Source organism: Collinsella sp. CLA-ER-H2 (assembly GCF_040092405.1).
In the GTDB taxonomy this organism is placed as follows: Bacteria; Actinomycetota; Coriobacteriia; order Coriobacteriales; family Coriobacteriaceae; genus Collinsella.
In genome coordinates this window covers 1-47,790 of sequence record NZ_JBBNLO010000020.1, presented here as the reverse complement: position 1 = coordinate 47,790, position 47,790 = coordinate 1, and the positions used below count along the sequence as shown (strand labels likewise).

General features: G+C 61.3%; 33 protein-coding genes. 28 read left to right on the top strand and 5 right to left on the bottom strand.

Annotation, left to right across the window (positions count from 1 at the left end):
• Positions 1-533: 533 nt before the first annotated feature.
• The 8 genes from bilR to AAAX59_RS06925 all read left to right on the top strand — a co-directional run bounded on the left by bilR (position 534) and on the right by AAAX59_RS06925 (position 16,171).
• Positions 534-2,564, top strand: coding sequence for a bilirubin reductase, long form (gene bilR / locus AAAX59_RS06960; protein WP_349071255.1), 2,031 nt, complete (start codon positions 534-536; stop codon positions 2,562-2,564).
• A 449-nt stretch (positions 2,565-3,013) separates the two neighbouring features.
• Positions 3,014-3,409, top strand: a complete 396-nt coding sequence (locus tag AAAX59_RS06955) for a transposase (RefSeq protein WP_349071254.1) — start codon at positions 3,014-3,016, stop codon at positions 3,407-3,409.
• A 180-nt stretch (positions 3,410-3,589) separates the two neighbouring features.
• Positions 3,590-6,472, top strand: coding sequence for a proton-conducting transporter membrane subunit (locus AAAX59_RS06950; protein ID WP_349071253.1), 2,883 nt, complete (start codon positions 3,590-3,592; stop codon positions 6,470-6,472).
• Between the two features lie 12 nt (positions 6,473-6,484).
• Positions 6,485-7,087 (top strand): NADH-quinone oxidoreductase subunit NuoB, encoded by a 603-nt coding sequence (gene nuoB / locus AAAX59_RS06945; protein ID WP_349071252.1) that lies wholly within the window; start codon positions 6,485-6,487, stop codon positions 7,085-7,087.
• The gene (locus tag AAAX59_RS06940) at positions 7,087-7,803 is read left to right on the top strand and encodes an NADH-quinone oxidoreductase subunit C (RefSeq protein ID WP_349071251.1); all 717 of its coding nucleotides are present in this window, start codon (positions 7,087-7,089) and stop codon (positions 7,801-7,803) included. The genes nuoB and AAAX59_RS06940 overlap by 1 nt, the downstream gene beginning before the upstream one ends.
• Positions 7,804-7,808: 5 nt before the next feature.
• Positions 7,809-8,897, top strand: coding sequence for a nickel-dependent hydrogenase large subunit (locus tag AAAX59_RS06935; protein ID WP_117759794.1), 1,089 nt, complete (start codon positions 7,809-7,811; stop codon positions 8,895-8,897).
• Between the two features lie 7 nt (positions 8,898-8,904).
• A complete protein-coding gene (locus AAAX59_RS06930; protein ID WP_138113720.1) occupies positions 8,905-9,246 on the top strand; it encodes a 4Fe-4S dicluster domain-containing protein in 342 nt (113 codons plus the stop codon).
• A gap of 706 nt (positions 9,247-9,952) precedes the next feature.
• Entirely contained in the window at positions 9,953-16,171 is a 6,219-nt protein-coding gene (locus AAAX59_RS06925; protein ID WP_349071250.1) for an FctA domain-containing protein, read from the top strand.
• A gap of 608 nt (positions 16,172-16,779) precedes the next feature.
• On the opposite strand, the gene AAAX59_RS06920 is transcribed toward AAAX59_RS06925, so the two are convergent.
• Positions 16,780-17,409, bottom strand: coding sequence for a response regulator transcription factor (locus AAAX59_RS06920; RefSeq protein ID WP_349071249.1), 630 nt, complete (start codon positions 17,407-17,409; stop codon positions 16,780-16,782).
• Complete coding sequence (locus AAAX59_RS06915) at positions 17,406-18,680, bottom strand: histidine kinase (RefSeq protein ID WP_349071248.1); 1,275 nt, start codon at positions 18,678-18,680, stop codon at positions 17,406-17,408. Before AAAX59_RS06915 ends, AAAX59_RS06920 begins: the two co-directional genes overlap by 4 nt.
• Before the next feature lie 68 nt (positions 18,681-18,748).
• Between AAAX59_RS06915 and AAAX59_RS06910 the strand changes: the two genes are divergently transcribed.
• The 6 genes from AAAX59_RS06910 (at position 18,749) to AAAX59_RS06885 (ending at position 27,039) form a co-directional block, all read left to right on the top strand.
• Positions 18,749-19,687, top strand: coding sequence for an ABC transporter ATP-binding protein (locus AAAX59_RS06910; protein WP_349071247.1), 939 nt, complete (start codon positions 18,749-18,751; stop codon positions 19,685-19,687).
• A 9-nt stretch (positions 19,688-19,696) separates the two neighbouring features.
• Entirely contained in the window at positions 19,697-20,884 is a 1,188-nt protein-coding gene (locus AAAX59_RS06905) for an ABC transporter permease (RefSeq protein ID WP_349071246.1), read from the top strand.
• On the top strand, positions 20,871-22,076 hold the full coding sequence (locus tag AAAX59_RS06900) for an ABC transporter permease (RefSeq protein ID WP_349071245.1): 1,206 nt from the start codon (positions 20,871-20,873) through the stop codon (positions 22,074-22,076). Before AAAX59_RS06905 ends, AAAX59_RS06900 begins: the two co-directional genes overlap by 14 nt.
• Before the next feature lie 253 nt (positions 22,077-22,329).
• The gene (locus tag AAAX59_RS06895) at positions 22,330-23,043 is read left to right on the top strand and encodes an ABC transporter ATP-binding protein (RefSeq protein ID WP_349071244.1); all 714 of its coding nucleotides are present in this window, start codon (positions 22,330-22,332) and stop codon (positions 23,041-23,043) included.
• A gap of 8 nt (positions 23,044-23,051) precedes the next feature.
• Entirely contained in the window at positions 23,052-25,724 is a 2,673-nt protein-coding gene (locus AAAX59_RS06890) for an ABC transporter permease (protein ID WP_349071243.1), read from the top strand.
• A 109-nt stretch (positions 25,725-25,833) separates the two neighbouring features.
• Positions 25,834-27,039 carry a DUF362 domain-containing protein gene (locus AAAX59_RS06885; protein WP_349071242.1) on the top strand — a complete coding sequence of 402 codons (1,206 nt, stop codon included), beginning with the start codon at positions 25,834-25,836 and terminating at the stop codon, positions 27,037-27,039.
• Between the two features lie 133 nt (positions 27,040-27,172).
• On the opposite strand, the gene AAAX59_RS06880 is transcribed toward AAAX59_RS06885, so the two are convergent.
• On the bottom strand, positions 27,173-28,138 hold the full coding sequence (locus AAAX59_RS06880) for an alpha/beta hydrolase (RefSeq protein WP_349071241.1): 966 nt from the start codon (positions 28,136-28,138) through the stop codon (positions 27,173-27,175).
• A 187-nt stretch (positions 28,139-28,325) separates the two neighbouring features.
• On the opposite strand from AAAX59_RS06880, the gene AAAX59_RS06875 reads away from it, so the two are divergent.
• The 8 genes from AAAX59_RS06875 to AAAX59_RS06840 all read left to right on the top strand — a co-directional run bounded on the left by AAAX59_RS06875 (position 28,326) and on the right by AAAX59_RS06840 (position 37,555).
• Complete coding sequence (locus tag AAAX59_RS06875) at positions 28,326-29,009, top strand: hemolysin III family protein (protein ID WP_349071240.1); 684 nt, start codon at positions 28,326-28,328, stop codon at positions 29,007-29,009.
• A 113-nt stretch (positions 29,010-29,122) separates the two neighbouring features.
• Positions 29,123-30,496 (top strand): hemolysin family protein, encoded by a 1,374-nt coding sequence (locus tag AAAX59_RS06870; RefSeq protein WP_349071239.1) that lies wholly within the window; start codon positions 29,123-29,125, stop codon positions 30,494-30,496.
• Between the two features lie 24 nt (positions 30,497-30,520).
• Positions 30,521-31,351: a hypothetical protein gene (locus AAAX59_RS06865; protein WP_349071238.1), complete on the top strand. Its 831-nt coding sequence runs from the start codon at positions 30,521-30,523 to the stop codon at positions 31,349-31,351.
• A 136-nt stretch (positions 31,352-31,487) separates the two neighbouring features.
• A complete protein-coding gene (locus AAAX59_RS06860; protein WP_117794607.1) occupies positions 31,488-31,877 on the top strand; it encodes a YtxH domain-containing protein in 390 nt (129 codons plus the stop codon).
• A complete protein-coding gene (locus AAAX59_RS06855) occupies positions 31,877-32,632 on the top strand; it encodes a PRC-barrel domain containing protein (protein ID WP_349071237.1) in 756 nt (251 codons plus the stop codon). Before AAAX59_RS06860 ends, AAAX59_RS06855 begins: the two co-directional genes overlap by 1 nt.
• A 72-nt stretch (positions 32,633-32,704) precedes the next feature.
• Complete coding sequence (locus AAAX59_RS06850; protein WP_349071236.1) at positions 32,705-34,111, top strand: polysaccharide deacetylase family protein; 1,407 nt, start codon at positions 32,705-32,707, stop codon at positions 34,109-34,111.
• A gap of 328 nt (positions 34,112-34,439) precedes the next feature.
• Positions 34,440-36,284 carry a CBS domain-containing protein gene (locus tag AAAX59_RS06845; RefSeq protein ID WP_349071235.1) on the top strand — a complete coding sequence of 615 codons (1,845 nt, stop codon included), beginning with the start codon at positions 34,440-34,442 and terminating at the stop codon, positions 36,282-36,284.
• Positions 36,285-36,358: 74 nt separating this feature from the next.
• Positions 36,359-37,555, top strand: coding sequence for an Nramp family divalent metal transporter (locus tag AAAX59_RS06840; protein ID WP_195535982.1), 1,197 nt, complete (start codon positions 36,359-36,361; stop codon positions 37,553-37,555).
• A 546-nt stretch (positions 37,556-38,101) separates the two neighbouring features.
• Here AAAX59_RS06840 and AAAX59_RS06835 read toward each other — a convergent pair.
• Complete coding sequence (locus tag AAAX59_RS06835; protein ID WP_349071234.1) at positions 38,102-40,318, bottom strand: acyltransferase family protein; 2,217 nt, start codon at positions 40,316-40,318, stop codon at positions 38,102-38,104.
• A 187-nt stretch (positions 40,319-40,505) separates the two neighbouring features.
• Here AAAX59_RS06835 and AAAX59_RS06830 point away from each other — a divergent pair, with 187 nt between their 5' ends.
• The 4 genes from AAAX59_RS06830 to AAAX59_RS06815 all read left to right on the top strand — a co-directional run bounded on the left by AAAX59_RS06830 (position 40,506) and on the right by AAAX59_RS06815 (position 43,840).
• Positions 40,506-41,501: a ribokinase gene (locus AAAX59_RS06830; RefSeq protein ID WP_349071233.1), complete on the top strand. Its 996-nt coding sequence runs from the start codon at positions 40,506-40,508 to the stop codon at positions 41,499-41,501.
• A 4-nt stretch (positions 41,502-41,505) separates the two neighbouring features.
• Positions 41,506-42,480: a nucleoside hydrolase gene (locus AAAX59_RS06825; RefSeq protein WP_349071232.1), complete on the top strand. Its 975-nt coding sequence runs from the start codon at positions 41,506-41,508 to the stop codon at positions 42,478-42,480.
• A gap of 102 nt (positions 42,481-42,582) precedes the next feature.
• Complete coding sequence (locus AAAX59_RS06820) at positions 42,583-43,071, top strand: S-ribosylhomocysteine lyase (RefSeq protein WP_117770240.1); 489 nt, start codon at positions 42,583-42,585, stop codon at positions 43,069-43,071.
• Positions 43,072-43,195: 124 nt separating this feature from the next.
• Positions 43,196-43,840, top strand: coding sequence for a DUF4867 family protein (locus AAAX59_RS06815; protein WP_195544044.1), 645 nt, complete (start codon positions 43,196-43,198; stop codon positions 43,838-43,840).
• A gap of 197 nt (positions 43,841-44,037) precedes the next feature.
• On the opposite strand, the gene AAAX59_RS06810 is transcribed toward AAAX59_RS06815, so the two are convergent.
• Positions 44,038-45,144 carry an ATP-binding protein gene (locus tag AAAX59_RS06810; RefSeq protein WP_117848350.1) on the bottom strand — a complete coding sequence of 369 codons (1,107 nt, stop codon included), beginning with the start codon at positions 45,142-45,144 and terminating at the stop codon, positions 44,038-44,040.
• Between the two features lie 461 nt (positions 45,145-45,605).
• Between AAAX59_RS06810 and AAAX59_RS06805 the strand changes: the two genes are divergently transcribed.
• Together AAAX59_RS06805 and AAAX59_RS06800 are read left to right on the top strand one after the other, a co-directional pair.
• On the top strand, positions 45,606-47,036 hold the full coding sequence (locus AAAX59_RS06805) for a 6-phospho-beta-glucosidase (RefSeq protein WP_349071231.1): 1,431 nt from the start codon (positions 45,606-45,608) through the stop codon (positions 47,034-47,036).
• 357 nt (positions 47,037-47,393) lie between these two features.
• Positions 47,394-47,790, top strand: a 397-nt coding sequence (locus tag AAAX59_RS06800; protein ID WP_349071230.1) for a transposase, incomplete at its 3' end; no start/stop codon positions are given.

The window sequence follows — 47,790 nt, the reverse complement described above, 5'->3', positions numbered from 1 at the left end:
CGGCCCGTCACGGGTCAACCTGCAGTGCGGCCCGAACCCCGTGAGGGCCGGCGCCTTTAGACGCGTGCCGGAAATCCAAGGGTTATACCCTAAGAGCAAACCACCCCTTTTAGGGGTGGTTTTGATTATTCCGGGACCGTGTTTTTCGGTCCAATTCTCAGCCTCTCAAACAAAATCTCGATCTGTAACATCTAGACCCGATTTGGACGGCTAGGTGTTACAGATTGAGATGTTTCGGCAGGACGGTCTTCGTTTGTCTAAATCTGTAACACGAGGGACGGTTTTTACTGAGTAACTGTTACAGATCTAGATCTTTCGGCAGGCTAGATTGGTTTGTCTCAATCTGTAACAGTTGCTCGGCAAAATAGGGTCTTACTGTTACAGATCGAGACAAGCCGACGGGCCGCCCTGCCCCATCCACCTGCCGCTACCTGCTGTCCGCCGATTTCCGTTGCGCTGCTGTATTCCCATGCCATATCCTCTAGATAACTACGCGGCATCATCGCCGCCGCGCCTACAAGAGAGGAATGTCCATGACCACACCTGCATCCAAGCTGCTCCAGCCCATTACGGTTGGCCCCCTTGAGCTCAAGAACCGCATTATGTTTCCGCCGCTGACCACCGGCTACGAGGAGCGTGACGGTTCCATCGGCGAGCGCAGCCTGGCTTTTTACGAGCGCTTGGCCCGTGGCGGCGTGAGCTACATCGTCATCGGCGACGTCGCTCCCGTCATGACCGCAAGCCCCACGCCCAAGCTGGCAACCGACGCCCAGATCCCCACGTTTAAGGCGCTGGCCGATGCCGTCCACAAGCACGGCGCCAAGGTCGCGCTGCAGCTGTTCCACCCCGAGTACGATGTGCCCGGTGTCGGCCGCATGGTCATGGGCTCCATGGCTGCCGCCAAGGCCGCGCAGGAGGCCAAGGCCGCCGGCGACGAGGAGACCTTTGCCGCCAAGATGGCCGAGTCCAACGAGATCCGCAACCAGGCCTACGCCAAGCTGCATCACGACATGCAGCACTTTGTGAACGAGGCGAGCGTAGAGCAACTCACCCAGATCAAGGAGGCCATCGCTGCCTCGGCCGCCCGTGCGCGGCAGGCCGGCATCGACGCCATCGAGGTTCACGGCGACCGCTTGGTGGGTTCGCTGTGCTCCGCGATCCTCAACCAGCGCACCGACGAGTACGGTGGTTCGTTCGAGAACCGCGTTCGCTACGCGCTGGAGGTCGTCGCTGCCATTAAGGAGGCCGCGCCGCAGCTGATGGTGGAGTACAAGCTCCCCGTGATCATGGAGAACCCCGACGGCACGCCGCGCGGCAAGGGCGGCCTGCAACCCGACGAGGCCTGCGAGTTCGCCAAGCTGCTCGAGGGCGCGGGCATCGACATGATCCAGGTCGCGCAGGCCAACCATACCGGCAACATGGGCGACACCATTCCGCCCATGGGCGCCATGCCCTACAACTGGACGCTGCCCGTGGCCGAGCGCGTCAAGGCCCTGGTCTCCGTGCCGGTGGCAACCGTCGGCCGCGTGGTTTCGGTCGAGGCCGGCGAGAAGATTCTGGAAGACGGCGCCGCCGACATCATCGCCTATGGCCGCTCGCTCATGTGCGACCCCGACATTGCGCTGAAGGCCGCCACGGGTGAGCCCATCCGCGAGTGCCTCAACTGCAACAAGGGCTGCGTCGACGCGATTCAAAACCGCAAGTACATCTCGTGCGTGCTCAATGCCGAGAACGGCGACGAGGCGACCATCGCCATCAAGCCGGGCGAGGGCGACAAGAAGATCGCCGTGGTGGGCGGCGGTATTGCCGGCCTGGAGGCCGCGCGCGTGGCAGCCAAGCGCGGCTACAACGTGACCGTCTACGAGGCGAGCGATCATCTGGGCGGCCAGATTGTGCTGGCGGCCGCGCCCCCGCGCAAGGACGAGACCATGCGCTCGGTCGAGTATTACGAGAAGATTCTGCCTGGCCTGGGCGTGAAGGTTGAGCTCAACCACGTCGCTAGCCCCGCGGACCTCAACGCCGCCGACGCCGCGATTGTGGCCGTGGGCGCGCACGACGTGGTCATCCCCGTTCCGGGTGCCGACTCGGACAAGGTCGTCTCGAGCTGGGACGTGCTGGCCGGCAAGGTGGAGCTCAGCGGCCGCGTCGCCGTCATTGGCGGTGGCCTGGTGGGCACCGAGACTGCCGAGTATCTGCTGCAGCACGGCTGCGAGGTGGCGATCGTGGAGATGCTCGACAAGATTGCCGCGGGCGAGTCTGAGACCATTCTGCCGCTGATTATGAGCGACTTTGCCGAGCACAACGTGGAGCAGCACGTGAAGACCCGCCTGACCGCCATTACTGACGAGGGCGTGGAGGCCGTTCGTACCGCCGAGGACGGCGCCGAGGAGCCGGTGAAGATCGCCTGCGATTACGTGGTGATGGCCGTGGGCTCCAAGGCCAACGCGTTTGACCTGGATGGCGTGACGGTGCCCGTGACCTGCGTGGGCGACTGCTCGGGCGAGCGCACCGCCGACATTGCGAGCGCCATTCGCACGGCGTATCACGCGGCCAACGAGCTGTAGTTGGACATCGCGGCCAGGCGGGGCGGTAGCACGGATCCGTCTCGCCCGGCTGTGTCCCGTCGGGTGTCAACCGGTGCGGGGCCTGCAAGCGCAGCAGGTCCCGCCCTTTTTGTTTTGCTCCAGTGGATGGCAATGCGCGGTAATCATGAGGAGTGAGGACGTCTACTGCCTTGCAGATCACTCAAAATTATTGTGGGAGGGGTTAATAACTATATCCTCTATACCAAAGGACATAAAGAGATGTCAATTTTGTTGACAAGCGAATGACGATTAGCTGCGAGTCAGCTACCAGCGTAAATAATCGATAAAGAAATGTCGTAATTTGGTGCCAAATGCCCAGATAACGCCGCGTCTATTTTAATTAACTGCTTTGGGCAAACAGTAAAATGCTACTATCTAACTTGCACGTAAGAAAGCAGATTAACGGTTAAGGCTAAGAAGTGGCAGGTATGTCGGAAGCAACTAGGACTCGCACGCATGCGCCCGAGGTTAGGCAGCGCGCCGTCGAGATCCTCCAAGAGGGGGTCGGCCATCGCGCCCTCGCCGCGGAGCTTGGCATTCCCCAGGCCACAGCTCGTCAGTGGGCCCGCGCGTATGCTGTGGGCGGTGCCGACGCCGTTCTCAACGCCGGTTCGCATCATCACACCTATTCGTACGAAGTTAAGCTCGCCGTGGTCAAGGACCGCTTGGAAAACGGCTTAACGGTTCGCGAGGCCATGATCAAGCACAAGATTCCCAGCGAGTCTTCGGTCAAGGCTTGGTGCCGTCAGTACCGCGAGAGCGGTGAGTCCGCACTGGTCGATAAGCCGGGCGGTCGCAAGCCGCGCGTTAAAAAGGCGAAATAGCAAACGGGATGGTGCGCCCACAGGGGCGCATTTTTCTTGCCGCCTCTCTGCTCCAAAGCGGACGTGCCCTTGCCCCGTACGCCTAAAACTCCCCAGTTGACCGAAAACCCGCCGCCGCTACTCATCAATTGAGCTATAACGTTAAACAATTGCAGCGTTTTTGCATGGGGGAGTGATGGTATGACGCTACTGTATTTCCTTACCCTGTTTCCGCTGGTACCGGCGCTGGGCATGCTGCTCGCGCGCGGTGACCGCGCCCGCGATGCGGTGGGACTCATAGGCTCCGGCATTATCATGGCGGTGACAGTTGTAGTCGCCGTCATGTTTTTTGGCACGGGCCCGCAGAGCTTCGAGGTTGCCCCCGGCACCTCGCATGTGCTCTCGATCATCAGCTCCGTCATCGACGTGATCCTGTGCGCCGTCATCCTGTACAACGCGCGTAAATATAAGAGCACGCTCACCACGGTGCTTGGCGTGGTGCAGCTGGTGGGTTCGGTTGCCTTCGCAGCCATGACGCTGCCCGCGGCCGTGGTCGTCACCGCCACGCCGCTTTACCTGGACTACATGAGCGTGATCATGGTGCTTGCCGTCGGCATCGTCGGCAGCCTGATCTGCGTGTACGCCCTGGGCTACATGAAGGACTTCCAAGCCCACGACGAGCACGAGGCCGCGCTGCGCGGGCGGACCGCGCCCGACCGTCGCCCGCAGTTCCTGGCGCTTATGTTCCTGTTCCTCTCGGCCATGTTCGTCATCGTGACGAGCGACAACCTGGAGTGGCTGTTCTGCGGTTGGGAAATCACCACCGTGTGCTCGTTCCTCATGATTGGCTACACGCGCACGCCCGAGGCCATCAAAAACGCCTTCACCCAGATCATCCTCAACATGCTGGGTGGCATCGCGTTTTTGGCGGGGCTCATGTACCTGCACGTTAACGGCATGCCGATGACCATCACCGGCATGATCAGACTTGCCGAGGCCGGCACCGCGCGGTCCGCGCTGCTGGTGATGCCGGTCGTCCTGCTGTCGCTCGCCGCCCTTACCAAGGCCGCGCAGATGCCGTTCCATACCTGGCTGCTCGGTGCTATGGTCGCCCCCACTCCCACGAGCGCCCTACTGCACTCGTCCACCATGGTCAAGGCCGGCGTGTTCCTGATGGTCAAGCTCAGCCCGCTCTATGCCACCTATCCCGTGACGGGCTTTATGGTCACCAGCGTGGGCGCCATCACGTTTTTGCTGGCCGCCCTCATGGCCATCTCGCAGAGCAACGCCAAACGCGTGCTCGCGTATTCCACCATCTCCAACCTGGGTCTCATCAGTGCCTGCCTGGGCGTTGGCGCGCCCGAGGCAGTATGGGCCGCCATCTTCCTAATCCTGTTCCACACGGTTGCCAAGTCGCTGCTGTTCCTGTGCGTGGGCACCGCCGAGCACCATATTGGCAGCCGCAACATCGAGGACATGGACGGCATGTTCAGCCGCATGCCGCACCTGACGCGCCTGATGATGCTGGGCATCATGGGCATGTTTGTGGCGCCGTTTGGCATGCTCGTGTCCAAGTGGGGTGCCCTGGTGGCGTTTGCGCAGACCGGCAACGTGCTCATGATCATGGTGCTGGCCTTTGGCTCGGCTGCGACGTTCTTCTTCTGGGGCAAGTGGCTCGCCAAGCTTTCGGGCGTCGACCCCACGGCTCAAAACGTTGAGGTCAATGTCCACAAGACCGAGTGGGCGGCGCTCAACACCATCGCCGCGCTGCTGGTGCTGTGCTGCGTGGCGTTCCCGATTATTTCGAGCGGCCTGGTGTCGCCTTACTTGGCCATGGTGTTTGGCCGCGTGCCGCACGTCATCGGCAAGGACGCCATGTATCTAATGGTGGTCATCGTGGCGTTTATCGCCGTGGTGCTGCTGACTTCGTTCCGCGTGAGCAACAAGCCGCACGTCAACGTGTACCTTTCGGGCGTTGGGACCGAGAACTACCGTCATTTCCGCGGCTCGATGGGCCACGAGGTAAAGGCCGAAAAGCGCAACTGGTACCTGGAGGATGCTCTCGGCGAAAAGCGCCTTGGCCCCGCGGGCAGCGTCGTGTGCTGCGCCATCATTCTGTTTGCACTGCTGTGCTGCGCGTGGATTGGACCCGAGCGGCTTGCCATGAGCGCGCCCTCGGTGCTGCGCGGTAAGTATTTCGAAGGCTCGGGCGTCGTGGGCATTTTTATTGGCACCGTGGCGTTTGCCCTGATCGCGCCGCTTGTGGGCGGCCTGATTGACGGCCTTGACCGTAAGCTCTCGGCCCGCATGCAGGGCCGCGTGGGCCCGCGCCTGATGCAGCCTTTCTACGACGTTGCCAAGCTGCTGCGCAAGGCTCCTGCCAGCGTAAATACCATGGACGACACCTACATGGCATGCGCGCTCATCTTTACCGTGGTGGGCGGCGGCATCTTTGTGTCGGGCTCCAACACGCTGCTGTGTGCCTTTATGGTTACGCTCGCCGCGATCTTTGTGGTGCTGGCGTCCGCCTCGACGCAAAGCCCGTTTGCGCAGGTCGGCGCCGACCGCGAGCTGCTGCAGGTTATGAGCTACGAGCCCGCCGTTTTGCTGATGAGCGTGGGCCTGTACCTCGCCACCGACAGCTTCGATTCCATCGCCGTGACCGGGCAGGCGGCGCCCATCATCCTGTACAGCGCGCCCATTTTCCTGGCGCTGCTTGCGGTACTCACCATCAAACTGCGCAAGTCGCCCTTCGACCTTTCGTACTCGCATCACGCGCATCAGGAGATCGTCCAGGGTGTCGCCACCGAGATGAGCGGCGGCACGCTGGCAAAGATGACCCTTATGCACTGGTGCGAGACCGTGCTGTTCATGATGTGGGTGGGCATGTTCTTTGTTTGGGACAACCCGGTGAGCTGGGTGGTAGCCCTGGTCGTGATGGTCGCGACGTATTTTGTCGAGGTGCTGATCGACAACACCTTTGCCCGCAGCACCTGGCGCAGCTGCTTTAAGCTCGGCTGGGGTGTGGCGCTGGTGTTTGGCCTGCTCAACCTCATGCCCATCCTCGTCGACGTATTTATTTAGGAGGCGGCATCCATGGATCATAAAATGTCGCGCTCGCCGTGGGTTATTCATTACGACGGCTCGAGCTGCAACGGATGCGATATCGAGGTGCTGGCCTCGCTCACGCCGCTGTTTGATGCGGAGCGCTTTGGCGTGGTCAACACTGGCAACCCCAAGCATGCGGATATCTTTTTGGTGACGGGCTCGGTCAACGCGCAGAATCTGCCCGTCGTGCGCCAGATCTACAGCCAGATGCTCGAGCCCAAGTGCGTGGTGGCGTGCGGCATTTGCGCGTGCTCGGGCGGCGTGTTTCGCGATGCCTACAACGTGATCGGCGGCGTGGACCGCGCGATTCCCGTGGACGTGTACGCGCCCGGGTGCGCCATTCGTCCCGAGACCGTGATCGATGCCATCGTGGAGGCGTGCGGCATTCTGGACCAGAAAGAGGCCGTGATGCGCGCCGGCGGCGATCCGCTCACCGTGGGCGGCGCCGCCACCTGGGACGGTGGCGTTGAGCTGGGCGAGGACGGGTTTGTGGCCGCGGGGGCCGGGACTGACGGTGCCGGTGACGGTGGAGAGGCCGATGTGTCTGCCGGGAAGTCCGCCACGCCCGCCGCTGTAAAGGAGGCCGAGTAATGCAAGAGGCAATCTATACCACCGTCGGGATCGATGAGCTCCTGTCGCATGTCCAGGCGCTCAAGGGCGCCGGTGCCCGCTTTGTGCAGATGCACGCCGAGCGCAACGTCGACGACGGTTCGTATCGCTTGGTCTATACATTTATCAACGTTCATGCTGCTCAGGAGCATATTGCGCAGGACGGCAGCTGTGCAATCGAGAACCTGGTGGTTGAGGGCATCGACCAGTACCAGGAGATTCCGTCCATCAGCTCGTATTACCCCGCGGTGTTCCCGTTTGAAAATGAAGCGCACGATCTGTTTGGGCTTGCCATCACCGACATGCAGATCGACTTTAAGGGCTTTTTCTACCAGGTCTCGACTGCCGAGCCCATGAGCGTTATCACGCCCGAGGTGAAGGCCGCGCGCGAGAAGGCCATGAAGGTCCGCGCGGCTGCCGAGGCCAAGGCGCGCAAGGCCGCGGCCGAGAAGGCCGCCGCGGCTGCGGCTGCTGCAGGGGAGGGCGTTGCGGGCGCCGGCGATGCCGCGGGCGCCGCTGCTCAGCCCGCTGCGGCTGCCGGCTCCGATACTCAGCACGATGAGGCTGCTGCGAAGGCCGCGCTCAAGGCCGCCGAGATGGAGGCAAAGCTCGCCGCCATGGATCCCGAGAAAGCGGCCAAGGTCCGCGCGGCGCTTGCCGCCAAGGCCGCTCGCGACAAGCAGAAAGAGGAGGCGTAAGGTCCATGGCACATCGTTCCGTTATTCCGTTTGGCCCGCAGCACCCGGTGCTGCCCGAACCGCTTCATCTAGACCTGGTGATCGAGGACGATCGCGTCATCGAGGCAATTCCACAGATCGGCTTTGTGCACCGCGGGCTCGAGAAGCTCACCGAAAAGCGCGACATGCATCAGTTTGGCTACATCGCCGAGCGCATCTGCGGCATTTGCGCCGTGGGTCACAGCTGCGGCTATGCCAGCGCCTGCGAGCGCATGCTCGACATCGAGGTGCCCGGCCGCGTGCAGTATATTCGCACCATTCTGCACGAGCTTTCGCGCATCCACTCGCATCTGCTGTGGCTGGGCCTGCTCGCCGACGCCTTTGGTTTTGAGGCGCTGTTCTATCGGTCGTGGACCCTGCGCGAGCAGATTCTCAAGATCTTTGAGAGCACGTGCGGCGGGCGCGTGATTCTGTCGATTAACGAGATCGGCGGCCTTAAGCACGATATCGAGGACTCCGAGCTGGCGGGCATTGTCCAGACACTCGATGCCATGCGTCCCGACTACGAGGCCCTGGTGCATACGTTTTTGGACGACGACAGCTGCGGCGAGCGTCTGCATGGCGTGGGCGTGATCAGCAAGAAGGACGCGCTGGAGCTTTCGATGGTCGGCCCGTTTGGGCGCGCCTCGGGCGTGGACTATGACGTGCGCATGTTTGGCGACGGCGCCTATGCGGATCTGGCTGCGTTTGAGCCAATTGTCGCTACCGATGGCGACTGCTATGCCCGCTGTCAGGTGCGTTGCGCCGAGGTCACGCAGGCTATGGACATCATCAAGGAGCTAGTGGGCAAGATTCCGCACGACGGGATCGGCGGGCGCACCAAGCTCACGCCGGCCGACGGCGCACGCGGAGAGGTTGTGATTGAGCAGCCGCGCGGCGAGGCGTATTACTATGTGCGCGGCAACGGCACCAAGAACTTGGACCGTTTCCGCGTACGCACGCCGACGTCGCAGAACCTGGCGGGTCTGACACATGCGCTGCAGGGCGTGCTCCTTGCCAACGTGCCCATGATTATCCTGACCATCGACCCCTGCATTAGCTGCACGGAAAGGTAGGCACGGCATGAGTTTGCTGACATTTGCCAAGACGGCCTTGGGTTCCATGGTCAAACAGCCGGTCACGGTGCGCTATCCGCAGGAGAAGCTGACGGCGCCCGAGCGCCTGCGCGGGCACATCGTCAACGACATGGATGTGTGTATCTGCTGCGGCATGTGCGCGCGTCGCTGCCCGGCGGGCGCGCTTGCGGTCGATCGCAAGGGCGGAACGTGGTCGATCGACCCGTATGCCTGCGTGGTGTGCGGCGAGTGCATCGAAAGCTGCCCCAAGCACTGCCTGACTATGGACACCGCGCGCACTCCAGTCGCGGCGGACAAGACCCCCACGGTAGAAACCAAGCCGGAATAGCGCTGGGATGGGGCCGGTGGGGCAAAAATGCCCCACCGGCCCCGCGCGTGAACGCGCGGTTGGGCCGCCGCGAACAAAACCATGCCGGATTACGGGGCTGGATAGCGAACCTCCGACCATACAGAAAATCGCAAAAACAAAACCGCAGGTAGATAGCCTGACGTTTTTCAAAAAATGAAGGTATGGATGAGGGCCTCGGCTTTAGCCCCGTAATCCGGCATAGTTTTGAAATACCACCATATCCGTAGCATCCCTTGATCTCCCGTGGACAGAGGGAAACGGATTATTTTGGCCTTGCGAGGGCTGCCGCGTGACCCGTCTACCACGAAATGGGCCCATCTACTACGTTTAGGCCGCTACCCTCAACCATGGCAAGTAATGTGAAATAAAAACCGCAGGTAAAACGCCTGCGATTTTTCATGAAACGCGGGTATGGTCGGGGGTATCGGGTCAAACGTAGTAGATGGGCCAGTTTTGTGGCGAGCGCCACCAATTGATTCCCCGGGGACGGAGGAAAACGGGTCATTTTGGCCTGATGGCTCCGAGTTGCACCCGTTTTCCTGCGAAAACGCCGTGTCTCAACTTTGGTGAGACATTTGTCTCACGCCCAAAACAGAATCTGGAACATGTGTCACCTGCCCAAATTGTGTCTCATTTCGTAACTTTAGGCTGTTGCAAGGTCTGAGACCGCGAGAAGGGAGACGCGATGAGTAAGTACACGAGGGGTCTCTTGGCGGTGATACTTGCCGTAGTGCTTGTGTTGCCGGCTGCAGCATTTGCCATGCTGCCCGAGGCCAACGCCAGGTCCAGCACAGGAATGGACGGACCGGCCATGACCGGAAAAACGGTCGTCGACCGCGATACCAGCAACTACTGGAAGTTCTGGGCCGGCGGCTATGACGGCAAGGAAGTAACAACTCAAAACGTCGGCCGAATCTGGACCGATAAGACGGTCAAGGCAGTCGAGAACGGGGATTCTGATTTCCTGACCACGCTGTCTGCTATCTCTTCGACATCCGATACGACGGTCTCCGGCAAGCCGCTCGACATCGTGCTGGTGTTGGATGCTTCTGGCTCGATGAAGGATGACATGAGCGGAAACGACGGAACCAAGCGTATTGATGCGCTGAAGAAGGCCGCCAATAGCTTTATTGACACCATCGCCACGCAAAACCAAGGTATTGCAGATGAGTCCAAGCAGCACAAGGTCGCCATCGTTAAGTTCGCGGGCACAAAGTCCACTGATGTCGGCAACGGTAAGGATAGATACGGCTACAACTATTCGCAGACCATGAAGAAGCTGACGCTCTGCAAGGGCGAGGACGCGGAGAGCCTTAAGAGTACGATCGACTCCATCAGTCCCGCTGGCGCCACGCGAGCCGATTACGGCTTACAACTGGCTGAGGGCATTTCGTCTGATCGCGCCGACGCCAAGAAGGTCGTCGTCTTCTTCACCGATGGCTCGCCCACGAGTTGGGACGAATTCGAGAACGAGGTTGCCAATGACGCTATCAACAGCGCCAAGAAGATCAAGGATAAAGGTGCCGACATTTATACGATCGGTATCTTTAGCGGCGTAAACCCCAGTGCCATCCCCACGGCTGATGGCACAAGCAAAGAGAATAAGTTCATGCATGCCGTGTCGAGCAACTATCCTGCCGCCTCATCCAGCATTTCTGTCTGGGACGAATGGACCATCAACTTTGGTGCGCGCGCAGAAAACGCCAATTACTACAAGTCGGCAACCAGCGCTTCTGAGCTCGAGAAAATCTTCGAAGAGATCTCGGGAAGCATTATCCAAGCCGGTTACCCGACCGAAGTTCACGGCGGTTATGGCGAGCATAAGTCTGGCTATATTACGTTTACTGACGAGCTGGGCGACTTTATGCAGGTCGACAACTTTACGTCTGTCGTGTACAACGGCGAGACGTTTACTGGCCCGGCAATGAAGGCCGAGGGCAATGTCGATACCTATACATTTACTGGTGCCGCCGCGAACTTGGTTATCACCGTTCAGCATGCCGGAAAGGGCGAGCCCCAGACCGGCGATATCGTAACGGTCAAGATTCCCGCGTCGCTGATTCCGCTGCGCCACTTTAAGATTACCGATGGCGTTCTTACGGTCGACGATACTGAGCCCATCCAGGTGAACTACACCTCGAGTGTTAAGAAAGACGCGCTCGATAACCTGTTTACACCCGAGCAGGTAGTGGGGCTTAAGGACTACATCAAGAGCAATACGATCACCGCGGAGAACGGCTCCAAGACTGTTAACTTCTACGCGAACAAGTGGAATGGCGGTACGCTGGGCGATACGATTGCGAACTTTGAGCCCGCCGATTCCAACCGTTATTACTATTTCCAGAAGCAGACTCCCATTTATGTGGATAAGAACTGCACAACGCCTGCGACGGGCTCGCTGGCTGCCGAGGGCATCTATTACTACAAGGATGAGTTCGAGGCGCTGGGTGCAGGCGGTAAGGCCGAATCCCGTACCGCTGTTATCAAGTTTAAAGGCGGAGACGCCGCGAGCTCTGAGGACGCCTTCGTGCGCGACGCGAACGGAAACCTGTCGTTTAGCAAGGGAACCGCGCGCCTGGCCTTTATTGACGAATTGCATATCACCAAGGAGCGTGTGGGCGGTGACAACCCCACCCGCACCGCGGCCGACGTGCTCAACCCCAAGTGGAACAACAACGCCACGGAGGTTGACGTTCACCTGGGCAATAACGGCAAGATCAGCTTTGATATGACGCCGGCAACGGTGGATACCAAGACGAGCTTTGGCCTGACCAAGGTGCTTGAGGGTCGTGATTGGACGGATACGGACGAGTTTAAGTTTGAGCTCTCCGCGACGTCCGAGAATGACGCCCCGATGCCCGCACCCGCGACCGCGATCGTGCACAAGGCTGACCTAGACAAGGGCAAGGCAGCTATCGACTTCGGCGAGATCACCTACAACAAGCCGGGCGAGTACACCTATGAGGTCCGCGAGGTCAAGGGCGGCGCCGGTGGCATCACCTACAGCGAGAACGTTGCCACGTTCAAGGTGACCGTGGCGGTTAAGGCCACGGGTGGGCTTAAGGCTGATGTTGAAAAGATCTCGGGCGAGACCGAGTTCAAGAACACCTATAGCGTGAAGCCTGTCGAGGACCAGATCACCGCGACCAAGGTCCTGACCGGGCGCGACCTCAGGGACGGCGAGTTCTCCTTCGAGCTCGTCGAGGGTAACGATGTCGTCGTCACCGGCAAGAACGATGCCGACGGCAAGATCGTCATGGACAAAATCACTTACGATAAGCCCGGCACTCACACCTACACGCTGCGCGAGAAGCTCCCCAACGAGGCGGGGCTGAGCAACGGGATCACGTACGATAAGACGAGCTACACCATCAAGACGAGCGTCATCGACAACGGCGACGGCACGCTTAAGGTGACCCATACGCTCGAGGGCACCAAGCCGGCACGCTTTGAGAACAAGTACAACACTGCCCCGAATAAGTCCAGCGTCACCGACCAGATCACCGCGACCAAGACCCTGACCGGGCGCGATCTCAAGGAAGGCGAGTTCTCCTTCGAGCTCGTCGAGGGCAACGATGTTGTCGCCACCGGCAAGAACGACGCCCGCGGCAAGATCAAGATGAGCCCCATCGAGTACACCGCTGCCGGCAATCACACCTACACGCTGCGCGAGGTCCCGGGCGACGCCAACAACGGCATCACCTACGACGGCAAGACCTACACCATTGAGACGACCATCACCGACAAGGGCGACGGCACGCTCGAGGCGAAGCATGTCCTGAAGGGCGACGACGAGGCGAAGTTCAACAACAGCTACAAGCCGAATCCTGACGAGTTCAGCGTCACCGACAAGATCGCCGCGACCAAGGTCCTGACCGGCCGCGACATGGCTGAGGGCGAGTTCTCCTTCGAGCTCGTCGAGGGCGAGGGCAGGGACGCCAAGGTCGTCGCCACCGGCACCAACGCCGCCGACGGTACGATCACGATGAGCGCCGTGAAGTACGACAAGCCCGGCACCCACATCTACACGCTGTGCGAGGTCAACGGTGGAACCACTAGCAAGGGCATTACCTACAGTGACGCCAAGTTCGCCATCGAGACGACCATCACCGATAACGGCGACGGCACGCTCAGTGCCCAGCATGTTCTGAAGAATGCCGAGGCTGCGATCTTCGAGAACACCTACAGCGTGACTCCGCTCAAGACCGAGCTCGACTTTGGTCTGAGCAAGGCTATCGATGGCCGCGACTGGACGGACGCCGATAAGTTCAGCTTTACCATCAGCGCAGCCGAGGGTACGGACGCCCCGCTGCCCGACCCCGCAACCGTGACCGTGAGCAAGAAGGACGCGAAGGACGGCATCGCCGCCATCAACTTCGGCGAGATACGCTACACGGCTGCCGGAACCTACAAGTATGAGATCCGCGAGAACGCGGGCAATGCGGCAGGCATGACGTATGACGGACATGTCGCGACCGCCGAAGTGACCGTGACCGAGAACGGCGAGGGCAAGCTGACCGCCAACGTCACCAAGAAGGAAAGCGGCCGCTTCACCAACACGTACCGCACTGAGCTCGATTACGCCGCGGCCGGCGGCCTTAAGCTTAGCAAGGCCCTCTCCGGACGTCCCATGACCGAGGGCCAGTTCACCTTTACCGTGACGCCCGCTGACGCGGCTTCTGCCAACGCGCTCGGCCTGCACGAGGGTGCCAACGTGTACAAGTCCCCTGCAGCGACAGAGGGAACCGTCGGCCTGATCGACATTCTGGCCGGCAAGGAGGTCAAGTTTACGCAGGCTGACGCCGGCAAGACCTTCAAATACACCGTGGCCGAGACGAACGACCACAAGCCCGGTTACACCTACGACGATGCTGTCCGTACCGTGACGATCGCTGTCACCGACGATGGTGCCGGTACGATTACCGCTACGACGACCGTCTCCGGCGGTCCCGAGGGCACGCACGAGACGATCCACAAGAGCGGCGAGAACAAGGTTGAGAGCGCTCTGGTCCCGTTCAAAAACAGCTATAGCGCATCGACCGATGCGCACGGTGGTGACGTTGCTCAGATCGTTGCCACCAAGACCCTGACCGGTCGCCCGATGGTCGACGGCGAGTTCTACTTTGGCATCGCCTATGCGGGCGAGACGGAAGCCATCGAGGGCACGTGCGTTACCAACGTTAACGGCCAAGTGAGTTTTGGTGCTCTGCATTACACGACCGAGATGCTCGCCGACCTGGTAAACGCCAACCGCGCCATCCGTACCGACACGGATGCCAAGCTTGCATGGACCATCAACTACACGGCCTTCGAGTACACGTCTCCGCTCGCAGCAAAGGGCATTACCGCCGCAAAGCCGAGCTTTAGCTTTAAGGTCATCGTCGTCGACAACGGTGACGGGACTCTGACGGCGACGCCCGCCTACGACGGCATTCAGCCCTTGTTCGAGAACGTCTACGGCGCCGATGCCGCTGATGCCGCGCTCGCTGGCACCAAGAAGCTCCAGGCAGCTGAGGGCCTGACCCCGGCCGACATCGCGGGTAAGTTTACCTTTACCGTGACCGCTGACGAGGCGGGTGCCCCGATGCCCGAGCGCACGACCGCAACCAACGACGCGGCCGGCAACGTGGACTTTGGCAAGATCCACTTTACGCTCGAGGACCTCAACCGCGCCCTGGGCGTGACGGACGATGCGACCGATAAGGCCGAGGCAGACGAAGCTGACGAGGCTGAGGCCGACGAGGCAGAGGCTGAAGAGGCCGACGCCGACGCTGATGTCAACGCCGACGAGCCCAGCGACGAGTCCGAGCCCGCAGCCCCCACCGCCCCGCGCTCGCACACCTTTACCTACACGGTGACCGAGTCCGGTAGCGCCTCTGGCGTGACCAACGACGTCAACGCCACGCGCAAGGTTTCCTACACCGTGACCGATGACGGTGCCGGACACCTGAGTGTCGTGCGCAATGGCGACGACGGTGCGGCCTTCACGTTCACCAACACCTACAGCGTGACGCCTACCGATTCGTCCGTGACCGATCAGGTCAAGACGGTCAAGCGTCTGACCGGACGCGACCTTGCAGCTGGCGAGTTCACGTTTGATCTGCTCGAGGACGGCGTGACTGTCGCTAGTGGCACCAACGACGCCAGCGGCAACGTTACGCTGAGCCCGATCCGCTACGAGGCGCCCGGCACGCACACGTACACGCTGCGCGAGGCTTGCCCCAACGCGCTCGGCCTGTACAAGGGCGTTACCTATGACGGCACGACCTACACCGTCGTGACCACCGTCTCCGACAACGGCGACGGCACGCTGACCGCGACGCACAAGCTCGAGGGAACCACCGAGTCCGCTGGCTTTACCAACAAGTATCACGCCGTGCCCACGCAGGTCTCCATCGGCGCGATCAAGGTGCTCGAGGGACGCGAGCTCAAGAAGGACGAGTTTAGCTTTAAGCTCGCTGGTGAGGACGTCGAGTCCACCGTCACCAACGATGCCGACGGCAAGGTCAGCTTCGACAAGTTCGAGTACAGCGAGCCTGGTACGTACGTCTACACCATCAGCGAGGTCAAGGGCGACGAGGCCGGTATGACCTACGACAAGTCCGTCTTTACCGCGACCGTCAACGTGGTCGACGGCGGCGAGGGCAACCTCAAGGCGAACGTCACCTTTACCAAGGGCGACAAGAGCGTCGAGGGTATCGTGTTCAACAACACGTACAAGAAGCCCGAGACGCCCGTGCCGACGCCCGATCCCGGCACGCCCAAGACCGTGACGAACATCGTCAAGACGGTCAAGGGTTTCCTGCCCACCACGGGTGACCAGCAGGCCGCTGCACTGCTCATGGCATTTGTTATTGCCATGGCTGGCGTCGGAGCCCTGGTCTGGGGTATCCGTAAGCGCTAGGCACGCTGGCAGCGCCCGGGGTCAAAAGGCCCCGGGCGGCCGGCGGGGAGCCAGAACATAGCCCCACCCCCCACCCCCAGCCGCCACGGAGACGTCTCCCCTCTCCGTGGCGGCACTTTTGTGCGCAGGGGAGGAAGGGCCGCCACGAAATCGGCCCATCTACTACGTTTATCCCCTTACCCCCAACCATGCCAAAAAACGCGAAAACAAAACCGCAGGTAGAACGCCTGCGGTTTTGTTCAAAACGAAGGCATGGTCAGGGGTATCGAGTCAAACGTAGTAGATGGGCCGATTTCGTGGTTGGCGCCGCCAAATGATCCCCCGGGGACGGAGGAAAACGGATCATTTTTGGCCCCACGCGGCTGGTGGGTGCGTTCGCGCAGGACCGTTCAAACAAAACTATGCCGGTTTACGGGGCTGAGTCACGAGTCCCCAACCATGCCGATATTCGTGAAAATAAAACTGCAGGTAGACGAGCCGTCATTTTGCAGAAAACGCGGGTATGGATGGGGGTCCTGAGTTTAGCCCCGTAAACCGGCTTAGTTTTGAAATGGCATTAAATCGATGGCAGCCATTTTGCTATGCCGGAGCGGTCGGCCGTTGGGTAATTACCCTCGCAGGTAGGCGATGGCGATTTGCGTACGGTTGCGCAGGCCCATTTTGGCCAGGATCGAGCTGATGTGGTTGCGCACCGTGCCTTCTCCCATATAAGCCGTGGCGGCAATCTCCTTGTTGTCGAGGCCGCGGGCGATAAGCTCGGCGACTTCGAACTCGCGGTCGGTCAGGCCGGCAAAGGCCGCGGGCCGGCGGGTCGTGCCGGCCTCGACGCCCGCCCCATCAAAGTTGATATCCTCGATCGCCTTACCCTCGAGCACGCGCTTGCCGCTCATGACTTGCGCCAACGCCGGCGGAATGGCGGCGACATCGGTTTTAATCAGGTAGCCGCGGGCGCCCAGCTTGAGCGCCGACACAATGTACTCGTCATCCGAGAACGTCGTCAGAAATACCACGCGCGCCGCAGGGTCGCGCTCAAGGATCTCGCGCGCGGCCGAAAGGCCGTCGCGCCCCGGCATCTGAATATCGAGCAGCGCGATATCGGGCGCGTGCTCGGCGTAGAGTGCCACCGCGTCGTTGCCGTCGGCTCCGGTGCCCACCACTTCGATCTGCGGCTGGGCGCCCAGGATAATCTTGAGCGAATCGACTACCAAGCGGTCGTCGTCGACAACTATGAGCCTCATCGGGCGTCATCTCCTTGCTGTTTGGGGACGGTGGCAAACACGCGCCAGCCGGGGGCGCCGGCGCGCAGGCCGGCGGTGAAGGTTCCGCCAAGCGCCTCGACGCGCTCGCGCATGGAGACGAGCCCCATGCCTTCTGCGACGTTGCTGCTGCTCGCCGGGGTCGCGTCCGCGCCATCATCGGTAACGATGAGCTGGTAAAACGACGGATGCTCCATGCACCGCACGGTAATGGTTTTGGCATGGGCGTGGCGCATGGCGTTGGACAGCGCCTCGCGCAGCACCGCCGCAAAGCAGTTGGCGACGTTGGCGGGCGCATGCTCGGCCAAAACCTCAAGCTCAATCTGCGGACCGCTGTCCGAGCGCGCGCCTTCAACGATGCGTTCGAGCTGCACGGAGAGGTTGGTCGCATTGTCGTTGAGCGCGTGGACGCTGGCGCGCACGAGCTGGAGCGCCTCGTCAACGGTGTATTTGACGTCGGCGAAATCGGCGGCAACACCGGGCTCGTTGGCATGGACCACGCGCAGGGCTTCGGTTTGAAGCGAAGCGCGCGTGAGCTGGTGGCCCACATTATCGTGGATCTCGCGCGCGATGCGGGCGCGTTCGGCGAGCGTCGCGAGCTCGACTTCGTAGTCCTGGCGGTCGGCGAGGTCGCGGTTGCGTGCCTCGAGTGCCAGGGCGCGTTCTTGCAGCTTGTCGCGGGTGCGACGCATGCGTTCCTGTTCGCGCTCCAGCTGCGCGGTGCGCAGCGACAGCAACGTGGCGGCGACCGAAAGGATGGCGGTTAGCAACAGCGTTCGGGTGGTGAGCGCGCCGCAGCGAAGGTCCGTGGCAAGTGCGCAGGCAAAGGCGGAGCCAATGCCCAGCGCGGGCCAGATGCGTTCACGGCGCACGCGTCGCGCGATGTCATAGAGGGCGAGAGGTGCGAACGGCACAAACGGCGGCACGAAGACAGCCGCGATGACGTAGGCGTAGCTGCCGGCCTCGCTGGCGCGACGGGCGCGTTCTCCCTGCGCGACCTCGGCCAGCGCGGCGATGACAACGCCAAGGCAAAACACCGCGACCAGGCGAGCATCCACAGCAAGGCCCGTGGCGGCTGCGATGCAGCACGCCAGCACGATCGATTTGTCGAATAGCCTGTTCATACGGGTATTGTACGCGAAGCCGCGCGTGGTGGAGGGACCGCCTGCGCAACCGTGACATTCCTCCCACGCGGCAAAGCGGGGACGTCGGCAGGCCGCACGGCCAAGCTCCGCACTCGTGACAAAGCTCACTGGTGCGCGCCGCTCGCTCCTGCGATGATGCAATCGTACCGGGCCGCAATCAACAGAAGGGCCGCCTCATGACAGACATCGTCCACGTCGAAAACCTCGTCAAGCGCTACGACGACCTTATCGCGCTCGACCACTTTAGCCTGAGCATCGCCCCCGGCGAGATCTTTGGCCTGCTGGGCCCCAACGGCTCGGGCAAGACCACGTCCATCAACTGCATTCTGCAGCTGCTCGCCTACGACAAAGGCACCATCGAGCTGTTCGGCGAGCCCATGACGCCCGCCCGCTACGACCTCAAGCGCCGCATCGGTGTGGTGCCGCAGCAGGTGGCGGTGTTTGACGAGCTTACGGTGCGCGAGAACATCGACTATTTCTGCAGCCTTTACGTCAACGACCGCAAGCGCCGCCGCGCGCTGGTGGACGAGGCGATCGACTTTGTCGGGCTGGGCGACTTTACCAAGTTTCGCCCCGGCAAGCTCTCGGGCGGCCTGGCGCGTCGCCTCAACATCGCCTGCGGTATCGCGCACAAGCCCGAGCTCATCTTCTTTGACGAGCCCACGGTGGCGGTCGACCCGCAGAGCCGCAACGCCATCCTGGAGGGCATCTGCCGCCTGCGCGACGAGGGCGCCACGGTGGTGTATACCAGCCATTACATGGAGGAAGTCGAGCAGATTTGCAGCCGCATCATGATCATGGACGGCGGACGTGTGCTGGCACAGGGCACCAATGACGAGCTCAAACGCATGATTCAAATGGGCGAGCGCGTGACTGTCGAGGTCAGCGCCGTAGAGACCGCCACGGTCGAGCGGCTGCGCGCCCTCGAGCACGTGCTTTCGGTTGAGTTGTCCGGCGGCGAGCTCGTCTGCACCTGCGAAGCGAGCCCGCACAATTTGGTCGACATCCTCGACACGCTGCGCGCCGCCGATGTGGCGCTCGGCCGCGTGTGGAGCGAGCCGCCGACCCTCAACGACGTGTTCCTCGAGATCACCGGCCGCGAGCTGCGCGACTAGGGGGCAGCCATGTTCAACACCATTATCATCACGGTCAAAACGCTGCTGCGCCGGCCGAGCACGTGGGTCTGGGGCGCCCTCTTTCCCATCGCGCTTTCCACGATGTTCATGTTTATGTTTGCGAACCTGAGCTCCGACGGCACGGTCGACCCGGTGCCGGTTGCCGTCGTGGCGGACAAGGTCTGGGACGCTTCGACCTTTAAGGATGTGGCGACGTCGCTTGCCAAGGAAGGCGACGACCAGCTGCTCGAGATCCACGAGCTCGACGACGCAGCCGATGCGAACCGTGCGCTCAAGGCCGGTGAGGTCGCGGGTATCTATACGGTCGACGCTGCGGGCACGCCCAAGCTCACACTGCTATCGAGCTACGACAGCTCGCGCGCATCATCGGTGCTCACCGATCGCAGCATCCTGGAGACGGTGGCAAGCTCGTATACACAAAATGCCGAGCTCATGTCCCAGATTGCCCAGGACAACCCGGCGGCGCTCGCCGACCCCGAGGCGGTTGCGCGCGCCCTGTCGCTCGAGGGCGGCACCCGCCGCGTAAGCCTGACACGCACCACACCCGACGGCACGGTCATCTACTATTACGCGCTTTTTGGCCTGGTCGCGATGATGTCTGCCGAGTTTGCCGCCTTGAGCGTCGTCGACTTGCAGCCCAATCTGTCGGGCCTTGGCGCGCGTCGCTGCGTGGGCGGCCTTTCTAAAACGGCGTCGCTGGCCGGTATCTTTGTGGGCTCGTGGCTGGTCTCCTTTGTCTCGATGGCGATCGCGATCGGCTACGTGCGCCTGGTTGTGGGCGTCGACTTTGGCGGGCGCGAGGGGCTGTGTCTGGTGGGCGGTGCCGCTTCCGCGCTTGCCGCCACGGGCCTGGGGCTCTTTGTGGGCACTCTGCCCGTTAAGGGCGGCAAGGCATCCAAGTCGGGCATCCTCACAGGCTTTGCCACCACGTGCGCTTTGTTCGCTGGGCTCTACGGCGAACCGGCGATGGCGCTTGCCGATGACGTCGCCCGCGCCTGCCCGGCCGAGTGCTGGCTCAACCCCGTCAAGCTCATCTGCGACATGTTCAACCGCCTGTATTTCTTTGAGGACCTGGATCCTTTCGCCGTTCGCGCCGGCGCGCTGGTCCTCATGGCACTGCTGTTCGTTGCCGCCGCCACGCTGATCTTTGGAAGGAGCCGCTATGAGCACCTTTAAGACCGCGCTTCGCATGGCGCTCGCTCACCCGTTCTACCTGCTCATCTACACGGTGTTCATTTCGCTGATGGGCGTATTCATCGCGGCATCTGTGAGCTGGAACTCGTCGCAGCTCACCGAGTACAAGCCCTACGACGCCAACGTGATCGTGGTCGACCGCGATGGCAGTGATCTTTCACTTGCGCTCACCAAGCACCTAGGTTCGCGGTTTGACCTGGTCACGGGCGTCGGCGATGACACGTACGACCTTGCGGACGCGCTCTCCAAGAGCAACAGCGCCAAGGGCAGCGCCGACTGCGTGTTCTTTATCCCGGAGGGGTTCGAGGACGACCTGGTCGCGGCTGCCCGCGCGGGGGAGTCCCTGCCCAAGCTCGATGTGACCTACGGTGCCGGCACCATGGCGGCGGCGCTTTCGTCTGCCGAGGCTTCGCGCTGGATCTCGCTCGCGGGCGCTGCAGCCGCACTTGAGCCCACTGCCTCCAACGGCGACGTTGCCAAGGCCGCCGAACATGCCGCTGCAAAGCGCGCGGAGGTCCAGATCGAGCGGGTCAAGGTCGACTCGGCTGCTGCCGCCACGCTCGAGTCGTACTTCAACTTTGGCGCGTACGCGATTATCTCGTCGGTCATCGTGTCGGTGGGCTTGGTGTTTTCGGGCATGAACGAGCCCGAGCGCGTGCGCCGCATGGATGCCGGCCCAATCTCCGATCGCCAGCGTTCGCTTGCCGTGTTTGCGGCCGCCGCCGTGCTCACCGTCTGTATCTGGTTTGTGTCGAGCATGATGGGCGTCGTGGGCTTTGCCAGCGCGGTTGCCGAGGTCGGCGTGGGCCGCGTGTGCCTTGCGCTGGCGGCAACGTTTGCCCTAGCGCTGACGCCACTGGCCGTTGGCTTTACGCTGTCGAGCCTGGGCGCGCGCGAGGAGCTGCTCAACGGTGTGGGCAACCTGCTTGGCATGCTCATGACGTTTTTGGGCGGCGCCTGGATGCCGCTGTCGCTGATGGGCTCGGCCGTGCAGACTGTGGCGCACTTTGTGCCGACATATTGGGTGAACGACGCGATTGGCAAGGCGCTCGCCGCGGACCTGACGTCCACCGTGCTGGGCGACATCGCTTGCGATCTGGGCGTCACCGTGCTCTTTGCCGCGGCCATCGCCGCCGTAGGCCTAGCCCTCGCCCACAACAAATCCCACGCCTAGACACCTACTCATTGGGGACAGACTTAAACGACCAAAAGTATTCATTGGGGACAGACTTAAATGACTAGCCATCGGGGGCAGATAAGGAGCGTCCCCAACTGCCGGGTGGCGAAAGAGCGTCCCTTGTGACTGGTCATTTAAGAACGTCCCCAATGACTAGTCTGAAACAAATCCCCACTCTCGCCCCAAAATAGTTCGCCAAGGTTTACTATTACGTTCATAAAGTAGTACTAGGCTAACAATGGGGGATACCATGGCAACGCAGGAAGCCTACGTCCAGGTTAAGGATCTCAAAAAGCACTACGGCGACGGTGATGCGCGCCTGACGGTACTCGATGGCATTGACACGTCCATCAACCGCGGCGAGATCTGCGTCATGCTGGGTCCCTCGGGCTCGGGCAAGTCGACCTTTCTCAACCTGATCGGCGGCCTAGAGGATGCCGACGCCGGCTCCATCATGGTGGACGGCTGCGACCTCACGGTGCTCAAGCCTACCGACCTGGGCGAGTATCGCCGCCGTGAGCTGGGCTTTGTCTTCCAGTTCTACAACCTGGTGCCCGATCTCACCATCAAGGAGAACATCGAGGTCACGGCGCACCTGTCCAAAAACCCGCTCAATGTCGACAACCTGCTGCGTTCGCTGGGCCTTTACGAGCACCGCAACAAGTTCCCGCGCCAGGTCTCGGGCGGCCAGCAGCAGCGCTGTGCCATCGGCCGCGCACTCGTCAAAAACCCGGGCCTGCTGCTGTGCGACGAGCCCACGGGCGCGCTTGACTATAAGACGTCCAAGGAAATCTTGCAGCTCATGGAAGATGTCAATCACGAGTACGGCTGTACCATCATCATCGTCACGCACAACGCCGCCATCGCCCGCATGGCCAACCGCGTACTGCGCCTGCGCGACGGACGCATCGTCGAGGATGAGCTCAACGAGTCGCCCGTCGCGGCCGCCGAGCTCGATTGGTAGGCGGCGCCATGACACCTCTCGCAAAACGTCTCCCGCGCGAGCTGCGCCGCAATATCGGCAAGTACCTGGGCATCTTTCTTCTTATGTGCGGAAGCATCGCCCTCACCTCGGGCTTTTTGCTCGCGGCCCACTCCATCGGTTGCCTTATCGACGACATGCGCGATGCGTACACGATCGAGGACGGCCGCGTGACCACCTCCTTCGAGGCCACCAAAGACCAGCTCAAGGCTGCCGAGGACGCGGCCGGCGATGTCGGCGGCGTCACGCTCTACAAGAATTTCTCCATCGACGCCATCATCAAAAAGACCGCCGGCGACGACGGCACCAAGCGCACGCTGCGCACCTATGCGCACCGCACCAAGGTCGATATCGCGTCCTACTGTGAGGGCAAGGAACCCAAGGCGGACGACGAGGTGGCCATCGACCGTGTCTTTGCCACCAATAACAACCTGTCCGTGGGCGATAAAGTCGAGCTCGAGGGCCGCACCTACATCATCTGCGGCATCATGACTCAGCCCGATAGCCAGGCGCTGTTCCTCAACAATTCGGACTTTACGGTGAACACCATCACGTACGGCGTGGCCGAGGTCACCGATGGCGGCTTTGCCGCGCTCGAAGATGCCGGCGGCGCACCCGCCTACACCTACACCTACTCCTTCACCTTTACCGATCGCGACCTCCCCACCGCGGACCGCATCGACGCTGAGCAAGATATGGTCGAGGCACTGACCGACGCCGATGCGCGCGTGGACGATCTGATCGACTCCGATTCCAATCAGGGCATTGGCTATGCGCGCGACGACGTGGACGGCGACTCTATGATGTGGATGACGCTGCTCGACATCATCATCGTGATCATGGCATTTGTCTTTGTGGTGCTCACTGACGCCACCATCGAGGAGGAGAGCGCCATCATTGGCACGCTGCTCGCCAGCGGCTATCGCCGCCGCGAGATCGTGCTGCACTACCTTGCGCTTCCCGCCATCGTGGGCGTGGTCGCGGCGCTTTTGGGCACTGCGCTCGGCGTTGTGTTCTTTACCGAGCCCATGCGCAGCCTCTATTACGGTTCGTACAGCCTGTCGCCCTTCCAGGTGTACTGGAGCTGGGAGATCTTTGTGAAGTGCGCCGTGGTTCCCGCCGCCGCGCTCATCCTCATCACGCTGGTGGGTCTGCTTCGCAAGATGGGCAAGACGCCGTTGCAGTTCCTTCGTCACGAGGCGAGTGGCAAATCGGGCACCAAGCGCGGCCTGCAGCTGCCGGAGCGCATGGGTTTTGTTTCCCGCTTCCGCCTGCGTATCTTCCTGCGCAATCTGGGCAACTTCGCCACGCTCTTCGTGGGCATCGCGTTTGCCTCGCTGCTACTGCTCTTTGGCCTGGCAATTCTGCCCACGATGACGCACTACGCCGATAACCTTGAGACAAGCCTGGTCGCCGAGCACCAGTACACGCTCAAGGCGCCGCTGGAGCTCGAGGGTACTGCCGAGGAGCGCGAGCAGTGGTCGGCACTCGAGCGCTTGCAGTCGGTTGACGGCGCGCTGCTTTCCGCCGCTCAGGATGCCGATGACGAGCTTGACGACGCGGCCGATGCGGCGCAGGCGGCAGCCGATGCCGCGACCGCATCTCCGTCTGCCGAGAGCCTGACTGCGGCGCAGGATGCGCTTGCCAAGGTCCAGGACAAGAAGGATGCGCTTTATGCGCGCCTCGATGACCTTGCCGATGCCCTCGGCTGCGACCGCGACGAGGCTATCGACCTGATCGACAAGGCCTCTAAGATCGACACTGACAACGACGACATTCACCCGGTTAACACGACCGATAACGGTGCAGACAAGATTGCGCAGACCGAGAAATATGCCGTTTACCAGCTGCAATACGACCGCGGCGATGGTAATGGCGAGGAGACGATTTCCGTCTACGGCATCTCGCCCGATTCGCGCTATTGGAAAGACCTCAACGTTGGCGATGGGCGCGTCGTCTTTGGCGGCGGCCTGCTCGACAAGTTTGGCTGGAGCGAGGGCCAGAAGGTCACGCTCATCGACAAGTACGAGGGCGAGCATTATTCCCTTGAGTACGCGGGCAAGGACTGTGCCTGGGGCTCCAAGTCGGACATGAATATCTATATGAGTATCGACGACTTTAACGAGCTGTTCGGCAACGACGCCGCCTACTTTAACGGCTATGTGAGCGACGAGAAGCTCGACCTCGATGCTCGTTACTTTGCCGGCGACACCACGCCCGACGACATGCGGGCCGTGGGCGACCAGTTCATCGGCATGATGAGCAAAATGATCGGAATGATGATCGGGCTCGCGGTGTTTATCTTCCTGCTGTTTATGTACCTGCTGACCAAGGCGGTGATCGACCACAGCGCCCGTTCGATCAGCTACATGAAAGTCTTTGGCTATCGCGATAGCGAGATCTCGCATCTGTACATCCGCTCGATCACGCTGTGCGTGGCAGCGTCACTCGTGCTGAGCCTGCCGGTCATTATTGGCTCGCTCACGGCCATCTTCCGCTCGATGTTGCTCGCCTACAACGGCAATATCGAGATCTACGTGCCCGCTTGGTCCATGGCGGCGTGCGCAGGAATCGGCTTTGCAACCTACCTGGTCGTGGCGCTGTTGCACATGCGTTCCATCAAACGTGTGGGCCTGGCCGAGGCACTCAAAGTCCAAGAGTAGTCATTTAAGAACGTCCCCAATGACTAGGTGCCGTACTTGACTTTAACTCTGCTTTAACTGGTACCATCCTCTATGTCTGTAACGCCATGTAGACCGAGGGGATATATCTATGACCGCAACTGCACCCGCAGCACCCGCCAAGGTGTACTTCACCAACCTGCGTACGCATGCTCGCGAGAGCCAGCTCGACAAGCTCAAGCGCCTCATCCGTCACGCCGGTATCGAACAGATCGACTTCGAGAACAAGTTCGTCGCCATTAAGATTCACTTTGGCGAGCTGGGCAACCTGAGCTTTTTGCGCCCCAACTACGCCCGCGCCGTCGCCGACGTCGTGAAGGAGCTGGGCGGCAAGCCCTTCCTCACCGACTGCAATACGCTCTATGTCGGTAGCCGCAAAAACGCACTCGAGCACATCGATACCGCCTACCAGAACGGCTTTACCCCGTATGCTACGGGTTGCCAGATCATCATCGCCGACGGCCTCAAGGGTACCGACGAGGCGCTCGTCCCGGTCGAGGGCGGCGAGTACGTGCGCGAGGCCAAGATCGGTCAGGCGCTCATGGATGCCGACATTGTGATCAGCCTCACTCACTTTAAGGGCCATGAGCAGGCCGGTTTTGGCGGCGCCATGAAGAACCTGGGCATGGGAGGCGGCAGCCGTGCCGGCAAGATGGAGCAGCATGCCGCCGGCAAGCCGAACGTCGCGACCGAGCACTGCGTTGGCTGCCATGCCTGCGAAAAGATCTGCGCGCACAACGCTGTCTCGTTCGACGGCACCCGCGAGCGCGAGCTTGCCAGCGGCGCTACTCGCACGGTGCACGTGGCTGCCATCGACCACGATCGCTGCGTGGGCTGCGGACGCTGCATTGCGGCATGCAACCAGGACTGCATCAAGCCCGGTTATGAGGCCGCGGCCGACGTGCTCAACTGCAAGATCGCCGAGTACACCAAGGCCGTCGTCGACGGCCGCCCGAGCTTCCACATCTCGCTTGCCATGGACATCAGTCCCAACTGCGACTGCCATCCCGAAAACGATACGCCTATCGTCAACGACATCGGCATGTTCGCGAGCTTCGACCCGGTCGCCATCGACCAGGCCTGCGCCGACGCCGTCATGGCGTCTGAGCCGCTGCCCAACACCGAGCTCACCGATAGCGCGGCCAAGATGGAGCATAACCACGAGCATCTGGAGGGCGAGCAGGCCAAGGATCCCTTCTGCATCACGCATCCCGACACCGACTGGCGCGTGTGCATCGCGCATGCCGAGAAGATCGGCCTGGGCACGAGCGAGTATGAGCTCATCGAGGTCAAGTAGCACCTAGCTATTAGACAAAACAAGCGCCTTTGTAGCACAACTGTTAGTAAAAGCCGCCCGTGAGCACAGTGCCCACGGGCGGCTTTTCGGAAGTGCTAGGGGGTCAGATAGGCCAGTAAACCGTACTATTTGCCTAAAAATACTCGTCGAGGAAGCTACTGACCGTGTTCCAGTAGAGCTCGGGGTCAACCTGCGCGCTCTTGGCGTGGGTGGCGCCGTGGACGGTGAGCTTTTGCTTGACCTTGCTGGCACACGCCTCGTAGTTTTGGTCGAGCATGCTGTACGGCACAAAGGTGTCCTGGTCACCGTGGATAAACAGCATGGGAACCGTCGCGCGCTTGAGCTGCTCCACGCTGCTCGCCTTATGAAAGTCGTATCCAGCGCGCACGTTGCACACCAGGTTGGCCACATCGAGCAAGGGAAAACTAGGCAGGCCGAACACGTCTTTGAGCTGCAAGGAAAACTCGTCCCAGACACTCGTATAGCCGCAGTCCTCGATAATGCACTTCACGTTTGCGGGCAGAGATTCCCCCGCCACGTTCATGGCGGTTGCCGCGCCCATCGACTCGCCAAAGACGAGGATGCGCGCCTCGGGATCGGCCGCAACGATCCGCTCAATCCACGCGACGACATCGAGCCGCTCGGGCCAGCCCATGCCGATGTAGTCGCCGCCGGAGCGCTCGTGGGCGCGGGCGGCGGGCGCGAGCACGTTCATGCCGCGGTCGTGGAAGCGCTTGACGTATCGGGCCATTCCGATGGGTTCGTTGGTGTATCCATGCAGGCAGACGGCGTAATCGTGCGTGCTCTCCGGAGCAGCGAAATACCAAGCAGCAAGTTCACACCCGTCATCTGCAGTGAGACTGCTGCTCTCGCGATTCTGCTTAAACCAAGCCCGCGCTTCGGTCTCCTCGGCATCCATCTGCTCGCCTTTTCCGGCGTCCTTTCCGTCCTGCATCATCTTCATGGTGTAGGGCGCTTGGGGGTTCAGGGCAAAGTCGAACAGGAAGTTGCCGGCAAACCCGAGCAGCGCGACAACAAGCGCCAGCGCAACGACGCCGGCTATCTTCAGCTTTCGATAAGAACGTGCGTTTTGAGACATAAAGAAGCTTTCCCATAAGATGTTAATACATCAACATTTAATGCAAGCGCATTATGGATGTTCACCGTTGATGCGTCAACAGGCAAAGAATGGGTAAACAAAGGGTCACGTAAGGTGCAAATTTCGCACGTACCCAGACGCTTTGATATAGTGTTGAGAACTATTTATGTTGGAGGATGTAACCGGCATGTCCGATTCGAGCGACAGTTCCAAGCCGCGACCTAAGGCCGCGGCCGTTCCGCAGTACACGGTGGGCGAGGAGATCATGAACTCCGTCACCCATGGTGTCGGCTGCCTGCTGGGCATCGCAGGCCTCGTACTTTTGATTGTATTCGCTGCCCTGTGCGGTGGCGGCCCGGCGCATATGGCCGCGGCGATCGTCTACGGCGTCAGCATCATCCTCGAATACCTGGCCTCCACGCTCTATCACGCGATTCAGCCCGCAGGTGCCAAGCGCGTATTCCGCATCATCGACCACAGCTGCATCTACCTGCTCATTGCGGGCAGCTATACGCCGTTTTGCCTCATCACGCTGGCAGACGACGGCGGTGCCGTGTTGTTCTTTGCCGTATGGGCCATCGCCATTATCGGCATCGCGCTCGAGTGCTTTTTGCGCGAGCGTCAGCCGCACTGGGTAAGCGGCCTGGTCTACCTGCTGATGGGCTGGCTCGTCGTCTTTAAGCTGCCTGCGCTCGTGGCGCTGCTGAATCCCGTCGCGTTGGCGCTGCTCGCCGTCGGCGGCGTTTGCTACACCGTGGGCGTGCCGTTCTACATCGCCAAAAACGTGCGCTACCTGCACAGCGTGTTTCACCTGTGGGTGCTCGCCGGTAGCATCTTCCAGTTCATGGCGGTGATTCTCTTCGTAATCTAACGACCGAGCCTGTGCCCGCGGATCCGCCCAGGTGGCCGTCGGGCGCAACTGCCTTATCCGCCAACTATGTCTCCTGCTAACATCCCGAATCTTGGAGGTTCGAGAAACTCCCGATGGACATAACCATCTCCCTTATCACCACCCTCGTTTTGACCCTCATCAACGGCTACTTCTCTATGTCCGAGATGGCGCTCACCACGGCCAAGCGTGCCGTGCTGGAGCACGATGCCGAGGAGGGCGACAAGCGCGCCGAGCACGCCATTAAGCTTGCCGCCGACTCCGACCAGCTGCTGGCCACCATTCAGGTCGCCATCACGCTCGTGGGCTTCGCCTCGTCCGCCGTTGCCTCGACGAGCCTGTCCGACCCGCTTGCCACGTGGCTCATGAGCTTTGGCATCGCGCCGCTCTCCGCCATTGCGCGTGGCTTGGCGCCGGTCATCATCACCGTCGCAGTCGCCTTTGTCTCCATCGTGATCGGCGAGCTCGTGCCCAAGCGCATTGGCCTCGCTAATGCCGAGGGCGTGTCCAAGCAGGTCGTGGGGCCGCTTTCCGTGTTCCAAAAGATCGCCCGTCCGCTCGTGTGGCTGACTGGCGCTTGCTCCGATGGCCTGGCCCGCATCCTGCGCATCAAGAGCGCCGACGACCGCCAGAACGTCTCGGAAGAAGAGATCAAGTACATGGTCTCGGAGCAGGACGACCTGCTCGACGAGGAAAAGCGCATGATCCACGAGATCTTTGACCTAGGTGACACCGTTGCCCGCGAGGTCATGGTGCCGCGCGTGGACACCACCATGTGCGAGGATGACGAGACGGTCGCCGACGTGTTGTCCACCATGCGCCAGACCGGCTTCAGCCGTATCCCCGTCTACCACGAGGATCCCGACAACGTGGCGGGTATCGCACATATCAAGGACCTGATCCAGCCCGCGCTCGACGGCAAGGGTGACCAGCCCATCGCCGACTTTTTGCGCGACGCCACCTTTGTGCCCGATACCAAGGACATCCTGCCGCTGCTTTCCGAGATGCAGACCTCGCACGATCAGATCGTGGTCGTTGTGGACGAGTACGGCGGCACGGCCGGCATCATCACCATCGAGGACATCGTCGAGGAGATCGTCGGCGAGATCGAGGACGAGTTCGACCCCGACAACAAGTACCTTACGCGCCTCTCGCGCCGCGAGTGGCTCGTCGATGGGCGTTTTTCGTGCGATGATGCGATTGAGCTTGGATGGCCGCTCGAGGAAAGCGATGATTATGAGACCATCGCCGGCTGGATTTTGGAGCTTTGCGACTCGGTGCCCGACATCGGAGAGGTGTTTGAGGTTGCGGGGTACAAGTTTAAGGTGCAGTCGATGCGTGGCCAGCGCATCTCGCTCATTCGCGTGATTGCTCCGGCCGAAACCGATAAGAAGGATTCCGAGTCTGCGGCGGACGAGCCGGCGGCGCCGGGTGCGGATGCTGCGATTCCGCACGACGGCGACGAGTAGGACAAGGAAGAGTAGGGGAGAGTTATGGCAGGCCTGTTCAACATCCTTAAGGTCACCGTCAGCGAGGACAAGATCTGCGCGCATGTGCTGGTGAACCCCGGCATGCCGCTCATGACCTCGGAGGATATCGAGGCCACGGCGCGCGTGTACTATCTGGTGCCGGCGATTGCCAAGCATCTGTGCCTGGGCGATTCCGGCCGCGAGTTCCAGGATTGCATGGGCCAGACCGAGCTCTGCCACCTGCTGGAGCACGTGTCGGTCGAGCTGATGAACGAGACCGGCCTTGCCGGCAATATCTCGTGCGGGCGCACCCGCGTGAGCGAGCATGACGAGCGTGTCTTTGAGATTGAGCTTTCGTGTCCCGACGATGCGCTGGCCATCGGCGCGCTGTCGTCTGCCACCTTTATGATGGACTGGGCATATCTGCATGCCGACCAGCCGGCCCCCGACGTAGAGGGCACGGTCGCGGGCCTGCGCAACCTAGTGTTGGGCATGCGTGCCGAGGCCGAGGGCAAGGATCCGCACGAGGCCGTCGCCGCCGCGAATGGCGAGGACGTGGCCGAGGATGCGGCTGAGGGCGATGCTCCTGCCGACGCCGATGTCGACCCTGTTGTCGATGCGGCCGCCGAGCCTGCCGCTGAGCCCCAGGGCGTCCCCAACTTTGAAGACGAGCCCCAGGTGGCGATTGATACCGAGGGCGCGGTTGTCGAGAACCACGAGGCCTCCGCGGCCGTCTTTGGCGGCGCAGCAACGGCTCCGGCTGGCTCGGCACATGAGGGCGGCTTGCCCCTCGTGGACGGCGCCGGCGGGGATCCGGCTGCCACGGTTGCCATGCCCGCTGTGCCGCAGGAGTAGATTCGCTCGCTCAACACCATCATGTACCTGCGTCTTTGCCGTATGCAGATGAGCGGGGCGGCAAGTGTTGCGCTGCGGGTATAATGGACAGCATTCAAACGGTGGGCGCCGACGTGCCCGCAGGAGAGGAATGATCATGGGTAAGACTTTTAGCTTTGTCTCCGGTGCACTCTTTGGTGCCGCCGCCGGCGCTATCATCGGCGTTGCTCTGGCCCCGCGCTCGGGCGCCGAGACCCGCGCCATGGCTGCCGATATCGCCAACGACGCTTGGGATAACATGCGCGATACCTACGAGCACGGTGCCGAGGAGGCCCGCGCCGCGGTCAACGACTTTGGCCCGATGGTCGATGCCAAGACCGATGACCTGCGTGCCAAGGTCGACCTGGCCCGCGAGCGTATGGATCAGCTGCGCGAGCAGCTCAACGACGCCATCTCGGGCGGCAACGTGACGCCCGCTGCCGACGTCGTGGTCGAGAACGCCGCCGAGGCCGACACCGAGGCTGCGGAGCCCTCGACCGAGGCATAATGCGCGCCGGGGATTTTGTCGGCGCCAAGATCTATCGCAAGCCTTCCGAGGACAAGCGCACCAAAAAGGACGGCACGCCGCGTAGCCCTAAAAAGCTCGGGAAGATTCACTTTCCGGTCTTTACCCCGGGCGGTACGCGCGTGGTGGGCTTTATGGTTCGCCAGTCCGACATTGCGGGCATGATCGAGCGCCCCGACCGATTTGTGGCGCTCGATGCCATCGGCGTCTATGAGGGCGCTATCGCGGTGGATGACGCCAAGGACACCTACGATGCCGCCGCGGCCAAGCGCCTCGACATTAACCTGGACGATTGCATCATCTGGGTTGGTATGGACGTGCGCACGGAATCGGGCGATGTCGTGGGCTATTGTTCGGACGTGGAGTTCAAGCCGCGCTCGGGCATCGTCCAGATGTTCTATGTGACCGCCGGTGCCGCATCGAGCGTGCTTGTCGGTGACACGCAGGTGCCGCCGACGATGCTGCGCGGCTACGAGAACGGCGCGATGATCGTTTCGGACGAGGTCAAGGCGCTCGGGTATTCGGGCGGCGCGGCTGCAAAGGCTGCTGAGGCCAGTGTCGTGATGGGCGATAAGGTCAAAAAGGGCGCCAAGGTGCTCGATGACAAGGGATCGGTCGCCGTGGACAAGGGCAGTCGCGCGCTGGGCAAGCAGCTCGGCAAGACGCGCGGCATGTTCAAGGCCTTTAAGGACGAATACCAAAAGGCGAGCGGGGGCTCGTCAAAAGCTAGCAAATAGCGACGTACCAAATGATGGGAGGCGAGCCGGAGACATGTTGCTCCGGCTTGCTGTGTTTATGGGGGAGGGCACATGCGCCAAAACGGATCCAACTTAAACGGGCACTCCGGTGCGCGTCCGACGGCGCGCCGCGACCTGGGGCAGCTGCCCAGCGGCCAGCGCAAACGCCGCCGTAAGCCCGGCGCGATGTACCTCAACCATAGCCGCGGTTTTAGCGACCGCAGCGCGCGCATTGGCAACGGGCGTTCGCCCCGCCGTCCATCCCGTCTGCCCTATGCGCTTATCGCTGTGGGCTGCGCGCTCGTGCTGTTCATCGCTGCCGTCGTGGGCTACGTCAACCGCAGCGTGGACGTGGAGCTCAACGGACAAAAGACCGCGGTGCGCGTGGGTTCTACGCTGCAGAATCTTATCGACGACCAGGAGTTGACCGACACCTACGACGCAGGCGACCTGCTAGCCGTCGATGACAGCGTGCTCAAGCGCCATGGGGGCGAAAAGCTGTCGGTGAAGGTCGACGGCAAGCGCATAAAACAGGGCAAATGGGATAGCCGCGAACTTGAGGGTGGCGAGAAGGTGACGGTCAAGGATGGCCGTAACACCTACGAGAAGCACGAGGTTCAGGCTACGGTTATCGAGCCCAAGCTCAAGGTCGAGGGCACGGGCGCTATCGAGTATGTGCAGACATGGGGTGTCCAGGGCCGATCCGAGGTGTGGGTTGGTGAGCAGTCGGGCAAGACGCAGGACCGCGGCGAGGTTGTGCCCGCCACCGATTGCGTTGTTGCGTGCGCCAGCGTGGCGCCCAAGGGCAACGAAAAGTACGTGGCGCTGACGTTTGACGAGGGTCCGAGCGGCGCCACCAAACAGATCTTGCAGGTGCTCAAGGAAAAGGGCGTCACCGCGACGTTCTTCCTTTCGGGCGATGCGGTCGAGGCCTCGCCTGCCACGGCCAAGGCGATTGTCGATGCCGGGTGCGAGATCGGATCCAACAGCTACAGCGACGATTCGCTCAAGGGTCAGGACCGTGAGGCGGTACGCGAACAGATCACGAAAGGCACCGATGCGATTAAGTCGGCGACCGGCGTGAAGACGATGCTACTGCGTGCTCCCTACGCTGCCTTTGACGAGCAAAACTGGATTGATGCGATGGACCTGGTCTCCGCCGTGGTCTCGTGGAATATTGACTCGGGCGACTGGCTGCTCAACGGTGCCGACGAGCAGGTCTCGACGGTGCTCGATTCGGTGACGCCGGGCAATATCGTGCTGCTCACCGATAGAGACGAATGCGCCGAGCAGACGCTCGAGGCGCTGCCGCAGATTATCGACGGTCTCATCGCCGACGGCTACAAGATCGTGACGCTCAGCGACCTGGTCAAGACGGACACGTCGCTGAGTAAAAAGCTCACCTCGCTGACGAAGGTCAGCATGCCCAAGGACGCCGTGTTCCCCCAACTTGCCGAGGACAACGACACCACAGAGTAGTTATTGGGTAGTCATTTAAGAACGTCCCCAATGACTATGTCACGGATGCGTCAGCGTTTGGTATGCCTGCAATGTGCAGCGCATAAATTCGATGCCGCAGGGCGATGCTGATGCTATAGTTACTGCGGTTAATGAGGGTCAAGAGAAAGGTTACAGGTGAAATCCAAACCTCGACCATACAGTCGATGACCCCATGCAGGTGCTTTTTGCGCATGCACGGGGTGTAAGCGTCGAGCGGCGTGCCGCCCGCGCATGCGTATACATATCCAGAAGCCCCCGGACGCCGCACGCGCGGCCGCGTTCGGAGGAATAATGATGGGGAGCACCATTGAATTATCTGAGTGAGATGCTCAAATTGCCGGTCTTGGACGTCGATGGCGAAAAGCTCGGCGTGGTGAACGATTTTGGTATTGCTACCGGCGAAGTTTTTCCGCACGTGACGTCGCTCGCGTTCCGCGGACCCGGCAAGACGCCGTTTATGATCAGCTGGCGCAAATGGGTCGACCGTATCGACGAGACGGGTGTACACCTTAAGACGTCGGCCACCGAAATCCGTTTTTCGTACCTGCAGCCGACCGAACTCTTACTCGCCCGCGACGTGCTCAACAAGCAGATTGTCGACACGCAGGGCATGAAGGTCGTGCGCGTAAACGACATCAAGTTTTCCATGTCGGGCGAAAATCAGCTGCGCCTGCTGGGCGCCGAGGTCGGTGCCCGCGGTCTGCTACGCGCCATCAGCCCCGCGCTCGAGCATATCGTCGAAGGCTTTATGAAGCACCTGGGCAAGCCGCTCAGTGAGGACATCATCGCTTGGTCCTACATGGACCTGCTCGACCGCTCGACCAAGAACATTCAACTCTCGGTGTCGCATAAGACGCTCGGCGAGCTACACCCTGCCGACATCGCCGACATTATCGAGCAGCTCGACCCGCGCCTACGTGCGCAGGTGTTTGCGCAGCTCGATACTGCCCAGGCCGCCGAGGCCATCTCGGAGTTCGATGACGACGAGCTTATGACCGAGATGCTCGAGGGCCTGTCCGACACGGACGCATCGTCAATGCTGGCCATGATGGACCCGGACGATGCAGCCGACCTGATCGACGAGCTCGATTACGAGAAGGCCGAGAAGCTCCTGCGCCTGATGGGCGTCAAGGAGGAGAAGGCGATTCGTAACCTACTGGGGTATGAGGACAACACCGCCGGCCGCATCATGACCTCAGAGTTTGTCTCCTTGCCCGCCACGGCAACGGTCGGTGACGCCATTGAGGCGATTCGCGAGCTCGACGAGGACTTCGAGAGCGTCTACTACGTCTATACCGAGGATCCGAGCGGCATGCTGACCGGCGTGCTTTCGCTGCGCACGCTGATCGTAGCCGACCGCGACGCCACGCTGGGTCAGCTGGCCTATCGCGACCTGGTCTATGTGTCGCCCGACGAGGACCAGGAAGACGTGACGGACGAGATGACCAAGTACGACCTGGTTGCCATCCCTGTCTGCGACGAGAACCGTCATATCCTGGGTATCGTGACCTTCGACGACGCCATGGACGTTATCGCCGAGGAGCATCAGGAGGACCTGCAGATCGCCGGTGTCGGCTCGGGCGATAGCGCGTCGGACGACTCGACGAACGTGCTCAGCTGGTTCGTGCATCGCCAGTACTGGGTTGTTGTATGGGGCATCGCGTCGTGCATCATGGCGACCGTGCTGGGAACGGCGCTCGGCTCCGCGCATCTGGTGGTGTTCCCCATGTGCGCCATGCCGCTCGTGCTGCTTGCTGCCTCGCGCATGGTGTCGTTCGTCAAGAACTACTTCCTCGAGTACGACGGCCACGACGACGAGCCCAAACCGTACCTGGGATTCTTCTTCCAGAGCACGGGTATGGGCCTGATCCTTTCGCTCGTGACCTACCTGTGCGCGCAGCTGGTGCGCACCGCCTCATTCCCCGATGCGTCCATGTTTGAGGAGCAACTCTTTACCGGGTGTTTTAATATCGCTGCTATCATTTGCCTGGTTGGCAACATGAGTGCCGTGATTTACCTGATGGTGCTGTTCTGGCGTGACGAGCATGACCTCAACACGTCGGGCACCGCCATGAACGTTATTGCCGTCATGATCTCGTGCGTAGCGTACTGCGCCGCTGCGGTGCTGCTCACCATGTCGGTCATGGGTTAGGTGGTCGCGTGCAAAATACCAAGCAAAAGTCGGGCACCAAGCAAAAGTTGACCATCGCGGCCATCTTTAGCGCTATGGGTCCCGGTCTGCTGGCGGCGCTTTCGGGCAATGACGCCGGCGGCATTGCAACGTATTCCAGTGCGGGCGCCAGCTATGGCTACAAGATGCTCTGGATGCTTCCCGTCATGACCGTGCTGCTCATCGTGACGCAGGAGACCGCGGCGCGCTGCGGCTGCGTCACGGGAAAGGGCCTGGCATCGCTCATCCGCGAGCGCTTTGGCGTGCGCAAGAGTGTACTTGCTATGGCGGCGCTGTTGATCGCCAACACGGCTGTGACCATTTCGGAGTTTGCGGGTATCGCCAGCGGCCTTGCTCTCTTTGGCGTGCCGGCGAGCATCTCGGTGCCGTTGGTGGCGCTGCTGGTGTGGATGCTTACCATGTCGGGTAGTTTCCAGCGCATCGAGAAGATTCTGCTGCTGGTAAGCTGCGTCTTCGTGACCTATATTGTCGCCGCGTTTATGGCTGGCCCCAACTGGGGTGAGGTCGCGGTCGACTTGGTCGTCCCCAACATTCAAAACGATCCCAACTACGTGTCGCTCGTGGTCGCAACGATCGGTACCACCATCGCGCCGTGGATGATCTTCTTGGCGCAGAACAACGTGGTCGATAAGAACGCGGGCGAGGACGATATCGTGCTGCAGCGCATCGATACCGTAAGCGGCTCGATCGCTGCTGACATCATCGCCGGCTTCATCATTATCACGACTGGCACGGTGCTGTTCCCGGCTGGCATCCAGATTAGCGATGCTGCCGACGCCGCCCGTGCGTTGGAACCTATCGCGGGCCAGTGGTCCACGGTGCTGTTTGCCTCGGGCCTGGTCGCGGCGAGCTTCTTGGCCGCCTGCGTGCTGCCGGGTGTTACGTCCAGCGCCATCTGCGAGGCATTTGGCTGGGAGCGCGGCGCCGACCGCAGCTGGGACGAGGCTCCGGTCTACCGCGGTATCATTACGGCCATTATTGGCATTTCGGCCGTGCTGGTGCTCATGCCCGGTGTCGATCTGTTCCAGATCATGATGACCTCGCAGGTCATCAACGGCGTGCTGCTGCCCGTGGTCTTGGTGTTCCAGGTGGTTATTGCCGCCGACCGTCACATCATGGGTGCCAACCGCAACGGCCGCGTATGGAACGTGCTCACGTGGGCGACCATCGGCGTGATCACGGTGCTGACGGTTGTTATGTTTGTGCTTCAGGCGATGGGTTACAGCGCTTAACGTCCCTTTTGGGGCTTCGGGCAGGCCGCAGCAATGGGCTGCGGCCTGTTTTTTGCTTGCTATAGGGGGTTAGTAATATGGCAGTGGGCAAAAAATGCCAAATATGAGTACTGTTGCTAATGTGATAGCATTTACATCCAAGAAGATAATGGACATAGCCGATAGTATGTTCATTAAAATTGGCTCCAATATGTCTTAAACCAGTCAGGTTGGCTGCTTTAGGGGGTTGTAGGGGTCGCTCGGACGTCATTTTGGGTGGTTTTGCCTGCTACTAAAATGGTAACAGTACTCATATTTGCCCCTTTTTGTCCACGACCCCTTGGAGCCGGCTCGAAAAGAGTGATTTTGGGTTGTTTGCTGCGGGTGTGGGCTTGGAAACAACGTTCGGGGTGGCGAGGCGCCCAGAATTTGGTCGCAAGGAGGGCGTTCCTCGCCTGTGTCAGGAGTGTCCCTGGGTGCCGGCACATAAGGAACGTCCCTAACTGTCGGAGGGGGTGCCTGCCGTGGCGGGCACCCCCTCCGGATGTGGGAAGTTTGCGCTGCAGGTTACTTGTCGGTGCCCAGCTTGTGCGGCTTGAGAGCGAGCGCATTGACGAGCGCGTCGGTGGCAGACTTGACGGCCGCCGGCTGCGGATCGTTGACGTGATCCTCGGGATGCACGGGCAGGTCCTTCTTGACTGCATCGTGGATCAAGTTGAGGTACTCGGTCACGCCAGTGGTCGACAGGTGCGTGCCATCGCCATCGAACAGGTCGTTGCGATTGGCACTGTATCCGTACCAGTCGATAACGCGCACGTTCTTGTAGCGCGTAGCAGCGTTGGCGATGGCCTGGTTGGTAGAGCCAACCCACGGCTGCGGGCTGCGCGTGTTCACAAACACCACAATACGCTTATCTCCTGCATCGGTCATGATGGCGTCGATCTGGTCGTCGGTTACCAAGCCGTTGGTGCCCAGTGCAAAGACCACGATCTTGCCGGCAAGGTTCTGTTGGAGATAGCCCTCAAATGTCGTGCGGCCCGCATCAAACTGGCGGCCCTTTTCGGCATCGATATGGCTGTGCGGGAACACGCCGTCAAAGGTGTCTACGGCACGCAGCGACACGGAGTCGCCGATCATAAGCAGATCGTAGGAGCCATCGGGGAAGCCGTCGTTGTCCTTGTCGGTGTCGTCGGCCGCCTGCTGGTCGGTGGGCGCGGTGTTTTTGGCTTCCTTGTTGAGGACTTCGGCGCCCTCACCGCTCAGTGCGGAGGTCTCCGGCACAAAGATCAGGCCGCCCAGCGCGATAACAAGCACGATGCCGCAAGTGGCGCACACGGGAATATGCGCGCGCACCCAGTTGGCGGGCGTGGTGGTGCCATCGCGGAATTCGGATACGGTGCGCCCAAAGGCACCCTTTCTAAACGGCGTCTCGATAAAGCGATATGAGCATTCGGCTACGGCGACCACCAACAACACCTGCAAAATGTACTGCCACCACGGCGTATCGTTGATGTTGGCGACCGGGTTCATGAGCAACAGTAGCGGATAGTGCCACAGGTAGATGCTGTACGAGCGCTTGCCAACCCACACGAGCGGCTCGGCGGACAGCGCGCGGGCAACCATTCCCTGGGGCTGCACGCAGGCCGCGATGACCATGAGCGTGAGGATGGAGCATAACAGCGTGCCGCCGCGATACTGGAACGCGGTGTAGCCGTTGGTGAGCGCGACCATGGCGGCAAGGCCAACCAGACCCACGACGCCCAACACATCGATGGATGCGGGCGAGGACCAAAAGCGCACGAGGGCGCTCGGCTGTGCCGGGACGGTCTCGGCTGCGCCGTCGGTCGTAGCGTCATGCTTGCTTTCGGCGTTCTTGCCGTGCTTGGCGGCGCCAGCCAGGCGATTGAGCCCCAAACGATGAGCGAGACACACCGGCGCCAGGTCGCGATCGGGGATAAAGGCCATCCAGGCGCCCAGCAGCAGCGAGAACACACGGGTGTCTGTGCCGTAGTACACGCGGCTGGGGTCGGCGGCGGGGTTATAGAGCACCATCATGGCGATGGCGGAGACAGCAGCCAGTCCCAGAACCATGCGGCGCGTGTTGGGCTTGCTCATGTGCATGGATACCATAGCGAGCAGCAGCGGGGGCCAAACCAGGTAGAACTGTTCCTCGATGGCGAGCGACCAAAAGTGCGTAAGCGGCGAGGGGTCGCCCAGGGCGTTGAAGTACGAGACGTTTTGGGCAATCTGCCACCAGTTGTTGAAGAACAGCAGCGACGGCAGGATGTCGGGGCGCATCTTGGTGAGCATCACGTGGTTGAAGACGGTGCACAGCGCACAGGTTACAACCACAACGGTCACCACGGCGGGGACCAGGCGACGGATGCGGCGGATCCAGAAGCTCTTGAGGTCGATGCGGCCGGTCTTAGCGACTTCGTTGAGTAGCAGGCGTGTGATCAGATAGCCCGAAAGCACAAAGAAGATCGTGACGCCAAGCAGGCCGCCCTGAGCCCACGTGAGGTTGAGGTGATAGAGCACCACCGCGACGACGGCAAGCGTGCGCAGGCCGTCGAGCGCAGGGATGTAGCGGGACTTGGGGCGAGCAGGCGTCTGCTCCGCGGCGGAAGTGTTGGCGCGGCCAGCGTTGTTGGCAGAAGCGCGATGGGGGCTCGCGGTGCGTCGCGGCTCGTTGGCACGGCGCTTGCCCTTCACGCGTTCGTGCGGCGCCGGCTCGTTGCCCGTGCGGCGTCGACCGCGCGAGCCCGATTGCGAGAATTGTTCCATAAAACATCATCCAATGACGAGAATAATCAGCACGTATTCATTGTAGCTGCCTGCCCCTGTGAATGCTTGCTGCTGGCGCAAGCTCAAGCGCGCGTCCACATCAAAGTGGACTAAAGTTATAGGGGGTGCGAGAGTGCACAATCGTTGGTCGATGGTGGGCGCAAAGCCTGAAGACGAGGAGGTTTCCATGGCGGATCACAGCATCGTTGCGGTGTTCGGCAGCATGAACATGGACCTTTCGGTGGCGTGCGAGCGCATGCCGCGCGCGGGCGAGACGGTCGATGGCAGCGGTTTTATCACCAACGCCGGCGGTAAGGGAGCCAATCAGGCCGTTGCCGCTGCGCGCATGGGTGCGCGCACGTGCATGATCGGCGCTGTTGGGCGCGATACCTTTGGCGATGCGCTTGTGGCAGGGCTCCAAGATGCCGGCGTGGGCGTTGAGTTCGTGACACGTCTCGACGACGTGGAGACCGGTACTGCGACTATCATTCGCTGTGAGAGCGACAACCGCATCGTGCTGTCGTCGGGCGCCAACCATGCGCTTGCGGGCGAGGACGTTGCCCGCGCACTGAGGCGCTTGGTGGCCGACGAGCTCGACGGCGATGCCAGCGAGATTGCCCCGGCTGCTGGCGGCGTCTTTATCGCCCAGGGCGAATGTGACCTTGCGGCGACGGCCGGGGCGCTTGCTTGCGCTCACGAGCTGGGGTTCTATACGATCTTTAACCCGGCGCCCGCCTGCGACCTGCCGGCAGGAGCGTGGCCAGCGGTCGACCTGGTCTGCCCCAACGAGACCGAGTGCCAGGTACTGACGGGCATTCTGCCCACGGATGATGCGAGTTGCGTCGCCGCGCTCAATGCGCTGCTCGACAAGGGCGCCGGGGCTGCGGTCATCACGTTGGGCGGCGCCGGCTCGGTTACGCTCGGCGATGGCGGTGAGCCGCTGCGCATGCCGGCGCTTTCGAGCGCGGTGGTCGATACGACGGCCGCGGGCGATACGTTTATCGGCGCGTTGGCGGCGGCTCGTCTGGAGGGCCTGCCGCTCTTTGAGTGCATGGCGGCGGGTGCTCGCGCCTCGGCGGTGACGGTGTCGCGCCTGGGCGCTCAGCAATCAATTCCCACGCGTGCGGAAGTCGAGCACAAGTTTGGTTTAGACGGTTTGGATGTAGACGGAGAAGCGGAGTAGAACAATGGCAACCAAGAAGCTGATCCTTGATCTGGATATGGGCGTGGACGATGCGATGGCGCTTGCCTATGCCATCGCGAGCCCCGAGGTTGAGCTCGTGGGCATCACCACGTGCTTTGGTAACGTGCGCGTCGACCAGTCGGCGCATAACTGCCTGGCGGTGCTCGATCTGCTGGGTCGCCCCGAGGTTCCGGTGTACCTGGGCGCCGATCGTCCCATTAAGGCGACTGAGCCCTATACACCGCCGGCGTCCACCACGCTCATCCACGGCAAGAACGGCATTGGCGGGGCGAGCGTGCCCGCGTCGCCGTACGAGCCGGTGGGGGCGACGTCGGCCGACGGTAACGCGGCGGTCGATTATCTGATTGATGCCGCGCGCACCTATGGCCCCAATCTGATCTACGTGGCGACCGGTCCGCTCTCCAACCTGGCACTTGCCTTGGAGCGCGATGCGGCGGCGATGATGTCCATCGGTCGCGTGGTCGTGATGGGCGGCGCCCTGACCGTGCCCGGAAACGTGAGCGCGGGCGCTGAGGCCAACATGGCAAGTGATCCCGAGGCGGCCGATGCCGTGCTGCGTTCGGGTCGCAAGCTCACCATGGTGGGCCTGGACGTGACGCATCGCGTGGTGCTTACGCGTCGCGACATTGCCGGCTGGACGGGCTCGGGCACCATGGCGGGCTGCGCATTTGCGAGCATGGTCGAGCACTACATTGGCTCGTACGAGATGAACGCACCCTACCTGGGCGGCAGTGCGCTGCACGATCCGCTGGCCGTTGCCGTGGCGATTGACCCCACGCTCGTGGGCGCGCTCGGCTGCAATCTGCGTGTTGACCTGCTGGGCGAGTATCGCGGCCGCACCATTTGCGATGAGCGCCGTGTGGCCGACCCCGACAAGAGCGCACTCGTGGCGCTGACCGTGGATGCCCCGCGCTTCCTGTCCGAGTTCAAGACGCGCATGGCCCGTGTCCTTGGCTAAGTTGTCTTTTTGGGACGGGGCTTTTTTGACTGTTATGATTGGTGCGACCATTCGAACCAGCTAAAAGAGCCCGTCCCAAATTGACTACCGAGAGGATCTGCCATGGAGCGCATTGCGAGCTTTTCCGTTGACCATCTGTTGCTTGAGCCCGGCGTGTATGTGAGCCGCATCGACCGCGATCCGGCGACCGGTGCCGCCGTCACCACGTTTGACCTGCGCCTGACCACGCCCAACAAGGAGCCGGTCATGAACACGGCCGAGTGCCACACCATCGAGCACCTGGGCGCGACGTTCCTTCGCAATCATGCCGAGTGGTCGAGCCGCATTGTCTACTTTGGCCCCATGGGATGCCGCACGGGCTTTTACCTGGTTGTGTTTGGCGAGGTGACGAGCGAGGAGATCCTGCCGCTCGTGCGTGAGCTGTTCGAGTTTGTCGCCGGCTTTGAGGGCGATGTCCCCGGTGCCGCTCCCGAGGAGTGCGGTAACTACCTGGACCAGAACCTCCCCATGGCCAACTGGCTTGCGCGCCGCTACCTCGACCGCGACCTGGCCGATATCGACGAGAAGCACCTGCACTATCAGCAGGCGTAAGGGCTTTATCGCCCAAAACGCGCGCATTGGGCGCCTTTTTGCTGAGTGGTCGGGACGAGTGTTTAAAATCGCTTATGTTTGTTCTAGAATGTTCATACTGTCACATAAACGAACAGGAGCGAACATGCATATCTACTCTGTCAACGATCCCGAGTTCAAGTCCTATGGCAACGTTTGGGATAACGTTCCGTCCGAGCTTACGTCGCCCGTGCTCGAGGCGCTCTCTGCCACGCCCATTCCCGAGGGCAGCAAGTACGTTGCGAGTGCGCCGGAGCTCGAGGACGTCAAGGATGCCGACAAGCTTGGCTTTCTCATGTTTGGTGGCCGTCCCTTCCAGCTCGGCTGGTGCAACGGCCACAATACACGACTCAACTGCCTGGAGTATCACCGCGCGAGCGAATTCAACTTGGGCGCTCGCGACTTTATCCTGCTCGTGGCGCATCGCTGGGAGATCGAGGACGGCAAGCTCGACACCGCGTGCGTCAAGGCGTTTCGCGTGCCGGCGGGTACGGTCGTCGAAGTCTTCAACACCACGCTCCACTACACGCCGTGCATGGTCGACGACGGTGGCTTCCAGGTGATGGTGGCGCTGCCCGCCGGCACCAACGGCCCGCGCCCCGAGGCTGCGGCCGACATGCCCACGGCCGGCGACAGCTACTGCTACTGGAAGGCCGACAAGTGGGTTCTCTGCCATGCTGACAGCCCCAAGGCTGCCGAGGGCGGCTACGTAGGCCTCATCGGCAAGAACCTCGACATCACCGTGGACTAGAATCTTCCGTCTCGATCTGTAACATCTAGCGGGCTAAATCGTCTCTACCTGTTACAGATTTAGACAAACTGCAGGGGACAGACCGAACAATCTCGATCTGTAACACCAGGCCCGGTTTTGACGGCCTAGCTGTTACAGATCGAGACAAAACGGGCCCAAACCACCACAAAGGTGCCTGTCCCCATTGCGGTGGCTGCCTAGAGTTGGCTGCGCAGATAGTCAGCCATATATGGAACGGCGAAACGCACGTAACCGCGGCGCGCCTGTTCGATTACGCCGGCGTCGATGAGGCGCCGGCGATACTTTTGCGCATAGTCGGGTGTGACTGACATACGTTTCGCTACATCGGAAATGCGCGAAACGGCGTCTTCGTCATCAGTCATTGCGTCGAGAAACGCGACGTCTTGGTCCGATAGCGCGGCGAGCGTCGTTTCACAAACATCGTTTTCGAAATCGGCTTTTGACGCTTCGATAGCTCCGTCGACTTGCTCTGGCGTTACGTGTTCTCCTGTCTTGCAGCGATTGCCGATGTTATAGCCGATGAGCTGCAGCATATAGGGCGAGCCTTGGGTTGCGCGAGCGGCACGGAGGCGAAGATCGCCTGGAATATCAAGGTCGAGCTCTTCGAAAGCCCGCTGATAATAGGCATCGACATCTCCGACTGAAAGCGGTTCGAGCGTGACCTTGCGAGCGCGGTTGAGAAATGTCAGCACGCGGTCATTGAGCGTTGCACAGACGGCTCCCGGGAGACCTGCCATAACAAGCGCGACGTTGAGTCCCTCACCGACCAGCTCTTGATAGGCGGTGACGAGCTGTCTAATCTCAGGTGAATTAGCTTGGAGCTCATCGATAAGGATGAGGATGCCGTGCCCCTGCTCGGTCAGCTTGCGCGCCAGCTGCGTGAGTTTGAACTGGAAACTCTTGGTCTCCTGCACATCGCGTGTGAACTCGAGACCGGCTGAGAAGCCGAAGACGCTCAAGCTACCGCCAGAAAGTTTGGGGAGATGACGCTTGCTGACATAAGGCTCGCCTGCTTCTTGGATTTTTTCAACAATGCGCTCAAGCATATCTTCGGAGGCTACGGTGGGTGTGGCGACAACAAAACCGAGCTTGCGTGCGCGGTCGGCAAGTTCCCACAGAAGAACCGTCTTGCCGCTGCCTCGCTGGCCGAGCATGAGCATGGCTCGGTCTCGATTGCCCGGCTCCTGCTCAAGACCGGAGATGAATGTCGAAATCACGTTCCCGCGACCCACCAGATAGGACGGGCGATTTCCAAATGAGGGGGAGAAGATGGTTTCAGTCATAAGTCTCCTTTCCTTTTTTTCCTATTTTTTCCTTTCTTTCCTATTCAGTCAAATGAATTGCTGAGCGAAGGCGGTTACGTAGGCCTCGTCGGCAAAACCTCGGCATCACCTGCGACTAGAATCTTCTGTCTCGATCTGTAACATCTAGCGGGCTAAATCGTCTCTACCTGTTACAGATTTAGACAAACTGCAGAAGCTGACCGAACAATCTCGATCTGTAACATCAGGCCCGGTTTTGGCTGCCTACCTGTTACAGATCGAGATAAACCGCCCCCAACCGCCACAAAGGTGCCTGTCCCCTTTGTGGTGATTGGCGGGCGGGTATCAAAAAGTGTCAGACGGGGCGGCTGTCGAGCACCTGCGTGCGAAAAGGAGTATCGGCCTGCGTCGCTGTCGTTGAGCGAGGCCCTATTTGCGGGGATACTGAAACCACGACAAACAGCGTGCGAAGGGATTGATACATGGCTTTCCGCAATGACTTCCTGTGGGGCGGCGCGACAGCTGCCAACCAGTGCGAGGGCGCCTATAACGTGGACGGCCGCGGCCTTGCCAACGTGGACGTGGCTCCGCACGGCCCCGAGCGCTATGCGGTGGTCTCCGGCCAGCGTAAAATGCTCGACTTCGAGGACGGCTATTACTATCCCGCGCAGACCAGCATCGATTTCTATCACCATTACAAGGAGGACATCGCCCTCTTTGCCGAGATGGGCTTTAAGACCTTCCGCATGAGCCTGGCGTGGACCCGCATCTTCCCCAACGGCGACGAGACCGAGCCCAACGAGGCTGGCCTGGCCTTCTACGAGGACGTGTTCCGCGAGTGTCAGGCGCACGGCATCGAGCCACTCGTGACCATCACGCACTTCGACTGCCCGATTCACCTCATCAAGGAGTACGGCGGCTGGCGCAACCGCAAGCTCATCGACTTCTACAAGAACCTCGCGACCACGATCTTCACCCGCTACAAGGGCCTGGTGAAGTACTGGCTTACCTTCAACGAGATCAATATGATTCTGCACCTGCCGTTTATGGGTGCCGGTCTGGTCTTTGAGGAAGGCGAGAACAAGGAGGCCGTCGAGTACCTGGCCGCCCACAACGAGCTCGTCGCCAGCGCTTGGGCAACCAAGATTGCCCACGAGATCGACCCCGAGGTCAAGATCGGCTGCATGCTCGCCGCAGGTAGCTACTACCCCTACAGCTGCCGCCCGGGCGATGTGCGCCAGGCGCAGCTCGACAATCAGGACAACTACTTCTTCGTCGACGTTCAGAGCCGTGGCTACTACCCGGCCTATGCCGTCAAGAAGCTCGAGCGTCTAGGCATCGATGTGGGCATGACGGACGAGGACCGCGAGATCCTGGCCACTAACACCGTCGACTTCATCAGCTTTAGCTATTACAGCACCCGTTGCTCCGCCGGTGCCAATAACCCCGATGTCGAGCGCACCCAGGGTAACGCCTTCGCCGGCGCCAAGAACCCCTACCTGCAGGAGAGCCAGTGGGGCTGGGCCATCGATCCACTGGGCTTCCGCATTACGCTCAACGACCTGTACGACCGTTATCAGAAGCCGCTGTTTGTGGTTGAGAACGGCCTGGGCGCCAAGGATGTTGTCGAGGAGGATGGTTCCATCAACGACGACTACCGTATCGACTACCTGCGCCAGCATATCGCCGCGATGCGCGATGCGGTGACCGAGGACGGCGTTGACCTGCTGGGCTACACCACCTGGGGCCCGATCGACCTGGTATCCGCCGGTACGGGCGAGATGTCCAAGCGCTACGGCTTTATCTATGTGGATCGCGACGACGCCGGCAACGGTACCCTCAAGCGTTCCAAAAAGAAGAGCTTCGACTGGTACAAGAAAGTTATTGCTTCTAATGGTGAGGACCTTTCCTAAGGAAGCTGAGACACTCAACTTCAGAGTTTCCTAACCAAGGCGCCCGGCGAGCAGTTAATGCTTGCCGGGCGCGTTTGCATCGGGATGCCCATCAAGGAAGTGGCGTTGCGTGTGTCCCTTCTGGGCCATGCGGCTCAAAATCGCGGCGTGATGTGGACGACTGGGGCCGAATTAGCAGCATTTCGAGCTTGGTTTCGATATTGAGACTGGTTCTTTATTAAAAGACGATATGAGAAAGCCATTGGGGTCGCCTCCCCCGCGGCGCAGCTTCTTTCCGCGGGCTCGGGGTGCCACAATGGGCTTTGAGTATCGGCCCGTGCGGTAGCCCTTACCGCACCTGCGGGGAGGAGGCTTCCCATGCCCCATGTTACCTCCATCGGACTGGACGTCCACGCGCGATCGGTCGCCGCCGCGGCGTTCAACCCCTTCACCGGCGAGGTGGTGCACCGCGACTTCGGGACGGACGCCGCCGAGATCGCGGAGTGGGCCCTCGGGTTCGAGGAGCCCAGGGCCTGCTACGAGAGCGGCCCCACCGGCTTCCACATGGCGCGCGAGCTGCGCGCGCTCGGCCTCGACTGCGCCGTGGCCGCCGTCTCCAGGATGCAGAGGCCCGCGGCGGACGCGCGCCGCAAGAACGACCGGCGCGACGCCGAGTTCATCGCGCGCATGCTCGCCACCCACAACATCGTCGAGGTCCCGCTGCCCGACGCGGCGGTAGAGGCCGCACGGGACCTCGACCGCGCCCTCGACGACG

What these genes read in the sequence shown, in the direction of transcription:
- bilR (WP_349071255.1), top strand. Translation starts at nt 534, where the DNA reads ATGACCACACCTGCATCCAAGCTGCTCCAGCCCATTACGGTTGGCCCC.
- AAAX59_RS06955 (WP_349071254.1), top strand. Translation starts at nt 3,014, where the DNA reads ATGTCGGAAGCAACTAGGACTCGCACGCATGCGCCCGAGGTTAGGCAG.
- AAAX59_RS06950 (WP_349071253.1), top strand. Translation starts at nt 3,590, where the DNA reads ATGACGCTACTGTATTTCCTTACCCTGTTTCCGCTGGTACCGGCGCTG.
- nuoB (WP_349071252.1), top strand. Translation starts at nt 6,485, where the DNA reads ATGGATCATAAAATGTCGCGCTCGCCGTGGGTTATTCATTACGACGGC.
- AAAX59_RS06940 (WP_349071251.1), top strand. Translation starts at nt 7,087, where the DNA reads ATGCAAGAGGCAATCTATACCACCGTCGGGATCGATGAGCTCCTGTCG.
- AAAX59_RS06935 (WP_117759794.1), top strand. Translation starts at nt 7,809, where the DNA reads ATGGCACATCGTTCCGTTATTCCGTTTGGCCCGCAGCACCCGGTGCTG.
- AAAX59_RS06930 (WP_138113720.1), top strand. Translation starts at nt 8,905, where the DNA reads ATGAGTTTGCTGACATTTGCCAAGACGGCCTTGGGTTCCATGGTCAAA.
- AAAX59_RS06925 (WP_349071250.1), top strand. Translation starts at nt 9,953, where the DNA reads ATGAGTAAGTACACGAGGGGTCTCTTGGCGGTGATACTTGCCGTAGTG.
- AAAX59_RS06920 (WP_349071249.1), bottom strand. Translation starts at nt 17,409, where the DNA reads ATGAGGCTCATAGTTGTCGACGACGACCGCTTGGTAGTCGATTCGCTC.
- AAAX59_RS06910 (WP_349071247.1), top strand. Translation starts at nt 18,749, where the DNA reads ATGACAGACATCGTCCACGTCGAAAACCTCGTCAAGCGCTACGACGAC.
- AAAX59_RS06905 (WP_349071246.1), top strand. Translation starts at nt 19,697, where the DNA reads ATGTTCAACACCATTATCATCACGGTCAAAACGCTGCTGCGCCGGCCG.
- AAAX59_RS06900 (WP_349071245.1), top strand. Translation starts at nt 20,871, where the DNA reads ATGAGCACCTTTAAGACCGCGCTTCGCATGGCGCTCGCTCACCCGTTC.
- AAAX59_RS06895 (WP_349071244.1), top strand. Translation starts at nt 22,330, where the DNA reads ATGGCAACGCAGGAAGCCTACGTCCAGGTTAAGGATCTCAAAAAGCAC.
- AAAX59_RS06890 (WP_349071243.1), top strand. Translation starts at nt 23,052, where the DNA reads ATGACACCTCTCGCAAAACGTCTCCCGCGCGAGCTGCGCCGCAATATC.
- AAAX59_RS06885 (WP_349071242.1), top strand. Translation starts at nt 25,834, where the DNA reads ATGACCGCAACTGCACCCGCAGCACCCGCCAAGGTGTACTTCACCAAC.
- AAAX59_RS06880 (WP_349071241.1), bottom strand. Translation starts at nt 28,138, where the DNA reads ATGTCTCAAAACGCACGTTCTTATCGAAAGCTGAAGATAGCCGGCGTC.
- AAAX59_RS06875 (WP_349071240.1), top strand. Translation starts at nt 28,326, where the DNA reads ATGTCCGATTCGAGCGACAGTTCCAAGCCGCGACCTAAGGCCGCGGCC.
- AAAX59_RS06870 (WP_349071239.1), top strand. Translation starts at nt 29,123, where the DNA reads ATGGACATAACCATCTCCCTTATCACCACCCTCGTTTTGACCCTCATC.
- AAAX59_RS06865 (WP_349071238.1), top strand. Translation starts at nt 30,521, where the DNA reads ATGGCAGGCCTGTTCAACATCCTTAAGGTCACCGTCAGCGAGGACAAG.
- AAAX59_RS06860 (WP_117794607.1), top strand. Translation starts at nt 31,488, where the DNA reads ATGGGTAAGACTTTTAGCTTTGTCTCCGGTGCACTCTTTGGTGCCGCC.
- AAAX59_RS06855 (WP_349071237.1), top strand. Translation starts at nt 31,877, where the DNA reads ATGCGCGCCGGGGATTTTGTCGGCGCCAAGATCTATCGCAAGCCTTCC.
- AAAX59_RS06850 (WP_349071236.1), top strand. Translation starts at nt 32,705, where the DNA reads ATGCGCCAAAACGGATCCAACTTAAACGGGCACTCCGGTGCGCGTCCG.
- AAAX59_RS06840 (WP_195535982.1), top strand. Translation starts at nt 36,359, where the DNA reads ATGGGTCCCGGTCTGCTGGCGGCGCTTTCGGGCAATGACGCCGGCGGC.
- AAAX59_RS06835 (WP_349071234.1), bottom strand. Translation starts at nt 40,318, where the DNA reads ATGGAACAATTCTCGCAATCGGGCTCGCGCGGTCGACGCCGCACGGGC.
- AAAX59_RS06830 (WP_349071233.1), top strand. Translation starts at nt 40,506, where the DNA reads ATGGCGGATCACAGCATCGTTGCGGTGTTCGGCAGCATGAACATGGAC.
- AAAX59_RS06825 (WP_349071232.1), top strand. Translation starts at nt 41,506, where the DNA reads ATGGCAACCAAGAAGCTGATCCTTGATCTGGATATGGGCGTGGACGAT.
- AAAX59_RS06820 (WP_117770240.1), top strand. Translation starts at nt 42,583, where the DNA reads ATGGAGCGCATTGCGAGCTTTTCCGTTGACCATCTGTTGCTTGAGCCC.
- AAAX59_RS06815 (WP_195544044.1), top strand. Translation starts at nt 43,196, where the DNA reads ATGCATATCTACTCTGTCAACGATCCCGAGTTCAAGTCCTATGGCAAC.
- AAAX59_RS06810 (WP_117848350.1), bottom strand. Translation starts at nt 45,144, where the DNA reads ATGACTGAAACCATCTTCTCCCCCTCATTTGGAAATCGCCCGTCCTAT.
- AAAX59_RS06805 (WP_349071231.1), top strand. Translation starts at nt 45,606, where the DNA reads ATGGCTTTCCGCAATGACTTCCTGTGGGGCGGCGCGACAGCTGCCAAC.